This window comes from Mesorhizobium sp. P2_A8 (assembly GCF_056404935.1).
In genome coordinates, this window is sequence record NZ_JBFUDB010000005.1 from 115,217 (window position 1) to 172,887 (window position 57,671).

44 protein-coding genes (1 of these 44 cut by a window edge) are annotated in these 57,671 nt (G+C 62.0%); 13 read left to right on the top strand and 31 right to left on the bottom strand.

Going from position 1 to position 57,671, the window contains the following annotated elements; all coding sequences use genetic code 11:
• Window positions 1–94: 94 nt before the first annotated feature.
• Genes AC1D10_RS15810 through AC1D10_RS15820 form a run of 3 tightly spaced genes read left to right on the top strand, consistent with a single transcriptional unit; the run spans window position 95 to window position 4,566 of the window.
• Complete coding sequence (locus AC1D10_RS15810; RefSeq protein ID WP_477273311.1) at window positions 95–2,833, top strand: hypothetical protein; 2,739 nt, start codon at window positions 95–97, stop codon at window positions 2,831–2,833.
• Entirely contained in the window at window positions 2,830–3,744 is a 915-nt protein-coding gene (locus tag AC1D10_RS15815) for a UbiA family prenyltransferase (protein WP_477273313.1), read from the top strand. The genes AC1D10_RS15810 and AC1D10_RS15815 overlap by 4 nt, the downstream gene beginning before the upstream one ends.
• Window positions 3,745–3,795: 51 nt before the next feature.
• On the top strand, window positions 3,796–4,566 hold the full coding sequence (locus AC1D10_RS15820; RefSeq protein ID WP_477273315.1) for a glycosyltransferase family 2 protein: 771 nt from the start codon (window positions 3,796–3,798) through the stop codon (window positions 4,564–4,566).
• Between the two features lie 82 nt (window positions 4,567–4,648).
• Here the strand turns inward: AC1D10_RS15820 and AC1D10_RS15825 are convergent, their stop codons facing one another.
• Complete coding sequence (locus AC1D10_RS15825; protein ID WP_477273317.1) at window positions 4,649–6,538, bottom strand: sulfotransferase family protein; 1,890 nt, start codon at window positions 6,536–6,538, stop codon at window positions 4,649–4,651.
• 203 nt (window positions 6,539–6,741) lie between these two features.
• Here AC1D10_RS15825 and AC1D10_RS15830 point away from each other — a divergent pair, with 203 nt between their 5' ends.
• From AC1D10_RS15830 to AC1D10_RS15840, 3 genes are all read left to right on the top strand, one after another.
• Window positions 6,742–7,455 (top strand): class I SAM-dependent methyltransferase, encoded by a 714-nt coding sequence (locus AC1D10_RS15830; protein ID WP_477273319.1) that lies wholly within the window; start codon window positions 6,742–6,744, stop codon window positions 7,453–7,455.
• Between the two features lie 164 nt (window positions 7,456–7,619).
• On the top strand, window positions 7,620–8,729 hold the full coding sequence (locus AC1D10_RS15835; protein WP_477273321.1) for an OmpA family protein: 1,110 nt from the start codon (window positions 7,620–7,622) through the stop codon (window positions 8,727–8,729).
• 19 nt (window positions 8,730–8,748) lie between these two features.
• Entirely contained in the window at window positions 8,749–9,993 is a 1,245-nt protein-coding gene (locus AC1D10_RS15840) for a caspase family protein (protein ID WP_477273323.1), read from the top strand.
• A 67-nt stretch (window positions 9,994–10,060) separates the two neighbouring features.
• On the opposite strand, the gene AC1D10_RS15845 is transcribed toward AC1D10_RS15840, so the two are convergent.
• On the bottom strand, window positions 10,061–10,636 hold the full coding sequence (locus AC1D10_RS15845) for a DUF6931 family protein (RefSeq protein ID WP_477273325.1): 576 nt from the start codon (window positions 10,634–10,636) through the stop codon (window positions 10,061–10,063).
• Between the two features lie 194 nt (window positions 10,637–10,830).
• On the opposite strand from AC1D10_RS15845, the gene AC1D10_RS15850 reads away from it, so the two are divergent.
• Window positions 10,831–11,367 carry an OmpA family protein gene (locus AC1D10_RS15850; RefSeq protein WP_477274103.1) on the top strand — a complete coding sequence of 179 codons (537 nt, stop codon included), beginning with the start codon at window positions 10,831–10,833 and terminating at the stop codon, window positions 11,365–11,367.
• Between the two features lie 39 nt (window positions 11,368–11,406).
• Here AC1D10_RS15850 and AC1D10_RS15855 read toward each other — a convergent pair whose 3' ends face one another.
• From AC1D10_RS15855 to tagH (AC1D10_RS15890), 8 genes are all read right to left on the bottom strand, one after another.
• Window positions 11,407–13,053 (bottom strand): caspase family protein, encoded by a 1,647-nt coding sequence (locus AC1D10_RS15855; RefSeq protein WP_477273327.1) that lies wholly within the window; start codon window positions 13,051–13,053, stop codon window positions 11,407–11,409.
• A 214-nt stretch (window positions 13,054–13,267) separates the two neighbouring features.
• Complete coding sequence (locus AC1D10_RS15860; RefSeq protein ID WP_477273329.1) at window positions 13,268–15,598, bottom strand: M23 family metallopeptidase; 2,331 nt, start codon at window positions 15,596–15,598, stop codon at window positions 13,268–13,270.
• The gene (locus AC1D10_RS15865; protein WP_477273331.1) at window positions 15,595–16,005 is read right to left on the bottom strand and encodes a DUF1036 domain-containing protein; all 411 of its coding nucleotides are present in this window, start codon (window positions 16,003–16,005) and stop codon (window positions 15,595–15,597) included. The genes AC1D10_RS15860 and AC1D10_RS15865 overlap by 4 nt, the downstream gene beginning before the upstream one ends.
• Before the next feature lie 108 nt (window positions 16,006–16,113).
• Complete coding sequence (locus tag AC1D10_RS15870; RefSeq protein WP_477273332.1) at window positions 16,114–18,549, bottom strand: serine/threonine-protein kinase; 2,436 nt, start codon at window positions 18,547–18,549, stop codon at window positions 16,114–16,116.
• A 5-nt stretch (window positions 18,550–18,554) separates the two neighbouring features.
• Window positions 18,555–19,328, bottom strand: a complete 774-nt coding sequence (locus AC1D10_RS15875; RefSeq protein WP_477273333.1) for a PP2C family protein-serine/threonine phosphatase — start codon at window positions 19,326–19,328, stop codon at window positions 18,555–18,557.
• A 156-nt stretch (window positions 19,329–19,484) separates the two neighbouring features.
• Window positions 19,485–23,048 carry a type VI secretion system membrane subunit TssM gene (tssM, locus tag AC1D10_RS15880; protein WP_477273334.1) on the bottom strand — a complete coding sequence of 1,188 codons (3,564 nt, stop codon included), beginning with the start codon at window positions 23,046–23,048 and terminating at the stop codon, window positions 19,485–19,487.
• Window positions 23,049–23,070: 22 nt separating this feature from the next.
• Window positions 23,071–24,579 (bottom strand): type VI secretion system protein TssL, long form, encoded by a 1,509-nt coding sequence (gene tssL, locus AC1D10_RS15885; RefSeq protein ID WP_477273336.1) that lies wholly within the window; start codon window positions 24,577–24,579, stop codon window positions 23,071–23,073.
• A gap of 303 nt (window positions 24,580–24,882) precedes the next feature.
• Window positions 24,883–25,944, bottom strand: a complete 1,062-nt coding sequence (gene tagH, locus AC1D10_RS15890) for a type VI secretion system-associated FHA domain protein TagH (protein ID WP_477273338.1) — start codon at window positions 25,942–25,944, stop codon at window positions 24,883–24,885.
• Between the two features lie 237 nt (window positions 25,945–26,181).
• On the opposite strand from tagH (AC1D10_RS15890), the gene AC1D10_RS15895 reads away from it, so the two are divergent.
• Genes AC1D10_RS15895 through AC1D10_RS15905 form a run of 3 tightly spaced genes read left to right on the top strand, consistent with a single transcriptional unit; the run spans window position 26,182 to window position 29,316 of the window.
• On the top strand, window positions 26,182–28,509 hold the full coding sequence (locus tag AC1D10_RS15895; protein WP_477273340.1) for a type VI secretion system Vgr family protein: 2,328 nt from the start codon (window positions 26,182–26,184) through the stop codon (window positions 28,507–28,509).
• A gap of 10 nt (window positions 28,510–28,519) precedes the next feature.
• Window positions 28,520–28,960, top strand: a complete 441-nt coding sequence (locus AC1D10_RS15900) for a DUF6484 domain-containing protein (protein ID WP_477273342.1) — start codon at window positions 28,520–28,522, stop codon at window positions 28,958–28,960.
• Window positions 28,960–29,316, top strand: coding sequence for a hypothetical protein (locus AC1D10_RS15905; RefSeq protein ID WP_477273345.1), 357 nt, complete (start codon window positions 28,960–28,962; stop codon window positions 29,314–29,316). The genes AC1D10_RS15900 and AC1D10_RS15905 overlap by 1 nt, the downstream gene beginning before the upstream one ends.
• Here AC1D10_RS15905 and AC1D10_RS15910 read toward each other — a convergent pair.
• Genes AC1D10_RS15910 through tssA form a run of 17 tightly spaced genes read right to left on the bottom strand, consistent with a single transcriptional unit; the run spans window position 29,313 to window position 49,579 of the window.
• Window positions 29,313–30,284, bottom strand: a complete 972-nt coding sequence (locus AC1D10_RS15910; RefSeq protein ID WP_477273347.1) for a hypothetical protein — start codon at window positions 30,282–30,284, stop codon at window positions 29,313–29,315. The genes AC1D10_RS15905 and AC1D10_RS15910 overlap by 4 nt on opposite strands.
• A gap of 59 nt (window positions 30,285–30,343) precedes the next feature.
• Window positions 30,344–31,390: a DUF4150 domain-containing protein gene (locus AC1D10_RS15915; protein ID WP_477273349.1), complete on the bottom strand. Its 1,047-nt coding sequence runs from the start codon at window positions 31,388–31,390 to the stop codon at window positions 30,344–30,346.
• The gene (locus AC1D10_RS15920; RefSeq protein ID WP_477273351.1) at window positions 31,387–32,400 is read right to left on the bottom strand and encodes a 3-oxoacyl-ACP synthase; all 1,014 of its coding nucleotides are present in this window, start codon (window positions 32,398–32,400) and stop codon (window positions 31,387–31,389) included. Before AC1D10_RS15920 ends, AC1D10_RS15915 begins: the two co-directional genes overlap by 4 nt.
• Entirely contained in the window at window positions 32,397–33,512 is a 1,116-nt protein-coding gene (locus AC1D10_RS15925) for a DUF2169 family type VI secretion system accessory protein (RefSeq protein WP_477273353.1), read from the bottom strand. The genes AC1D10_RS15920 and AC1D10_RS15925 overlap by 4 nt, the downstream gene beginning before the upstream one ends.
• Window positions 33,512–34,054: a type VI secretion system-associated protein TagF gene (tagF, locus tag AC1D10_RS15930; RefSeq protein WP_477273355.1), complete on the bottom strand. Its 543-nt coding sequence runs from the start codon at window positions 34,052–34,054 to the stop codon at window positions 33,512–33,514. Before tagF ends, AC1D10_RS15925 begins: the two co-directional genes overlap by 1 nt.
• On the bottom strand, window positions 34,036–37,572 hold the full coding sequence (gene tssM, locus AC1D10_RS15935; protein ID WP_477273357.1) for a type VI secretion system membrane subunit TssM: 3,537 nt from the start codon (window positions 37,570–37,572) through the stop codon (window positions 34,036–34,038). The genes tagF and tssM (AC1D10_RS15935) overlap by 19 nt, the downstream gene beginning before the upstream one ends.
• A gap of 1 nt (window position 37,573) precedes the next feature.
• Window positions 37,574–38,896 (bottom strand): type IVB secretion system protein IcmH/DotU, encoded by a 1,323-nt coding sequence (icmH, locus tag AC1D10_RS15940; RefSeq protein ID WP_477273359.1) that lies wholly within the window; start codon window positions 38,894–38,896, stop codon window positions 37,574–37,576.
• A 4-nt stretch (window positions 38,897–38,900) separates the two neighbouring features.
• Window positions 38,901–40,235, bottom strand: coding sequence for a type VI secretion system baseplate subunit TssK (gene tssK, locus AC1D10_RS15945; RefSeq protein ID WP_477273362.1), 1,335 nt, complete (start codon window positions 40,233–40,235; stop codon window positions 38,901–38,903).
• A 39-nt stretch (window positions 40,236–40,274) separates the two neighbouring features.
• The gene (tssJ, locus tag AC1D10_RS15950; RefSeq protein WP_379092469.1) at window positions 40,275–40,727 is read right to left on the bottom strand and encodes a type VI secretion system lipoprotein TssJ; all 453 of its coding nucleotides are present in this window, start codon (window positions 40,725–40,727) and stop codon (window positions 40,275–40,277) included.
• 3 nt (window positions 40,728–40,730) lie between these two features.
• Entirely contained in the window at window positions 40,731–42,203 is a 1,473-nt protein-coding gene (gene tagH, locus AC1D10_RS15955) for a type VI secretion system-associated FHA domain protein TagH (RefSeq protein WP_477273364.1), read from the bottom strand.
• Entirely contained in the window at window positions 42,200–43,267 is a 1,068-nt protein-coding gene (tssG, locus tag AC1D10_RS15960; protein WP_477273366.1) for a type VI secretion system baseplate subunit TssG, read from the bottom strand. The genes tagH (AC1D10_RS15955) and tssG overlap by 4 nt, the downstream gene beginning before the upstream one ends.
• Window positions 43,231–45,105: a type VI secretion system baseplate subunit TssF gene (tssF, locus tag AC1D10_RS15965; protein ID WP_477273368.1), complete on the bottom strand. Its 1,875-nt coding sequence runs from the start codon at window positions 45,103–45,105 to the stop codon at window positions 43,231–43,233. Before tssF ends, tssG begins: the two co-directional genes overlap by 37 nt.
• A 1-nt stretch (window position 45,106) precedes the next feature.
• Window positions 45,107–45,862, bottom strand: a complete 756-nt coding sequence (gene tssE / locus AC1D10_RS15970; protein WP_477274105.1) for a type VI secretion system baseplate subunit TssE — start codon at window positions 45,860–45,862, stop codon at window positions 45,107–45,109.
• Window positions 45,849–46,304 carry an Hcp family type VI secretion system effector gene (locus AC1D10_RS15975; RefSeq protein ID WP_379092458.1) on the bottom strand — a complete coding sequence of 152 codons (456 nt, stop codon included), beginning with the start codon at window positions 46,302–46,304 and terminating at the stop codon, window positions 45,849–45,851. Before AC1D10_RS15975 ends, tssE begins: the two co-directional genes overlap by 14 nt.
• Before the next feature lie 47 nt (window positions 46,305–46,351).
• Complete coding sequence (tssC, locus tag AC1D10_RS15980) at window positions 46,352–47,857, bottom strand: type VI secretion system contractile sheath large subunit (RefSeq protein WP_379092455.1); 1,506 nt, start codon at window positions 47,855–47,857, stop codon at window positions 46,352–46,354.
• Window positions 47,858–47,860: 3 nt separating this feature from the next.
• On the bottom strand, window positions 47,861–48,400 hold the full coding sequence (tssB, locus tag AC1D10_RS15985) for a type VI secretion system contractile sheath small subunit (RefSeq protein WP_379092452.1): 540 nt from the start codon (window positions 48,398–48,400) through the stop codon (window positions 47,861–47,863).
• A 6-nt stretch (window positions 48,401–48,406) separates the two neighbouring features.
• Window positions 48,407–49,579 (bottom strand): type VI secretion system protein TssA, encoded by a 1,173-nt coding sequence (gene tssA, locus AC1D10_RS15990; RefSeq protein WP_477273371.1) that lies wholly within the window; start codon window positions 49,577–49,579, stop codon window positions 48,407–48,409.
• A 334-nt stretch (window positions 49,580–49,913) separates the two neighbouring features.
• Between tssA and tssH the strand changes: the two genes are divergently transcribed.
• Entirely contained in the window at window positions 49,914–52,724 is a 2,811-nt protein-coding gene (gene tssH / locus AC1D10_RS15995; protein WP_477273373.1) for a type VI secretion system ATPase TssH, read from the top strand.
• A 42-nt stretch (window positions 52,725–52,766) separates the two neighbouring features.
• On the opposite strand, the gene AC1D10_RS16000 is transcribed toward tssH, so the two are convergent.
• Genes AC1D10_RS16000 through AC1D10_RS16015 form a run of 4 tightly spaced genes read right to left on the bottom strand, consistent with a single transcriptional unit; the run spans window position 52,767 to window position 54,907 of the window.
• The gene (locus tag AC1D10_RS16000; protein WP_256750209.1) at window positions 52,767–52,940 is read right to left on the bottom strand and encodes a hypothetical protein; all 174 of its coding nucleotides are present in this window, start codon (window positions 52,938–52,940) and stop codon (window positions 52,767–52,769) included.
• Between the two features lie 29 nt (window positions 52,941–52,969).
• Window positions 52,970–54,097 carry a WD40 repeat domain-containing protein gene (locus AC1D10_RS16005; RefSeq protein ID WP_477273376.1) on the bottom strand — a complete coding sequence of 376 codons (1,128 nt, stop codon included), beginning with the start codon at window positions 54,095–54,097 and terminating at the stop codon, window positions 52,970–52,972.
• 13 nt (window positions 54,098–54,110) lie between these two features.
• Window positions 54,111–54,434: a hypothetical protein gene (locus tag AC1D10_RS16010; RefSeq protein ID WP_477273378.1), complete on the bottom strand. Its 324-nt coding sequence runs from the start codon at window positions 54,432–54,434 to the stop codon at window positions 54,111–54,113.
• Entirely contained in the window at window positions 54,431–54,907 is a 477-nt protein-coding gene (locus tag AC1D10_RS16015) for a hypothetical protein (protein ID WP_477273380.1), read from the bottom strand. The genes AC1D10_RS16010 and AC1D10_RS16015 overlap by 4 nt, the downstream gene beginning before the upstream one ends.
• Before the next feature lie 555 nt (window positions 54,908–55,462).
• Between AC1D10_RS16015 and AC1D10_RS16020 the strand changes: the two genes are divergently transcribed.
• Window positions 55,463–57,136, top strand: a complete 1,674-nt coding sequence (locus AC1D10_RS16020) for an aromatic/alkene/methane monooxygenase hydroxylase/oxygenase subunit alpha (RefSeq protein WP_477273382.1) — start codon at window positions 55,463–55,465, stop codon at window positions 57,134–57,136.
• A gap of 54 nt (window positions 57,137–57,190) precedes the next feature.
• Window positions 57,191–57,671: the start of a 2Fe-2S iron-sulfur cluster-binding protein gene (locus tag AC1D10_RS16025; protein WP_477273384.1), read on the top strand. 581 nt of this gene lie beyond the right edge of the window; 481 of the gene's 1,062 nt are visible here — the first part of the coding sequence; its start codon is at window positions 57,191–57,193; its stop codon lies beyond the right edge, outside the window.

A 57,671-nucleotide genomic window follows, 5' to 3' on the forward strand; every position in this document is an offset into this window, starting at 1 on the left:
TAATGTTCCTGTTGACGCGCCAAGGCGATCATTGTCGAGCGCCGCGCGCGCCACTATGAGCTTCGATAGAAAGTATGGAATGGGAAAATTATAGGTGACCGCGGCAATTACGGCGCAAGTCCCGGCAGTATCGGAGCCGGCTTTTCGGCGCATTTGCGCTCGCGATTTTGCAATGGCTTTGCTCCTTGGGCTCCTCTCCTTCCTGGTCTACAACGCAAACCTGCGTTCGATAACTGCGGCCGACAGCTATGCGGCGCGCTACCTGCCCTTTTCGATCTGGCAGAATCACAGCCTGACCTTGAATCCAATTCTAACCATGGTGGCTCAGGGGCGAAAACCTCCAGCCACGCAGGAGAAGGGTGACACCGCACACTGGGTTCTGAAGGTGCGGGGAGACCAATATGTATCGAAATTTCCCATTGTCGTTCCCGTCATCCTCTCCCCATTCTATTTGCCGGCAGTCATTTATCTGAACCACCATGGTTCCGACCCGCTGCTGTTCGACGAAGTCGCCCGGATCATGGAAAAGCTTTGCGCTTCTTCGTTGGCGGCGGTGTCCGTCGGTCTGCTCTATTTGCTCCTGCGACGACGGACGGATGAAGGGTGGGCCGCCATCCTGAGCCTGCTCTACGCATTTGGCACGACGACATGGGTTATCAGCAGCCAAGCCCTCTGGATGCATGGGCTCGCCCAGTTGCTGGTCGTGGCCACCATGCTTTTGCTCACGGGACCAAGCACGGCATTGCGGGTCATCCTGGCAGGACTGCTTTGCGGGCTTATCGCGGCGAACCGCCAGCCCGATGCCATACTGGCGGCGGGTCTGGGTATCTATGGCCTGTGGTGGGCCGGCCGCATAAGATCGTTATTCGTTTTGTCGGGCATGGTTCCCGTCGCATTGACCATCGCCTACAATATCATGCTCGTCGGCAATGTTGCAGGGGCCTATGCGGTTCATGTTCGGCCCGAAAATTTCAACGACAGCATAATGGGCGGTATTGCAGGCCTTCTTATCAGTCCGACCCGGGGCCTCTTCGCCTTCTCGCCGTTCCTGCTGTTCGTTCCCTTGTTTTTTCGTCGCGTCGCTGTCGAGCGCTCAGGACGAGGACTGACGGTAGCCATTGGTTGCGCCATGATCGTGCAATTGCTTCTCTACGCCATGATCGATTGGAGGCAGGGCGTGTCCTGGGGGCCTCGATGGCTCACCGACATGCTGCCTATGCTGATGTGGATGCTTCCACCTGTCGTGAAGGCTCTATCTCGGAAAGGGCGTGTTGCATTCGGGCTTGCATCACTTGTGGCGATCTCAATGCAGACGATCGGTGCCTTCTGGTACACCGGCATCGCCGACACCCCCATCGTCACCGCCAACGGACCAGACAGAATGCGACCTGCCTGGGACATCCACAACGCGGCCTTTATCGCCGAACTCAGTCACCCGCGTGTCCAAGCCGATCTGATTGTCGATCTGCGTGGCAACATCGATGCCGTAAATGTCCCGCCCATCGGTCAAGGCACCGGCGGCGGGCAGCTTGAGATCCTTGGATGGTCGCTCACCAACGACCACTCTCCCAGCGACGTCGCCGTGCTGATCGATGGCCGGCCGGTCGCTGGAACCAGGGAATTCTTTGCCCGTGCCGATGTTGAGAAGGCGCTCGGCCAGGCGAGCCCGGCCGGGTGGCGCGTCACCATCCCAATCGATCAGGTAACCCCGGGAGAGCATCTGTTGGCGGTGTTGGTGCGCGCCACCGAGGGTGGCGAGCCTCGTCTGCTGAAGCAGACCTCTTTCTTCCTGGCGCCGGACAATGAGGCACTTGAGCATGTGACGGATCTGCCAAGTGCGGCACGGCGCGCCGTGCAGATGCTCGCAGGCCATCAGCAGGCCGGCGGCTATTGGCTGACCTCCTATACGAGCGCAATGCGATTTGAGCAGCCGCGCCAGGAACTCAATACCTACCTCAACGCCATCATGCTTGATGTCGTCAGCCCTGTCGCCGAAGCCGCCGGCGCGAAAGACATGCTTGCAAGGGCGCGACAGTTCCTGGCTGCTCAGATCGAGCAAACCGGCCTTGTTCGATACCACGGCCGACCAGATGCGCCCACGATCGGCACTCTCGGCTGCGCCATCACGCCCGATTCCGATGACACCGCCCTGGCATGGCGGGTCGCGCCCAGCGAAACGAGTGACCTGCTGCAACCCGCGCTTGCCACCATAACGCAGTTCAGGCGGCCTGACGGACTCTACCAGACCTGGCTCGCGTCACGTGACAAATATCAATGCCTCGATCCCGGACGCGACCCCAATCCGGCGGATGTCGGGATCCAAATGCATCTATTCCTGTTTCTCGAACAGGTGGACAAACCGGCCGCGCGTTCGCTGTGCGAAGCGCTCGCGAAAAAAGCGGGCGACGACGATATCTGGGTCTACTACGCCGGTGCACCGCTCATGATCACTCTGCGGTTGGCAGACCTGGAAAAGGCCGGCTGCTCGCCGCAGTTTCCCCAAGCGCGACTGCGCACCGAAATTCCTGGACAGGCGATCTGGCTGCGCGCCGCCGACCAGCTTCGGCAGGTGGAAAGCCAAGCCGGCTCATATGCTGCCTACCAGCGTACGACCGACCTGCTGACCGATATCGCCGCGGATGACTTTTCCTTGATGAGCCATACGCCTCCGCTGCTGTATCACAATGACCTCACCGCGACGGTGAAGCGATTCTATTGGTCGCAAGATTTCGGATATGCGCTCTGGTTGCGGCTCTATTTCGAGAACGAACGTATGCTATCAAAGCTTCCTTGTGGTTCCGGCGGCTCGGAACAAAAATGTGGTGAGAAGTGACGCAAATCGCGAGCGAAACAGTCGGTCAAAGTCGCCCCCGGGCGGTACAGCTACTGTTCCGTTGGTTCTCTTGTATCCGTTTCGATGAAGTCGCAGCACTTCAGGCCACTCCGATCATCGGTGCGGTTTTTTCAATCGGAGCGCTGTCGGCGAGCCATGCTCTGACCGTGGCCACGATGATAGCCGGCAATTTCTGCCTGATGGCTCATGTGTTTGTTCTCAACGACTGGTCAGGGATCGACGGAGACCTCAGAGACCCGGACCGAGCCAACCGAACATTCGCGGCAAAAGGTTTGACGCGTACGGAAGTCGGCTATCTTGCCGGCTCATTGCTGGCGATCAGTCTGCTCCTGTTTGGGCTGATAAACATTAGGGCACTCGTTGCTGCAATGGCGATCGCCGGGTTGAGCGCTCTGTATTCCAGCCCCACCCTGCATTTGAAGGGTGCGCCGCTTTTCAACTCGGCCCTGCATTTTTTCGGCGGCTGCGCACATTTCCTGCTCGGCTATGCGGCTTTTGGCGCGATCGACGCACAGGGCCTCGTCGTAAGTTGTTTCTTTGGGTTGGTATTCACCGCCGGCCATTTCACGCATGAGGCGCGCGATTATGACGTTGACCTGCTCAACGGCATACGGACGAACGCTGTGGCGTTTGGCAAGACCAGAAGTTTTGTCGCAGGTCTCGTCCTTTTTATCTCGGCATATGCGTTCGTTGCCGCGTTGGCCGCGCTCGGGTTCGTTCCGCACGTCCTCGTCTTTGCCGCTGTATTCATTCCGGTACATCTGTGGGCTTCCCGCCGCGCCATGCGGGCCGGCCTCACTGCCGACAACCTCCGTCGACTGCAACGGTGTTACCGGGCGCTCTTCGCCATCATTGGCATCGTCATGATCCTGATGGTCGCTTTGTCCTAGCCGGCAGTGTCGGTTCCACCGCAACAGCTGACCCGACGGCCTCGAGGTTCCATGCTTTCCGTAATCGTACCGGTCTTCAACGAAGCAGAGACATTGCCACACGTCTTGGCGATGGTGAGTACGGCACTTCCCGCGGTGGCGAAGGAAATCATCGTCGTCGACGACGGCTCCTCCGACGGCACCCGCGAGTGGCTCAAGGCCAATTTTCCAACCGGTTCCCGCTACGCTACGTCTCTAACCGTCGGCGTCGACGGTGGTCTCGTCTTCGCGGACGAACCGGCGATTGCCCCCGTCACGGTGCGGCTGTTCTATCACGAAAGAAATAGCGGAAAAGGCGCTGCATTGCAGACCGGGCTGGCGGAAGTCAAAGGCGACGTCATAGTCATCCAGGACGCAGACCTTGAATACGATCCCGCGGACTGGACCGTTATGTATGACCTCATTGTCAGGCGAAAAATTGCAGACGTTGTCTACGGCTCACGTTTCTACGGCCGGCCTCATCGCTCGCTCTATTTCCACCACTATCTGGCCAATCGCTTCATCTCCCTGGCGTTTAATCTCCTTTATAATCAGACGCTTACCGACATCGAGTGCTGCTACAAGATGTTCACGCGGGACGTCATGAGCCGGCTGCGCCTGACCTGCAACGACTTTGGTTGTGAAATTCAGCTCAGCGCCCAGATCGCGCGTGCTGGCCGCTGGCGTATCTACGAGATGGGCATCAGCTATTTCGGCCGCACCTACGAGGAAGGCAAGAAGATCGGATGGCGCGATGGCGTCAAGGCAATCTGGTATCTCGCCCGCTTTCGGCTCTTTTCCTGAACCGAACGGCGCCGGCTCGGCTGCGATGGTTGATTGGTCCCGGCCCAATCAAGGCGTGCGGTGAGCGCTGGCCTTTTTGCTGTCAGCTCTCTGCAGCTGAGTTGATTTTCTCCAGTTCTGCCTCAAGCGTCTTGGCATACGCCTCGATCTGGGCCCGCGACTGTTCGAGGCTTTGGGCATATTCGACCGCGGCTTTGTTCGCCTCCCGCAACTGGACCAATGTTTCTTCCAGGGAGCTCGTGTAACGCGCGGCCTCCTCGGCACTCCGCGATCGCTCTTCCAACGTGACCTGCAAGCTGTGCACGTATCGACTAACCTCGCCCTTCAAAGTATCGCCGTCGGCGGCCTCTTCGCTCTGAGCCCGCGACTGTTCGAGGCTTCTGGCGTATTCGGCCGCGGCTTCGTTCGCCTCCCGTAGTCGGACCAGTGTTTCTTCCAGGGAACTGGCGTAACGCGCGGACTCCTCGGCACTTCGCGATCGCTCTTCCAGGGTCACCTGCAAGCTGTGAACATATCGACCCACCTCGCCCTTCAGCGCATTGCTGTTGGCTGCGATGATCGCCTGGGCGGTGCTTCGCTCGAGCGCCATTTTTTCCAGATGCTCGATGCCGATTGTCACCAGGCTCGATGGGACCTCGCCATTCTGCTGCCTGATCCAGTCGGAACTCCCTGCGGCCACAACGGCCAGAGACACACCGTCGAAGGCCATTCCGGTCTGCTTTGCCACGCCGCTGGCATAGCCAAGGCCATCCTGGTTCTGAAAAAGAATGGCGTCGAAATGCTGGGCGCGGAGGTGCCTCAACAACTGGATTGTTGAGGCCAGAAGGGACGGCTGGATCAGCGGGCCGTCCACGTCGAGATATTCGATGTCGAAGGAATGGCTTTCGGCAAAGTCCACGAAGGCATTCTCGTCCGCCTCGGTAAAAGCGCCGATGTCGACGATGGACATGTCGATGTCGGCGGCCATGGCGGCGTCGACCGCCGCTCTCGCCGCGCCGTCACCCTGGACAGGTTTCCAGAACAGGTCGCCGACAAAGCACAGCTTCCGCCGGCCCGTGCCCCGCCGCATGACGCGCAGGCGAGGACGCCCTGACGATCGCTGCGGGGGAGGAGGATGCTGAATGCCGGCATGGACATCGTCGAACGACTTCTTCACCGCGTCGAATACGGCAGGATCAGGCGTACGGCCTGCGGCGGCGCCATGCAGTTCGGAAAAGATCGGCGTGATCCATGCAGACCACACGCCCTGCCGGCAATCCAGGTCCTCAGGCTCTTGATGGTGGCGCAGTTCCCGCGACAGAAAGCCGTCGATCTCGGCAGCAGCATCCGGTATGGATTTTGGCCACGCGATCTTGAGTTCATCGCTCAGCCGGCGCGCGACCGATCTCCAGTCGTCCAGCAACGTCGAATAGTCGCAGAAAACCCTGTCGACGTCGCGCGTGTGTTCCTCGACTGCCAGATTGTACCGCAACCACAGCAGGCCGCCTCGCTCCAGAGGCCAGGATTGCCAGTCGCCTCCCAGGCTCTGCCGCTTCGCCAGCGAGAGCGCGACTTCCACCGGATTGCGCGAGATGACGACTGCGACGCACCGTATTTCCAGTTTGGCCAGCGCGACGCGCCACAAGGGAAACAGCAGCGAGATCCGCGGATCCTTCAGCACGAAAAGCGGATCGTCGCCGTATTCATCGGTAATCAGATCTTTCAGCCTGTCGACGAAGGCCTGTGCCGCAGGCCGTTGCAGCCATTCGCTGGAGGGTCCGTGGACATCGTTTTCGGGCGATTCGGCCAGACCCAGGATCTCATCGTTGAGGCGAACAGCGCCTTCCGGCTCCCAATGGCCGGTCACGTTGCCCAATCCCGCCGGATTGAGGTTGCGCGGCAAGGAGGCGCCGAGGAAACTGAGCATGCGCGCCAGCGCAGAGGTGCCGCTGCGGTGCATCCCTACGACGACTATGGCGGTTCTGCTGGTCATGAGACTTCCAGGGATAGGCGCTTGGTGTTTAACCGCGATCGAATATTACGGACGGGCAGGGCCATACGGGAAACCAGTTGAGCTGTTGGCAACGATAGCACCCGCATGCATAGTCGCCGCCTGGCGCGCGTAACCGACATATGACGTCCGGGTCATACTTTCATCTCCTGATTGAAACAGGACTTGGATTGGAGATTAGAGAGATGCACTCACCAGCACCAGTATCTTCCGGTGACCGCGACAGAGCCCAGGCGATCGTTTCAACGGTGCCGCATTGGCACCACAAATTTGAAGTGTTCCCGGGTGTGGTCACTCCGGGCTCTTACGATCCCCGGTTCCTGCTCGAAAAACTGCGATTGCCTGCCGATATGACTGGCCTGCGGGCATTGGACATCGGCCCCTCGGACGGCTTCTTTTCGATGCACATGGCTCGTCGTGGAGCGCAGGTGACGGCAGTCGACTATCGGGCCAAAAATGGCCACGGATTTGAAGCCATGGAGCAACTGACCGGTTTGGAATTCGATTACAGGCAGATGAACCTGTATGACATTCCCGGCTCGGATATCGGTGAGTTCGATCTCGTGCTGTTTCTGGGCGTTCTCTATCATTTGCCCGACATGATGCGCGCGCTGAACATTGTTTCCCGGCTGTGTCGGAGCCGCCTGCTTGTTGAAACGCAGTTCGAACCGGACCTGATGCCCGGCGTGGCGGTCGCGAAGTACTACGAAGCCGGCACACTTGCCGGCGACATCACCAATTTCTGGGCCCCCAACAGGGAATGCCTCTTTGCCATGTTGCGGGACACCGGCTTTCAGATCGATCGGGATGACGATTGGGGCAAGCGCCTGATGGTGGATGCTTCCGTTAGCGGTCAAGCAAAAGGCGAAAAGACGGGGCTGGCTTATGGCCTGATTTGAAACGCGGATGGTTTCTGGCAAGGCCGTTTCTCTAGGCACCTTGAAGTGATCCGGCGATCAGCGGAGATGCTCGCCAAGCGAGAGCAAGTGTTCTATGCTCGCTACCGGCACCGCATGGTCGTGATGTCGATACGGAAGTCTGTTGTCGTAGGCAGGGGGGTTCCATGTTCGAAGTCGTCGGGTTCTGGTGGAAAACACGCTCGAGAAGCTGGCTCGCCATAGAGGCACTTGGCTTGATCGTTGCTCTGTCCGTATTGCTTTTGCCCGGACTGGGCAGCGCGAACGCGCAACCGAACTGGACGCTTGATCCGACCGCCTCGGTGCTCACCTATCAGTCGGTCAAGAAGAACACGATCGTCGAAACCAACAAGATCAGGAATATTTCCGGCAGCCTTACCTCGACGGGTGATGCCAAGGTCACCTTCGACCTCAATTCGGTCGATACGGGGGTCGACCTTCGCAATGTCCGCATGCGGTTCCTTTTCTTCGAGACATTCAAGTTTCCGTCGGCCGAACTGACCGCCAAGGTGGATCCCGCGGCATTTGCCGACCTGGCAAGCAAGCGACGCGTGAAGGCGGTTCTTCCGTTCCGTCTCAACCTGCACGGGGTCGACAAGGATCTCGAGGCCAATATTGTCGTGACCATGATCAGCGACAACATGGTATCGGTCGCTTCGGAGGCTCCTGTCGCCGTGCATGTGGAAGACTTTGGGCTGCTGCCGAACGTCGACAAACTCCAGCAGGCGGCCAATGTGACCAACATTGTTCCGACGGCATCGGTGTCGTTCGATTTCGTGTTCACCGCTGACGGCAGCAAGTCGACTGCTCCCCAGCCCGTCGCGGCGAGCGCGGCCGATGTCGGCCCTGTCGCCACCGATGCGGCGAAGACCAACTTCAGCGACGAGGAGTGCCTCAACAGGTTTGCGGTGCTGTCGCGCACCGGGGCTATCTACTTTCGAACCGCGAGCGCGCGGCTCGATGCCCAAAGCCGCCCGCTGCTCACGGAGGTCGTCGGTGTCGTTGGCAAGTGCCCGGGCCTGAAGGTCGAGGTTTCCGGATACACCGATTCCGATGGGTCGCCCGTCGAGAACAAGCACTTGTCGGAGCGCAGGGCCGAGGCGGTTGCCGACGCCATTGTTGCCGCGGGCATTCCTCGCACGCAGATCGCGGCGACCGGCTATGGCGAGGATCGGCCAGTTGCCGCCAACGACACGCCGAAGAACAAGGCGCTCAATCGGCGGATCGAGTTTTCCGCCACCAAGCTCGTTAACTGAGGAAGGATCCGTTGTCCCGGTGGGTGTCGATCTGATTGCCCGTTGCGGTGGCCTTATGCGCGGCATCGGGCTCGTAGCGCTGGCACTGCTTTTGACCTTGTCGGCCGCCAGTGCCGAACGGCGCGTTGCGCTGGTCCTTGGCAACTCCCAGTATGAGCATGCCCCGGCGCTGACCAATCCGGTACGCGACGCCCAGGCAATGGCCGAACGCCTGAAGAGCCTGGATTTTGAAGTCGTTTCCGGCTTCGATCTGACCAAATTGCAGACCCAGACGACGATTGCACAGTTCGCCAAGCAGGTGCGTGGCGCCGACATCGCCCTTTTCTTCTATGCCGGCCACGGGTTGCAGGTTTCAGGCAGCAACTACCTTCTTCCGGTCGATGCAGCACTCGAGGACGAGACGTCGCTGGATTTCGAGGCGGTGCCGGTGGATTTCGTCCTGCGACAAATGTCGCGCGAGACCAGCATCAGGTTGATTTTCCTCGATGCGTGTCGTGACAATCCCCTTGCCGAGGTGTTGGCAAAGGCCGCCGGCGTCAAGGGAGCAAGAAGCGGCCTTGCCGAAATCCCGATCGAGAATGGCGGCGCCGGCACGCTGGTCGCGTTCGCCACCAGCCCCAACCAGGTCGCTTATGATGGATCGGGCGAACATTCGCCGTTCGCCTCGGCGCTGCTCGCGCATATGGGCGAAACAAATGTTTCCATCACCGAAGCGATGAACCGTGTTACCGCCGATGTCTTCAAGGCGACCGCCGGCAAACAGCGGCCCTGGATCAATGTCTCGCTGACCACCGAGGTCGTCCTGCACAAGATCGATCTCAACGCGCCGCTGATCGTCGGCGAGGCGAGCGCGCCGCAACCGGAAGGCGGCTCGGATGTGCGCAATGCCACGGCAAATCCGTCGGGCTCCGGCGACGACACCCAACTTGCACTCAATGTGCTTCGTCAGAAGATCCCGAAGCTTGCCTCGGACGACCCCATCTTTTTCGACCACCCTATCGATTTCGGTGATCCGGAAATCGATGGCAAGAGCATTGCCGAGCTCATCAAGGGCAAGCCACGCTTCAGTCCGGTGGAGGGGCTCGACAAGTCGGTATGGGAAGGCAAGCACTGCGACGGCTGCCACGAATGGAACGAAGCACGGCTGTGCGAACAGGCGAAAAATTTCGCCTCCAACGATGTCTCTGTTTTGCGCTTGCAGCATCCGCTTGGGACACGCTTCAAGGTGGCACTCGCCAAGTGGGCTCAAGGTGGCTGCAAGTAAGCCGGCAGAACTACAAAGACCTGAAGCGCGTCGCCCGAATCCGTTCGAACGCGACACGCCTTAAGCTCTAATATGCATCCGCTGATTGGCGCAGCGCCTCGATCTCGGCCATCTGGATGCCCATTTCGACAAATGCAGAAAGAACGGAAAACCGGTCAGCGAGCGCGACACGTGCCAGTCCGGCCAGAATCCCCGCATTGACCGCATGGGCAGCAGGAAATGGTTGCAAGGCGGATTCCGTCGCGGCCATGGCCGAACCATTGTCACGCCATCCCGCGGCCAGGGCAATCCAGCCGACCGGCGTTGTTGGCGATGTCGCCGCGGCCGTGCTGACGGCTGCCCGATGACGAGGACTGTCCGGTTCGCCCACCCAGTCGCGAACAAGCGCCAGCAGCTCGTGATCGGCCTCATCGAACAGGTCGGTCAGGTGGCTCAAACATTCATGGGCCCACCACACCGCGGCCCGCTCGGGAAGCAGGTAGGCACAGAATGTAATCGCTTCCTCGGGAACGCGCCCGGCGAGGAGGTCGCGGCAGAACTCGATCGGGTGCTGTTCGGTTGGAAGGGTTCGCATGTCCCGGGCAATAGCGGGACAAGCCATGAAAAGATCCCGTGCCGTTTTGAATCGGAGCCCATTGGCCATGACCGCCACGCTTTCATCGAGGAGCTTTGGCCACTCAAGCCCCCGGCGGGGCGCGGGTCAAGTCTCAACCCGCGGCGCGGCAACAACTGTCGGTCGGCAGCGTCGTGCCTCAGCGTTTGGCGACAGACAATTGCCTCGGAATTTGGTATGATCGCAGCCGCTCGAAATCTGGTGCTCAAACAGGAGGAGCCGCTATGCAGTGGAGCAGTTCAGCCTTTGTGTTGGCGGTCGTGTTTTTCTCGACCCACGCTTCCGCCGACCCCGTTCAGAAATCAGAAGACATTGTGAAGTTTTTTGCCGGTGCGGCCGATCTCGGCAAGTCGCGGGGAATTTGTGTCGGCTCCGAGGAGGAGTGCAAAAGCAAGAGCAAGGCAGGTGACACGGCAGGACAAAAATCCGGCCTCGACATGCTGATCAATTTCGGGCTGAATTCGGCCGAACTCGACACGACCGCGCGCGCGGAACTCGGCGAGTTCGCCAAGGCCCTGAAGGACAACCGGCTGAGCACTTTCAACTTCGTCGTCGAGGGATACACCGACGCTTCCGGTTCGGCCCGCTACAATGAGGGGCTGTCTCAGCGACGGGCGCAATCGGTGACGGCCTTCCTGACGGCCAGCGGCATCGAGACTGCGCGCATCAACGCGATCGGCATGGGTGAAAAGAATCCGCGCAGCCCCAACCCGTACGATCCTGTGAACCGCCGTGTGGAAATGCGGATAAAGACGCAATAGCCGCCCAAAACCGCACGGCGATCCTTGGAACGCCGGCGGTCAGTCCTTGAGCACGCCGCCTACGGCCACACCGGTGCCGAAGATCAGCGCCTTGGTGAGGAAGTCATTGTTGTCCTGGGGTGGCGGAAGATCATCCTGCCGCACTACAGTCTCGCGGTTGCGCCGCTTCTGAACGACCTTCTGTTGTTTGCGGGGTTTCTGTGCCACCGGCTTCGGCGTGCGGACCTTCTGCACCACCTGCTTTTTCGGCTGCGCCGCGCGGGCTTGATCGGCAGCGTGCCTGGCCCGCACACCTTCCATCATTGGATCTGTCTGGATCACCAGGAACGCCAGTTGCTCGCGCGTCAAATAGCTGGTCTGCGGGAGACCGTTCTTCGCTTGCCAGATGCCGATCGCCTGACGGGTCTGTGGGCCTATGGTGCCGTCGATGCGCCCAAGCTCATTGCCCAACGCTTCGATGCGCAATTGCAGGTCGATGCGGCTCTGGCGATCGAGGCCGATCGCACTTTCGGTCAACTCGGTGCCCGGTATTTGCTTCACCTCGTCCGGAACGCCGACCGAGGTGCGCACGGTAGAGCCGGAACTGGCGTTCGCCTGGTCCGTATCGAGTGCCGCGACCTGCCGGTTCTGGGCTTTCGGGTCGTTCAATTCGTCGATGTTCAGCCGCGCCACGGTGGCGAAGCGACCGTTCGGAAACTGGTCGAGATAGGCCTCGTAGAACGGAATTGAATTGCGCTTCGAAGCCTCATCCCAAAGACGTTGCTCGACTTCCCAGGAAGGAGGATCACTGGCAACAGGGGCAGGAGCGGATGTCGCCGCGCCATTCGATCCGTCGGCCATGGGATTTGCAGCCGGCGCCGCTGGCGCGACGGGTTTTCCCAGGAAAACCTCGCGTCCCAGCGACGCGTTATGCCAGGGCCTCTGGCGACCTTGCGTGGTTTCGGTCACTTCGCCGCGCACGCGCGTCAGCGCACCCTGGATTTCGACACCGGGTTCGGTCAGATGCCGGGCGAGCGCCGTCGAGTAAGGACTGTCGACCCCATTGCCGTCGAAAGCGATGGCGCCAGGATCCGTTGCATAGGCAATCAGGAGGCCGCCGGTTCCGACGCCGTCCGATTTTGCTTCGACCGGCGCCAGACCGGTACCCAACGAGGTGGAGCGGCTCTTCGGCATCGCGGCGGCCAGCGTCCTTGCCAGCGGATTGTCGCGGCAGGCATCGAGGATGATGACGCCAACCGCCGGGTCGGGCGGCAAAGCAGCCATGAAATCGTCGATCTGAACGGTGCGGGTCTTGAGAAAGGCCGGCGACGTCAATTCGGCGTCGACCGGTATCAGGTAGTTTTTGCCATCGACCTGCATGCCGTGACCGGCATAGAAAATGACCGCGAGGTCCGCGTCGTAGGATTGCTCGGTAAACCGGCTGATGAGGCTGTGCATACCTGCATTGTCCTGGTCGACCCCTTCGATCACCTCGAACCCGGCATTGCGCAGTGTCGACGCGATGAGGCGGGCATCGTTGGCGGGATTGGGCAAGGTAACCGCATGGACGTATTTGCTGTTGCCGATCACCAGCGCGACGCGCTTGGCGTCGGGCGCGGCAGCCTCAGCGCCGGTGGCGGCCAGGGCGCCGAATGAGGCAAGGAAAAACAGGATAAACCCGCTCAGAAAGACGGCTAACGCTTTCATTGACCAGCCCTCCGCCCATCAGGGCGCGCTATTGATGTCTGCGCATGCTAAATTTCGTCGGCGACAGAGTCGCCTGTGCCAAAAAATGGCTCCTGGGCGTATGTGATCTTGACCATGATTTTGGTTCACAAACGGCCCGAAAAAACTTTGTCTATGATAACACTTGGCAGCAGGAACACCAATAGTCCGGGAGGCTCACACCGCGCGGCCGGGTTCAAAGCGTATTCTGAATCGAGCTTATGAGGGCTGTGACGGCCTGCTTGTATTTTTCGAATTCCGGCGATGTCTGGCGGATCTCCGTGGTCGTTGTCTGCGGGCCGGCGTCAGTGGCCATGCGGCTCAGCTTTTGGCCCATCTTCCTTTCGGCCCAGTCCACCACAGAACTGGCTGTCTTGCCGGTGAGAAACGGGTTGGCCTGGATGACGGCCGACCCCAGCACGGCGCTCAGTTGCGCCGAACCCGCCGCCGACAGCACCTGATGCGCGCCTTCCATTCCCAGGAAATGACAGAGATACAGCCGGCCGGCTGTGATCGGGTGACCGCGCGCCCGAAGGTAGGCCTCGCCTTCGCGTGCCAGATTGCGCACCATCTCACGCGAGATCGTGGCGTCGTAGCGCAGGGCGAGCAGGTCGGCAGTTGACAGCGTGCGCGCAAGTTCCGGGCGGTAGGTATTCATCATCCTGATCCAGGTCTTCGTTATGAACTGACCGGCGCCGGTCGCTGAAGAAAGTGGGTTTTTGGCGCGAGCGCTGCCACCACTTTCGACATGAACGATACGGTCGGTGAGCGTTTCGACGGCGGAATCGTCCGAAGCGATCGCGGTAACCGTGCCCAGGGGGTCGATTGCCTCGCCGTTCTGATAAAGTTCGAAATGCAGGTGAGGCCCGGTCGAAAGGCCGGTGGTGCCGATGTAGCCAATGATGTCGCCGGCTTTCACCTTGGTGCCGACACCGGCCGCGATTGCAAATTTCTGCATATGCGCATAGCGCGTCTCGCGCCCGTTTCCATGCGAAATCTTCACCAGATTGCCATAGTTGCCTCCATCGCCCTGGAAGGTGATCTCGCCATCGAAGGCGGCTGCGATCGGCGTGCCCACTGGCGCCGCCCAGTCGACGCCCTTGTGGATGCGAACGGTCCCGAGAATTGGATGCTTGCGTGGCCCGAAGGTGGAGGTCATGACCCCGTTGACCGGCGTGACCATGCCGTTGGTGACGGTCAGCGAGCGAACCTGATCGTCACCCGAAACGCATGCAAACTGGCCGTCGCTTTGCTGGAAGACGAAACAGTCGAGGCTTTTCTCGGTGCCCTGGACGCCCACATACAGCACCCGCCCGGCACCCTCGTCCTTGCCGCGCGGCGTCTGCGAATAGATCAGCACAAGACGCTGGTCCTCGCTTGCAAAGGCGTCCAGATCCTGTCCTCTCGAGAGATACATGATCGCTTCGCCGATCACGCCGGTCGGAACATTGTTGCGGGCCGCCGTCGAGTAGATCGCGTCGAGCAGACGATATTGCCTTTTGTGCGTGCCTTCCGCCTGTGCGCCCGAATAGTTGAACAGGTCTTCGCGGACCCAGGGATCGACACCCGATACGAACGCGCCGGCGGCGTTGCGCGTCAGCGTGCCGACAAACACGTTCTTGGCGTAGACCGAAACCTGCATGAGGGACATCGTCGTCGTCTCGCGCGTCGGCCTGAACCCGCGCATGGCAACGACATAGCCGGGTTCCAGGCCGTCCCGGTTGAAAAGCGCCTTCAGGGCCTCGCCTGCCAGCTTGGCATCGTCGGCGGAGAAATGCGCATCCAGGATTACGCTGTCCAGGCTGCGGTCGTTGAGGATCTTCACGAACGTGTCTTCGGTCGCCTCGAACCGCTGATACTCATTGGTGACGACCGCGACGCTCGTGTTGTTTTCGATCTGGGTCTTCTGGAATGCAGGAAGGGCTGCATCACCTGCATCGATTGTCTCACCCCAGCCGGCTTCGGGATCGTCGACGTCGGCCTTCTGGTCCGAAGCTGCCGCCGGTACCCCCGCTTCCGGCGATGGCTCAAGATCGTTCTGCAGATCGCCGGATGGCGCTGGAGCGGTCTTTCGTTGCGCCTGGAAGAATGCGAAATCCTCCTGCGTGGATGGAATCGTCGTCATGAATTTCTCGCTGGCGCTCAGCATGACGTCGGACAGAATTTCGATCTGGGGAGAAACGCCGGCCTGATCGAGCTCCGCCGGGCGCGGCATCGTTCGGCCCTTCGTTGCGGCACCGGCATCGGGCGCCAGCGTGATCCACATCGGATCCCCGGCGAGGTCGATGATGGCAGGCACATAGACGGATGCATCGGCCGGCACATCGTCCACTCCTTCGACCGCGTGCAACTCCTCATCTTCGTCGCCGAACGACCAGTAGTCCGCGGTGAGGTAGAACCCGGCGGCGATCGAAAGCAGGACAACCACTGCCAGACCGGCAACAAGCCTGCGCCAAAGCGTGCGCCTGCGAAGGGCCGCGCGCGCCTGCTTTTTCTGCTTGAAGCTCGTGTCGATACTGTGCGTCACGGATTGCTTCCGGTCAGGAAGAAGGTCCACCGCACCTGTTCAAGCGTATCGACTTCGAGAAATTGCGCCGCGATGTGGCCGCGCTGCCAGCATTCGTCGATGCCGCGTATCGAGAAACGGCGCCGCTCGATGCACATTTCGGTCGATCCGGTGAGGATCGCATGACCAAACACGTCCGTCGCATAGATGTAGATGTAGCGGTTCGTCAGTTCCTCGCGGATGACGTTCACGCATTGATTGGCCCCGATGGTCCACCAGCCGTCGGTCTGGTCCGCATTGTCGATCTTCTGGCCGACGGCGAGATTGACGACGTCGAGCGTCTGGTTGCAGACGGTGAATTCGGCGCGCGCTTCGCTGGATGACAGCACGGCCAGCAGTGCCACGCCCGCCATGACCGCAAGCCTCATGCGGCCCGTCAGCGCAAGCAGGGCTCGAACCGGATCACGCTGCTTTATGGGCAGGTCGGCAGACGAGTTGGGCAAACACGAGCGGCGGCGTTCCATCGGGCGCCCATGCTATCCGCCGAGCCGGAAATACTTGGCAGTGGCTGAGAACTGAGACCCGTCGGTCTCGATTTCTTCCAGGATCTTGGGCAGCAGCACCGAAGCTGGCGTGGGCGTGGAGAACGTAGCCGCCTGGATATCCTGGGGCCCCGTGATCACCAGTATGATCTGCGGCACCGCCTTTCCGGCGGCCTTGTCGGCGGCGCCGAGACCAATCGGGATGCTGAAGCTAGCCTTGCCCGATTGTGCGACAATGCGGTCGTCGAGATTGAACACCATGCCTTTGTGATCGATCAGCAGCACGCTGGAAATGAGCCCGCCACGCGTCACCAGCGTGCCGCTGATCGGCGTACCGTTCGGCACCGATGTCCGATCGAGAGCGAGCTGCGGCTTGTCGGCCGCAGTCTGCCCCACAAAGCGCAGAAAGTTGGTGACTTCGCATTGGCTTGGCTCAATGAGGCGGACGCTGATGTCCGGCTCGACATGGAACCTTGCCTGGAAATCGCCCAGCATCTGCTCGAATGGCTGGACCGCCGTTCCAAATCCTTCGATCGCGGCGGCCTTGTCGGTTGCCGACGTCATGGTGGCGTAGAAACAGTCGCCGCCGCCGAAGTCGCGAACCCAGGCGACACGTTGCGCGATGTCGTCGACGGCCGGGGGAACCTCCGGTTTGGGCACGTTCAACGCGACGACTGGTTGGTCCGGCTGTTTGGCTGCCGGCGACGCAGCCTTTTGGCTCTCGGCGTTCGCGACATCCGTCTGGCTTGCAGTGGGTTTGGGCGCCGGCGCGGGCGCTGCCGGCGGGCTGGTCTGTGGCTCGGGCTTTTGGCTCTCGACAACCTTTGGCTCAGCCGGCGGCGGCGTTGACACCGTCTCGGCTGCTGGCGGGGCTGGAGCGGTCGTGTCAGGCGGAGCCGACGTTTGACTGTCGCTGGTCATCGTATTTGGCGCGACTGCGGGCGATGGTTTTTCGGGCGTCGGCTGCGCGTCGGTTGCGGACGGCTTCGCGGGCTCCTCGGTCTGCGAGTGGACTTCGGCGGGCTTGGCCGGCTGCTGCTTTTGCGCCGCGGCGGCATCTTGCTGATTGTCAGCTGTCGGTGCGCTGGCCTCCGGCTGCGCGGGCGGAACCGCCTTTGCCGGCTCGGGGGCGTTCGCGACATTGTCCGCGGGGGCGGGCTTTGACGTTTCTGCCGCGGGCTGTGATGGCTCTGGCGCGGAAAGCGATGTCTTGCCGGCCGTCGGCGTCGCAGGCGTCATGAATCCGCCCAGATACAGGCCAGCGCCTGAGGCGACAGCCAGCGCCGCCAAGGCGGCGATCGCCATGGTTCGGGTCTTTGTGGATTTTCCAGGTGCATGCGCGGTGACCGCGCGTGGCGGACCGGCGATCGCCGGAGGCCGCGCCTCGGACAAATGCGCGGGCCGCACATGCGGGACGAAGGGCTGTCCACCTGCACCCGTTGCGGGCGAGGCGTCGCGCCTCTCGACATTGGAAGGCCGGGCCTGGGTCCTGGTGTCCGGCGCAAGGGTTCCCCCGGCTCGCGGCAAACCCGTCCGGTGGGGTGTGGTGGAAGTCGGCGGCGTTGTCCCCTCGCTGTCGTCACGCGTCATCCTGGCGATTTCCGCCATGCTGATCGGCCGGTCTTGCGGATCCGGCTGCAGCATGGCTTCAACAATGTCACGAAAATCGTCGTCGATGTCGGAGAGATCAGGCACGGTCCGGCGCTTTTCGATGACCTCGAACTGCGACCCGCTCATGTCGATCGGCTTGCCGCGCAAAGCCGCAACCAGCACCAGGCCCAGGCTGTAGATGTCCGACTGTTCGCTGACGTCGCCGCCGTAGAGCCCGAGCTGTTCGGGTGAGACGTAGTTGTACTTTCCGGCGAATTTTCCGCCGATCAGTGTCTCACCACCCACTGTCGCCGATCGTGCGATACCGAAATCGATGATCTTTGCACGGTCGACCCGGCCTCCCGGCAGGATGATGTTGTCCGGGGAGAGGTCGCGGTGGATCGCTCCCGCCTGATGCACGGCGCTCAGGCCGGACGCGAGGCGATGGCAGAGCTTGCGCACCTCTTCGGTCGGCATCGCGCCGCGTCGCATGATGTCGAACAGCGACTCGCCGTCGACGAATTCCATGGCAAGGTAGGGACGGCCGATCCCGGGATCGATCGTGAAGACGTGATACCGCACGACCGCATCATGCGACAGGTGATTGAGGATCGATGCCTCCTTGCGGAACAGGGACAAGATCGTCTGGTCACGGGCGAACTCGGGCAGGACGATCTTGATCGCGACGTGATCGCCGGTCTGGATGTTGTGGCCCCGGTAGACCTCGCCCATGCCACCGAATGCGATCCGCTCGTCAAGCTCGTAGATGCCGCTGAGTTGCGTGCCCACGGCGGTGTTGGCCACGCCCGCCGATATTCGCGTCTTGTCGTCGGCGCTCATCAGCCTCAACCCTCCGCCTTGTACGGATCTGGACGGGGCGATTTCCCATCGCGCCCGTCTCCGATCTTCACAAGCACGATAGTCACGTTGTCTGTTCCGCCACGCGCCAGCACCGTTTCCAGCAGGTTTTCGCAGGCCGCCTGAGGTGTCGCGGACACGGTCGCCGCCTCGATCTCGGCGTCGGTGACATGTGCCGTCAGCCCGTCTGTGCTCAACACAAAAATGTCCCCCGGCATGATTTCGCCTTGCTGGAAATCGATGACGATCTCGTCGCTGACGCCGACCGCGTGCGTAATGACATTGCGGCGCGGCCAGGTGAGCGCTTCGGCTGGGCTGATCATGCCCCTGTCGACGAGTTCCTGAACTTCGGTGTGGTCCTTCGAGATCTGCGAGATCGAGGCGTTGCGGATCAGATAGACGCGGCTGTCACCCGCCCACAGGCAGGCAAACCGCCCATCCATCGCCAGCAGGGCGGCAACGGTGGAGCCGATGGTTATGCCGCGAGATTCGGATATGCCGCGGATCTCGGCATTGGCCCTGCTCAGCCTGTCCTCGAAGCGCGCCCGAAGATCAGGTGCGGAGCTCGCTATGCCGATCGTTGCCAGATGATCGACGATACTGGCGGAAGCGACCTCTCCCGCGTCATGTCCACCCATTCCGTCAGCGACCACCCAGAGGCCGGTTTGCGGCTCGACCAGATAGTTGTCTTCATTGAGCTCACGGACACAGCCTTTGTGGCTCACGCCGAAGCTTTCAAAGGGAAGGGCGACATTGTTCAATTTGCCACCAAGCGCTTCTCAAGCGTCCTCTGCGGCGCACCTTTGGGCGCTCGCTCGCGCCACTTTGCCACAGGCTCGAACATTAAAGTATCGAAAACTAAGCTTTGGGGTGGGTGGTCTACGGACCGGCGCCATGTCGACCAGATCAACCCCATCTCAAAACGCCTTGGGACAGCTGAACCCGGAAAGCGCGGGGAGGAAGAAGGGGTTGGAGCCGGAGCCAGTCTGGACCGAATAGGTAACGTCGCGTCCACCGATGACGAAGCGTGCTTGCACGCTGCTGTCGTTGCTGGTGATGGCGGCCTTGTCCAGAAGCCGCTTCAGTGCCCACTGCCCTTCGAACTTGATGGCGGATTCGCGGCCTGGCATTTCCGGCGTCAGGCTTAGACTGGTGGACGCGGAAGCCGTACCGCTCGGCCAGGTCACCGTGCTCGGTGCGTTGTCGGTCTGGTTGCTCTGGACGATCTGACCATCGACGTCGAGTATCGCCGCATCGGCATCGCCATGCAGTGAGAACGGTGTGAAGGTGACGCTGACCGAGGGCACAGAACCGCCCGCTGGAAAGAAGGCGCTGCGGATCTCCGCAGCCAGCTGGAAGTCTTTCAGGGTCGATTTCGACAGGTCGCGTCCGAAACGCGCATCCTGTTTCCAGCTCCAGTCCTGTCCGGTCATGTCGATCAGCGATGCAAGATTTTGTGCGAAGAACCGGTCCATCAACCCGCCTGGGGCGAACAATTTCGCGAAATCCGCCATGGCAACATCCTCGGTGCCGTCGCCGGCAAACGGATAACGGCCGTTGATCGCCGCCTCGCAGGGGGCCGTGACCGTCTGGTCGAGTAGCTGGTTCAAGTTTGCCACCGAGGTTTCGGCGACGTTGCCTTCAAACTCATCTGCCGTCGCATTGACCATCCGGCCGAGCTGCCTGGGCAGGCGCGAGACATTGGCGCGAAGAGTGGCTATCTGCAGCTGCAGGTTCGTATTGACCCGCTCGGTCTGCGAAGGAACTTCGGCTGCCAGTTGCAGGCTCTGGAAGATATCGCTGAAGTTCTGGGTCAGTGCGTCGATCGGGCGGTGTCCGGCAGGGCCGTTCACAAGCGCCTGGAATGATCTGAACTGCGCTTCAATGTTCGCACCTGGATTCAGGTTCTGCATGGCGGCAGACCCTGTGCCGGCGCGGCTTTGCGATTTGCCCGTGGCGATTTGTATGCCGATGCGGGCCAGGCCCCTGGCGAAATCCGCGGCGTTCCCTGGCTGGTTTTGAGCCGTGCCTGCTTCAGTCTCGGCGCCGGGACCGTTGCCGTCGCCTGCGTCTCGCGTCAGGGCTGTTTGATTGGCGATCGCCGCAAACAGCTGGTTTATTGGCGAGGTTGGCGAGGCAGCGGCTGAAAGCGCGATGTAGTGCGGCTTGTCCGTCAGCATCGCCTTGAATTTCAACTGGTCGAGAACGCTGTTCCACGCCGCCGCGAACTCCTTCCCGTAGCGATCGAGAAGTTCGGGTCCGAGCTTGAGCAATTGCTGATCGATGTCGCCTTGTTCGCCGCCCCCACCGAGAACCCACTGCTCGTCGACGAGCATCTGCGCCATGTGCGAAAGTTGCCGGAGATAGAAGGTGCTGAAGCCGGCATGGGTGTAGAGACCGGGAACACGAAGACCTGACAGATCGCTGCCATCGATGCGCTCGAACAGCAGCGGTGCTTCCGGGCCACCTTTCTGGGAGACGGAAAAATCGTCCAGCGCTGCCGCGTATACCGCCGACTTGATCAATGCGGTAGCTCGGTCGGCAAGGCTCATGCGCCCGAGAGAGCGTTGAGCGGCTTCAACAAGCGGCTGGTTGAGTTGGAAGACGGGATCATAAGCATCGTCCAGGGCGAGCATGGCGCGCAGATGCTTTTCGAGTTGCTCGCGTCCTTCGCGGTTGTTTTCGCCTGGATATCGGTTCTGTTCCCAATCCTGCTTCATCCAGGAAACGATGAGCGCGTCATCGACCTTCGGCGACTTGCCGCCAAGCATCAGATAGATTTTCAACGGTTCGTAGAGCGCGACGGGATCAGCCATCTTGGCCTGGATCGTCCGCTCGGCCTGGATCAGCAGGCGTGATCGGAACATTCGTTCCAGCGCTTGCCGATAAGCCGTTTTGGATGCCGAGAGAAGTCTCTCCCGCTGGCTGAGGCCGAACGTCTCCTCGATCGGTGTCGGCAAGTCACCGGTTTCGAACCCGGCCGGCAGATCACGCAACTGGTCGAGCGGGCCGATGACGTTTTCGAGGTCGACATCGGTGACCGTGGTCGCCTTGAGCAGCGGGGCCGCCGTCTCGCGATACTGGCCTATGGCCACAGTTGTGGAGGCGATCAGCGACCGGTTGGCCGCGAAGCTCAGGGCGAGCGTACCCAGTGCAGCGGCCGCGACCAATGTTATTGCGCCGAGGCCGCCGAATCTGGCGATTGCCGCACGCCTTGCAGCCGATCTGTCGTACGAAACCCATCCGGATTCGGCAAAAATGACGTCCGTCAGCAGATCGTGCAGAAAGAAACTCTTTCCGGTGCCGGAAAGGTGGGCTTTCGAACCGCTGCCGAAACTGCGGCCGATAGCGCCCAGCACCTGATCGATGGGCGTTCCCTCTTGCGTGCCTGACGAGAAGTAGAGCCCACGCAGGCTGACGTTCACCTGGCTGCGGGTCGGGTCGAACAGGCTGGCGACAAAACTGGTAATTCGCCCCCGGAGCGCGCCGAACTGTACCGGAAAGCCAAAGATGGAGATGCGGGTGACCGGATCGGCTTCTTCCTGGAGGCGGTCGGCCATCTCGTCTGCCAATCGCTTTGCCAGCGCGTCGAATTCGGCAGGGGCCTCGGCGGCCATGTTCCTGTCGCGCTCCGCGGTCTGGAATGTCGCGCCCCATACCTTGCGCCTGCGCGGCTCGTCGAAACCGCCGAAGTAATCCATGAACCCGGAAACAAGATCAGCCTTGGTGAACAGCAGATACACCGGAAACTGGATTTTCAGCGTCTCGTGGATTTCCCTCAGGCGGCTGCGTATCTCGACCACGTGCGCATCAAGCTGCTGATCGTCGAGGCTCATCAGATCGCCAAGGCTGATGGCCAGGATGACGCCATTTATCGGTTGCCTGGTGCGGTATCGCTTGAGCAGCGACAAGAAGGCGAGCCAGCTCGTCTTGTCGCTCTCGGCATTGGAGTCCTGCGTCGTGTAGCGGCCGGCGGTGTCGATCAGCACGGCCTGGTCGGTGAACCACCAGTCGCAGGCGCGTGTTCCGCCAACGCCAGCCACCGGTTGGGCGGTCCCCGAACCGGCAAGCGGAAAATTCAGACCCGAATTGACCAGTGCCGTTGTCTTGCCGGCACCCGGCGGACCTATGACGACGTACCAGGGGATCTCGTAGAGGAAGTTGCGCTTGCCGCTCGACCGTTTGAGCGCCGCCACGGCCTCATTCATGCGGGCTTCGAGCACCCGCGAATCGTCATCGCGGTCGTCGTTGTGTGCAACGACAGTTTCGAGCTTTTTTTGCGCCTTTCTCGCTTGCCAGAAACGCAGCCCGTAGAAAAGCGCCAGCGCAGCCACGATCACACCAATGATCGTCGCGCGCAGCCAGGCAGGTCCGAGCGGACGGGTATCGGCGAAGCGGATCAAGGGCCCGGCAAACCACACTGCCGCCGCGAAACCGGCCAGCGCGGTCACGCTGAACATCCGCAGCAGCCAACGCGTCATGGGCGCTTCCACCTGGCCGTGCTCACAATGTTTCCTCCCTGGGGATCATCACATCGACACGGCGGTTCTTGGCACGGCCTTCCAGCGTCGCATTGTCGGCAATTGGCTCGTCCTCGCCCTTGCCATCGACCGATAGTCGCGAGGGATCTTTGAATTTCGATGCCATCATCGTTTCCACAGCCTTCGCCCGGGCGACGGAAAGGTCGAAGTTGGATTTGAACGGGCTCGATTTTCGCGGTTTCACATTGTCCGTGTGGCCAACGATCCGGATTGGTCCGGGCTCGGGTTCCAGGGCCGCGGCGATGTCCGCGGCAATAGGCTGGAATTCCGGCTTCGCCTCGGCCCTGCCGGACTGGAACAGCAGGAGATTGTTGATTTCCACCACGATGAAGTCGCCCTTCGTGCCGATGGTCAGCCCACCGCCTTCGACTTCCTTGGCCAGTGCCGAGCGAATGCGATCGATCTGCGCGGTGGCTGCAGGTGGCGTGACTTTCGCCGGCTCGGCCAACGGCGCCACGCTGGCGCGCTCGATGGCGACCGGCGTCGATGGGTTGAGTGCCAGCAATTCACCTGCGGCGGCGTCGCCTTCATTGGTGATGAAGACCCGCAATGCGAAGAACGCCGCCGTCAGCAGCGCCGTCGCCGCTGCGGCAACGACCCAAAGCGGCAGGCGGGCCGACGGCTGCGCCATCGTCGCCGCCAGGCCCTGCCAGTGCGGGGAGATGTCTTCGCCGGCATGCGCCCTGAAATAGCGAAGCGTTTCGTAGACGTCGCGTCGAACGCGTTCGAGATTGCTGTCTTCGCGCGTCAGGCCTCGATACTGGCCCTCGAAACCCAGCGACAGGCAGGCATGCATCAGTTCGAGCAGATCGTAGTGCGTCTCGGGAATGGCCAGTATCGTGTTCAGGGCTTCGTAGAAGCCTGTGCCGGTGGTCTCGGTGTGAAAGAACTGCCGCAGCATGCTGTGTTGCGCCCAGTCGTCACTCTTGGGCCAGGGCAGGTTGCCGATGAGATCGTCGGCGGTTTCGCACAGAGCAAATTTCGCAATCCGCGCATCCTCTTCGGGAACGCCTGACTTCCCCATTGTGCGGTCGAATTTTTCGATCGCCTCGGCGACATGTTGCGCCAGTGGCTCGGCTTGTCTTTCGACGGACATCAGCCTGAGCTGCCCGAACAGCATCAGCAAGGGTGCCGCCGCGGCGAGTATCGGGTTTGCCGTGGAGTATTTGACCATGTCCGCGGCGCCCAGCAGGGTCTCCTGCTCGATGACCGGCGTCGGCACGGCGGCGGAAGAGCCGGCGCCCGCGGCAGCCAAAGCCGCGCCTTGATAGATCACGGTTCCGGATGTCCAGCCCCGCGGTGTATGTGGCCCCAAGCCAGGATCGAACACCGTTGAATCCTTGACCGGGGAAGGTTGGCTTCCGTCCGCGACAGGCAGATCGGGACCTGGTGGCGATTTTTGCGCGCGCCGTGCACTTGCGCGAATGACGGTCTTGCCCGCCGGGCCGAAGGGGTCGTCCTTCGAGCTCATCGCCGATCGTCCGTGCGGGCGGTGTACCCGCGATTGGGCGAGATAGGCCGGTTCAGGTAAAGAAAAGGCAGCAGCTGCCAGCCGTGGCAGTCTCCGGAGGACGATTGGCTAGAAAACGCTATCCCGCCGTAACATGACATTTGCCGCAGACCCCCAGCTCAATGAGTCTTACCCGCTTGGCGAACTGTCGTATGCGATCGTAATCTCGGAAACTGCCGATTGGAACCGGATGCCTGATGTCGAAGAGACTTTTCTTCGCCGATTGGTGTGCGATGCGTTTCTTGGCCGTGTTTCCTGGATCGCCTATTTTGGCTTGTCGGCTTTGGCGTAGGCCTCGCTGAAATAGGCCAGGAATATATCCAGCATGCCGTTTTCGTGTGCTTCCTCCATGGTCCGCCATGTCGCGACATACGCGTCCCAGGCCTGGCTCTTCTTCGACGAAAACGACGTCGGGGGGAGTTTCCTGCCGATCGCCTCGGGCGACAGGTCGTCAAGCAGCCGGGAGAGCGCAGCTTGCATGGCTGCATAGGTGGCGAATTCGTGCGTCTTGAGATCGCGGAATGCATCTTCGATGCTGCGCCTGGCATCAAGATAGCCGGCCCTGCGGCGGGCGAACATGATTTCGAGGATGTCGTCGGTTCCCGGAACGAACTTCAGGGGATTGTTGTCGGCGGCGCTGATCATCGTTCGTTGTGTGCTCTTGGCCAACATTTTCGCGGCCGCGCGTGCCTTCAGCAGCAAGGTCAGTTCCTCGACCACCGTCCGCAGGACCGCGCCGATTTCGGCAGCAACTTCATGCGGGTCGCGCAATTGGAGCAATTCCGGCGAAATACCGGCTCCGATCGCGATCTCACGCAGCACTTCGTCCCTGGTCGAGGGCAGGGGTGTGGGGGGTGACGAGTTTGCCGGCGCCGGAACGCGCTGCCCGGACCGTTGCTGCGCAGGGTCGAAGAAAGGCCCATCTCCGAATTCCAGCGACCGGCCCGCCGCGACCGGCATTTCTCGCTGCGCCGAACCGTGGCTGGTTTGGGGATAGCCCGCCGTGGCGCGCTCCTCGTCGATCGATACGAGGATGATATAGCGGCCGATCAGCATCCGGTCGCCATGGCCCAGCCGATGCGGGCCGGTCAGGCGCTGGCTCGATCCGTTGATGAAGGTCCCGTTGCGCGAGATATCGTGCAGCCAGAACGCGCCTGCCTCGTATCGAACCTCGCAGTGCCGGCCCGAGATGAACTTGTCGGGGTCCGACAAGGTCCAGTCACAAGCATCGCGTCCGATTTCGAAGCCGCGATCGCGCGCTGAGTATCCGGTCGACATTCCAGCGGGCAAGGCGTCGATATTGTTGATTTGTAGACTGATATACATCCAAGATCGCCGTCGATCGTTGATCGATACGCGACCATTCTAGCAGTTTGCGCGTAAAACAGGACAGCTGCGTTTCGAGCCGATGCCTCGACACGGTCGCCACCCGCCTCTTTGGTCGGCGGGGCAACATGTGGTAGGCTTCAGGTGGCCTGGTGCGGCGGGTCGAAAAAGTTCCTGAACAGAGTGCGGGAACTTCAATCCTCCGCGCCGGCGGCCGCGTCCAGGAGGGGCACGACCATGCCGAACGAACGTGCCACGGTTGTACAGACACCGGTTGGCGCCGAGCTTTTGACGTTCACGCATCTTGTCGGGCGCGATGAGATCAGCCGTTGTTTTGCCTACACGGCCGGGTTCGTAGGCACGGACGCCAATATCGATCCGCTGAAGATGCTGGGGGGTGTCGTTTCGGTCGAAGGTGAATCCGATCCGAAACGCTGGTTCAGCGGCATCGTGTCCGAATTCCGGCTCACCCGGATCGAGGACCGGCTGGCGTACTATGAAGCTGTCGCCAGGCCGTGGCTCTGGTTTCTCGCCAACACCACCGATTGCCGGATTTTCCAGAACAAGAGCGTCGTCGACATCGTCAAGGACATCTTCAAGAAATACAGCACGGCGGAATTCGATCTGCGCCTGCAGGGATCATACCCTCCGCGCGAATATTGCGTGCAGTACGACGAGACCGATCTGGATTTCGTCCAGCGACTGCTCGAGCATGAAGGCATCCTGTATTTCTTCGAGCATGACGAGGGCAAGCACACGCTTGTCCTGACCGACGCGATGAGCAAGCTGAAGCCTGCGCCGGGCTACGAGAAGGTGCCCTATCACTTCGAAGGTCAGGGCTCCCGGCGCGACGTCGAATACATCACCGAGTGGATACCAAACAGTTCGGTGCGCCCGGGCGCCTATGCCCACACCGACTATGATTTCGAGAAGCCGGGCGCCGACCTCATGGCCAAGTCGGCCCAGCCGTTCAGTCACAAGCTGGCCGCGGGCGAGAACTACCGCCAGCCCGGCGCGCATCTCGAAGTGGGCCGGGGCGACAGCCTGGCCGCGATCCGGCGCGAGGAAATCCAGGCCGTCCACCAGCGTATCGCCGCCGTCGGCACCGTGCGCGGCCTCTATTCGGGCTGCACCTTCAAGCTGGACGGTTTTCCGCGCGAGGACCAGAACCAGGAATATCTGGTGGTCAGCGCCGAATACAGGCTGTTCGACCCTGGCTACAGAGCCCATGCCGACGTCGACAGCGAGAACTTCAAGGTGATCCTCGGCGTGGCACCGACCGCCTTGCCCTATCGTCCGCCACGGATCACGCCACGGCCAATCATGCGCGGGCCGCAGACGGCAACCGTGGTCGGTCCGTCCGGCGAGGAAATATTCACCGACAAATATGCGCGCGTGAAGGTGCAGTTCCACTGGGATCGCCTGGGCAAGAAGGACCAGAACAGTTCCTGCTTCGTGCGGGTCTCGCAGACCTGGGCCGGCAGCGGCTGGGGGTTCATCCAGATACCGCGCATCGGCCAGGAGGTGATCGTCGACTTCATCGAGGGTGACCCGGACCTGCCGATCATCACCGGCAGGGTGTACAACGCCTCGCAGATGCCGCCTTACGGCCTGCCGGGCAGCGCAACGCAATCCGGCTGGAAGTCGGACTCCTCCAAAGGTGGCGGCGGCTACAACGAGCTGATGTTCGAGGACAAGGCCGGCTCCGAACTGGTCAATTTCCAGGCGCAGAAGGACCACAACCTTCTGATCAAGCATGACCGCACCAAGCTGGTGCAACACGACCAGTCGGACCGCATCGACCACGACGCCAAGCACTCGGTCGGCCACAACCTCGACGAGGACGTCGGCAACAACAAGACGGTCAAGGTCGGCGTCGACCAGACCACCAATATCGGCTCGAACGACACCGAGACGGTGGGCGCCAACCGTTCGCTGACGGTCATGGCCAACGAGACCATCCATGTCGTGTCGAACTCGACGGAGAACATCGACGCCAATCATTCTCAGACGGTGGGGATTGTCCAGACCGTCACGGTGGGCGCCGCTCGCATAGACACGGTGGGCGCCGCCGAGACACGCACCGTCGGCGGCGTTCAGACCAACACGATCGGCGCCGCCCGCTCGGTCACGGTTGGCATCAGCCAGAGCCACGATATCGGCGCATCGGACAGTTGGAACGTCGGAGCAAGCCAAAGCATACAGATCGGTTCCGATCAGGGCGTCAAGATCGGCGGCGCCCAAAACACGCAGATCAGTAAGACGCATATCATCAAGGTGGGCGAGGATGCTTCGACTCAGGTTAATGGGGCGCACGAACTCAAGATCGGTAAAAAGAGCCTTACCCAGGTCGGCGACGACGCGGGCATCGTGGTCGGCAAGAACCTGACCATCGAGGCCAAAGAGTCCGTCACGATCAAAACGGGGAGCGCCGAAATTCTTATGAAAAAGGATGGGACGATCACGATCAAGGGCAAAGACATCACCATCAAGGGTTCAGGAAAGATAAACGTCAATGCTTCGAGCGACATCATCATGAAAGGCTCGGAGATAAAGCAGAACTGAGGACGCGCCCATGAACGATATCGACGAACGGATTGATGGAGTAGTGATTGGTTTGCTGCTCGGGTTCGACCAAGGTGCGCCACTCGTGGTGTTTCCCGGAAATCGGGAGGAAGTAGCCTTGCAGGCGCGAAGTCTGACCGAACTGTCGTCCGACATGATCGGGTCAGAAGTCGCACTGCTGTTCGAAAATGCCAATCCGCTGAAACCGCTGATCGTTGGGCGTATTGTCGATCCCGCAAAACAACAGACAAACAACCGCCGGAGCGACAGTCATGTGGTGCGTGACGGTGAAACGGTGAAGATCAGTTCGAGCGAGCGGCTTGAGTTGAGATGCGGCAAGTCGGTCATCATCATGGAGAAGGACGGCCACCTCACCATTCGAGGCACCTATCTGGTAAGCCACGCCAGCGCCTCCAACCGCATCCGTGGCGGCTCGGTGAATCTAAACTGATGCCAAGGCCACCTGTTCTCGAACAAGTTATACGTCAGCACGCGGAGATGGCCGCCTTTTTGTGGACTGTCTACGACGGGCATTTGCTGAACCCAGACAAAAATTGCGATATGGACGAGGAACGCCTGAGCCGCCTCGTCGAGCGGCTGGAGGCGCATCTAGACGGCTTGCGTATCGCCGGCGATGCGGGGATGCGTGTTGCCGAGGAGCGCTACCGCGAATTTCCCGAGGCGGGCGAGTTGTTTGTCGTGCGCATGCTCCAGACGGGCGCGGAAAGCCTGCGCGTGAGAACGCTCGACCTGTCCAAGGTGCGGGAATTCCTTTCGGCAACGCTTCGTACAACTGCTCAGGTCTAACCGGCAGCGTTGGCGATGTCTTCCAATTCCGTAAGGGCCCATCCGTCTGACGTAAGCCGAAAGAAACCCTCCTCGTCGATCGCCCAGAGGACGGATCCGGTCGACACGAGCTTCAAGAGGTTATCCGCCTCGCGCGCGCAACCGGTGGGCACAGGCGTCAAATCCTCACCATCCCAGGTAAACAAAGACGGGCCTGCAAAGCCAGGGTAGGTCGCTGCACCAATATAGCGAACACCGCGATGCAGCGCTGTCATGTGCAGAGACCGCTCGTCATTCTGAAAGATACGCTCGAAGCCCTCGTCGAGAGTGCCACGATAAATTTCGGCGACCGGGTGGTCGCCACACAGGATCGCGGTGTTTCCCTCGGCGCCACCCTTGACGAGCCGAGCGCCGCTTTCGAGCCGGAGCTCGTCGATTTTGTCCCCGCGCAGCCTCACCACACGACCGAGTGCTGCTAGAAAATAGATGTCATCGCCGACAGCGATGGCCTTATGGAAGCTTGGATATTTTTCCACGTATGCGCGCATTGCTGGAGAGGTGCGGGCCACGTAATCGGCCGCTGTTTCACTCTCGCCCCTTGGCTGCCTTTCGGGAGGCGGTTCTGACATCAGTACCGACACCCAATCGTCAGTATCCAAATCAAAGTACCAAACCCTGCCGGAGTCGCAGGAAATGTAATATCGATCATTTATCTCAGTGACATCGAAGACGGAGATATCGTCTCGAGGCAAAGGTACTCGCACGACATCGCGAAACTGGCGCGACACGTTGAACAATTGGCCTTTGGCTATCAACCAAGCGGCCTGGGTAACAGGATTGATAGTTGCCGAGTAGATGATCCCGCCGCTCGGGGTCTTGAAACTGTCGACGCGAAGCGGATCGAAGTCGATGTAGTAACACCGCCAAGTCTCATCGTCTTCGTCTCTGATGGCGAACGCGGATGTGTCGTCGATAGGAATTGCGTACATCAGCTTCCAAAACTCCCGGGATCAGAGACTAGTAGCGTAACGCCTTTTGGTGTTCGGCTTTATCTCAAGCCTAGTCGCACCTGACGGTTTGCGATAGTCAAGTCCGACGGCGACTCGCGGACCTGGCATGTCGGCTGTGGGTCCTTTTTCATTGCGTTCTTGAATTGCTCTTCGATGCAGGTTTTAGCTACCTCAGCGCATTCGGGGCTCACGTTGGAAGCTTCGTATGTACTTACTTCATCGAGAAGTTTCTTAGAGGTCTCCACCGCCTTGCTGACAGGCTGTGGTTTGGATCCGAATCGCTCTTCAAACTGGTGCAGGAAGCCATGTTCGCGCATATCAGCCAAAGACGTCCCGCCCCTGGCTGTGGCCGACGCCTCAGCCTTTGCCGCGATCTTCTTCCCGGCATCGCTTTGCCGGTCCGATGCGGCTTTGCCCGAAGACTGACCACCGGCGCAGATGGCACATCCTTCGCCGAGGGTCGGGAATGATTTGTCCCGGCGGTCATTCTTATTTCCCGCCTTGCTGCACGCTTCCGCCAGCTCCCGATTCCCCGTGCGGAGTACCTGATCCGGGATGATGTGATGGGCCTCTCCGCCTCGGTCATTGCACTTACTGACGATCTGGTCGTATTGTCCGACAAGGCAATCGGGGTCGTTGATGAAGCCTGGGCCGCCCGGCTTTCCGACGATCACCATTGGAGGCGCATCGCCGGGATCGGTTCCATGATTGCTGGTGGCCATGTCGCCGAGTCGAACAACACCCTTACTCTCGACCTTGACGTCCGACGACCAGCCGTGAGCGTAAACCTTGCCGGTATTTTTTGAGGTGATTATTCCTTTTTTTGCCGCCGCCCCGGCCTCATCGCCGCTGCATTTGCTATAGTAGCTGCTATTTTCCTGGCTGATCGGCTTGTTGCCGATCTTCACCGTTCCGCTACCTGACGCCAGATCGGAGTCGAACCCGAAATCAGGGTACGGGACGGGTACGCCTGGCGGGGTTGCCGGATTCTCGGGCGGGGTGAAACATGTGTCGGGAAAGTCCGCAATGACCTTGCAACCTTGCGCCTCTGCCGAGATTTCTCGCCCGTTCGCGAAGACAGTCATCTTGCCTCCACCACGGCAGCGCCGCATGCGCCGTCATCGCCCGAGGCCTCGATCAGGATCGGCCCCGACGGCGCGTAGCCACTTTGTATCGCCGACAGTGCCCAGCCCAGCATGGCCGGGACAGCGGCCGCCCCGATATTGCCCAAGCTCGCGCCCAACGCCCATATTGGCCGCACCTCCGAGTGTTCGCGCTGTGTGCGCAGCATGGCGAGGGCAGATTGCTGGAACCAGTACGTTTCGCCGACAAGGTCTCCCATCTTGAGAGTGACATCGGAATGGAGGCAGCCTGATCCGGCGAGCGCGTCCTTGTAGGCTGTTGTCATCCCTTCACCTCTGAAGGGAATATCCGCCTCATTGTAGATGGGAGCTTTCTCCAGTGCGAGGCCTAGGCCTGTGAGCCGGACGCGGCCGCCCGAGGGCGCGCAGAGGATCGCAGCAGCGGCCTCGCCCGGGATGAAACCGTTCGAGTTCTGCTTTGTCAGCAGTCGATCCCGCGCGAGATAGTGACTGATGCACTGCGCAGTCAGATAGCTGTCGACCCCAACGATCAATACGAAGGGAGCCACCCTCGAGGCAAGCAGACGGCGAGCTGCATCGAGGGCGACGTGGCCGGAAGGGCGGCCATGAGCGACGACGCGAGTGGGGATTGGGCTTCCGACCTCGGCTATTTGCTCGATCTTGGTGAGCAGCTGCTGGCTGTCAGGTGCTTGGCGCCCAGGGCGGCCCTCCTCGGCGAGGCAGAGTATGAGGGCCGTTCGGCCTCGAGCCTCGGGCACAGCGTCGAACGCTTCGACGATGGCGGCGGCCGCCATATGGGCCAAGCGCTTCTCGCCCATCCAGTTTCGTGGCAGCGGGACAGGCGCGCCTATCAGCCAGTCGCCGTCGGGGCCGAGAAAGCGGGTCTCTTGGAAGCCATCAAGTCTGGCGCGCATGGCTGCGCAGCTCGAGGGCGCATCCAGCCCAACGGCAGTGACCATACCTGCGGATATGATGCTGAGTGGAGCCGTCATGCCGCCTCCGCCTCTCCGCCTTCCTCAACGCGAGGACGCATCTTTGAGATGACGACATATTGTTTGCCGGTTGCCTTTGCCCGCAGCATTCCGCTTGTCGGCGGACCGACCCAACATTCGGAGAAGTCCAGAATGGTACGCTGGATGCGTTGCGACATCCGCCAGACAAGTGAGAAGCGACGGTTCTCTGGGTCGAACAAGATCGTGTCGGGTGGGAGTTGGCCTTCGAACGCTTTGGCGCGGCCTTTGAACAATGTCATTGGTAGGCCTGCTGCAGGAAGTCGAAAACTCACTCGTCCTTCCGGCGTCAGGTTGACCAGTTGCACCTCTTCGCCGCCGCGCGGGTAGTCGATCTGCTGGTCGGGGGGCGCCATCTGGAAATAGCGTTCGTCGAAATCCTGGGGCAGGAAGGGAAAAACGTTGTCGATCCAGTTCTGATCGTAGGTGCCGCCATACTCGACTCGGCCGGGCCAGCCGCGGCCCATCGGCCCGAAACTCATTGGCGTGTAGTCACCGAAGGGCGTACGGACTTCTTCGCCGGGCTTCTGCGTGTTCGGCAGGCGCAGGCCGGGAATCAGGCGCTGATTTTTTGTCTGCGACCAACCAGTACCGACTGGATTGCGCAGATAAGCGCCCGGCAGCTTCTCCTCCGGGTTCAGCCGGTCAATGCCACCCCATGCCCGATCGTAGGTGATCGGCATTTTGAGGAAGGGCTGCGGCGATGTTGCTGTGAAAAGCGGGCCGATGGAGCGCCATTCGCGATGGCCCACGACCTCAAAGAGCTTCGACCAGTTTCCGACCTTGATGCCGACCGGAACCCGCTCAGCTGGTTTTCCGCCGGGTGCATAAGCGCATCCATTCGCGATGACATCGCAGTGCTGCTTGCGGAAGGCGAAGTCGGTTTCCCAAAGTGTGGCGGAATAACCCGGTTCGCCCGTCTGTGTGTCGGCAAAGACCAGCGGAACCTGTTGCGCCGATTTCCGCACCTTTCCACCGGGCGCGTCCGGGAAGTCGAACGTCCCCTTCACCACAACGACGATCCACTCACGGGCTTCCTTGTCCATGCCCATGGTGAATTCATGCGCAAAGCCGGTCTGGTTCCAAATCTGCATCAGCTGGTCTCCAAGCTGGCAGTAAAGATCTGCTCCAGTGTCGCTTGTGGCGACAGCGGGTCGACGTCGAATATGTCCGAGCGGCTGGTCCACATGACCAACTCACCGATGACCTCGTCGCCTGGCTCGAAAGGCGGAACCGGCAGTGCGGCCAGCGCGGCATTCAGTTCATCGGGCGTCAACTTGCCGTGTTGGGCGGCGAAGGCCGCCTCTTCGATGCTGGTAAACCACGCCTCGGCGTCGGCCAGCCGAACGGGCGCTTCAGCAAGCTGCGCAACGACGGTCAAAGGGAATTGTCGGCCAACTCTGTCGGCACTCTGCACGATGATGCCTGCCGATGCGCCGAAGGAAGCCGGGCCAGCCAGGAAGCGCAACGCGGTTGCGCTTGGCCAAAATTCCGAACCAAACAGCGGGACGAGATGCTGCGCCAGCCAGCGGTCCCAGATGCGCACAAAGTCCCCCGGCAGTCGCCGCGTGACGAAATCGCCGGTTGCGGGCATTTTTCCGTAAAAGCCTGGCAGGCTCATATCTGCGGCGGACATGTGAACTTCTTGAACATTTCCAAATTGTAGGGGTTTTCGACGCTGGCGGCCTTGAGCTCGAAATCGGCATACATGCCTTTCGTGCCCAGGCGCAGGCTGTAGACATCGGTCAGCGAGGTGCCGGCGAAGCGGCCGCTGCGCAGCATCCTCAGCCAGGCCCAGCTGCCGGTCTCGTTGAGCATGATTTCGGGCGAGCCGTCGATCGGCTGGAAGGCGAGCGAAATGACGCCGGTGCCGTCCTTGCCGGGCCACGTCATCGGTTGCGGCCGCGTCGCGTTGTTGTAGTAGACGAGGCTCTGGCCATCGAGATTGAGCGTCACGCGCGTGACGTTGGGGGACAGGTCCTTCGGTTCGAGCGTGAAGCTCATCACCGGTCCGGTGCCCCCGGGAAAGAGATCGTCGCGGATGTGCCTGGCCTGCTCGAACGCCGCCAGCGCCGAAGCATCGAGGCCGAAATCGGCGCGCCATTTCCATGGCTGGCTGGTGGTGTCGACATAGTTGATCAGGTGGTCGTTGATGAACCCGTCGATCAGCCCGGCTGGTCCAAACAGGCGGGCGAAATCGCGCACGTTGACGTCCACCGCGCTGTCGGCGCTGAAGGGATAGCGGTCGTTCAGCGCTGCCTGGCAGAATGGCAGGATGTCGGCCCGCCAGATGGCGTTGAGCTCTGAAGTGACCGCCTTCTGCGTCAGATTGCTGGTGTCACCGGCAATCCCGCCCAGCCAGGTATTGATGGGGTCGGGCAGGATCTGGGCCTGCCTGGCCACCGCACCCGTCAGTTCGGCGAGGCCGCCCTGCTTCTTGATGGCATCCTGCGGATTGGGGTTCGCGGTGACCGTCTGCAGCACGTTCGAAAGCGCGGTCAGCGCGACGACGGCGGCATCCAGGGCCGGCGGTTGGCCGTCGACCTCGGCGATGGTGCTCTTGAGCGGTTTAAAATGTTCGGCCACCAGATTGCCGGTCAGGTCCACCTCGCTGGCCGACCCGGCGCGGGGAAGCAGCTTCGCACCGCTGCTCGCCAGCTTGCCGAGCTTGCCAAGCTTGCCGAGCAGTTTCGAAGCGCCCTTGGCCGCCGCCTTGTTATCGGCGGGCGCCTCGTCGGAGCGCGTCAACTCGGTCTCCTGAACGACCGCCGTGAGCAGCCGCTTCAGCGCTGAATCGGCGCTCGACAGGTCCTTCAGATTTTCGCTGGCGATATTGAGATCGGTCAAGGGCGCGAGTCTCATGTCGCGCAGGAAGCTGTCCCATTGCGCGATATAGTCGTCATAGTAGAGCTTCAGAATATCCTCCGACAACGCCGAGACCGAGGTTTCGGAGTTTTCCGAACAGCCGCCGGCGAAAACCGCACGATCGAGCGCCGCCTGGGCGGCGACGTCGTCGATGCGGTCGAGAATGACGTCGTGGAAGCCGGAATAGGTGAAGGCTCCGGAAATGCCGACGCGAAGTGTCTTGCCGGAACGCCGCGCAAACACCTTGCCCCCGTTGGGGCCGGCGAAATTGGCCGGGATCCACTCCTTGAGCCCGGCCACCGCCGGATCGGCCAGCAACTGCTTGTAGGCACGCGCCGGCAGCGAAATCGTGCACACCGTTTTCAACGCTTCGGCAACCAGCGCCTGGTCGGGCGCGATATAGCTTTCGTCGACCGTCATCCGGCGGATGGCGGCAAGCTGATGCTCTTCGGCATCGGCGGTCGGAAACGGTGCCGCGGCCGCGAATTCGGGCAGACTGTTCACCCACCAGTTCTGGGCGTAGTCGGGATCCATCTGCGACAGGCCGGTCATCATGCGATAGGTCTTCAGCGCCCCCAGCATGAAATCCGGATCGCGGATCTGCCGCCACATGGTCGCCTCGAGCAGTGCGACCATGCGCGGCTCCAGCACGTTGCGCAGCGCGTGGTCGTAGGTGTCGGTCTGGGCCCGCACCAGTTCCGCCGAGGCCGATGGCCCCAGCAGATCCTGGGCGGCGCCCGGCGGTGCTGTCCGGGCAGTTGCGACCGCGTCCATCGCGTCGAGCGCGCCGTCCATGGCGGGCTGCTCCACCGATGCCGGGGTTGCCGCAACCGAGGTCAGCGGCGTCTGCAGCGCTTCGAACTGGCTCGCTTGGGCCGTTATTGCGTTGCGGTTGTCAAAATAGGACCAGGTGAACAGGACACCGGCCAGCAACGCCGCCGCCGCGCAGGCGGCAGCCGCACCCCGCCAGATCCAGGCGCGACGGCGTTGCGCCAGCGGGTCGAAAGTACCCAGGCCTGCTTCCTTGAAGATGACTTCGGTGAGCAGGTTCCTCAGGAAGAAGCTGCGTTTCTCGACCCTTGGTGCGGGCAGGGCCCGCCGTGGCGGAAGGCCGAAGGAAGAAGACAGCGCCGCGGTCAGCCGGTCGATGGGCGCCCCTTCCTGCGTCGCCGATGTCAGATAGAGCCCGCGCAGCCAGGCGACCTCCTCATAACGGCTTTCGCCGAACATCGCCTCGACCAGCACCTGGATCGGTTCGGACAGGCTTGCGAGCTGGGCGGGAAACCGGAAGATCTCGGCACGGGCGGCGAGTTTGTCCTCATCCTCCAGGCGCGGCACCAGCCGCCGCTCGAGTTCCGTCGCCAGCGTCGAAATTTCCCGTTCGATGGTCTTGGCATCCACCCGCGCATCCAGCGCGAAGGTGGTTCCCCAAACCTGCTCGCGCGAGGCGGTGGACAAGCCGCCGAAGAAAGCCTCGAAACCCTTGATCAGGTCGGCCTTGGTCAGCATCAGATAAACCGGGAGGCGGATTTCGAGCCGGTCGTTGAGCTCGGCCAATCGGCGGCGGATCTTGCGGCCGTGCGCCTTGATGGCTTCGTCGCCCTCCGAAAGCACGTCGATCGAAAGCGCGACGATCACGCCGTTGAGCGCGCGGCGGCCCCGGTGCTTCTTCAACAGGTCGAGGAAGCCCAGCCATTCCGCCGCATCCACATCGGGCTGGCTCTCCTGCTGGACATAGCGGCCGGCGGTGTCGATCAGAACCGCGTTTTCGGAAAAGAACCAGTCGCAGTTGCGCGTGCCGCCGACCCCTTGCAGGTCGTCGGTGAGGTCGATCGGAAAATTCAGCCCAGACTGACGCAAGGCCGTGGTCTTGCCGGTGGCCGGCGGCCCGACGATCACATACCAGGGCATCTCGCGCAGGAACTTGCGCCCGCCCAGCTTGCGGCGCTTCAGTTCGGCCATCACCTCGGCGAACTTGGCACCCACGGCGGCGACGTTCTCTTCGCCGGGACTGAGCGGCTTTTCCACCGCCGGCGCGGCAATCTCCGCGACGAACATGCGGTTGGCGCGGATCGCCCGGCGCTGGGCGACGATCAGCCAGATCAGCCAGAAGATGACCAGCAGCGCGATGATGACGATGCGCACATTTTCAGAGGCGAACGGTTCGTAGGGACCGACCCTGACGATCGGACCGAACACCCAGATGACAAGGGAAAGCAGCGTGATGCCGATCAGCGTCCACAGCCAGCGCGATGTCAGAACCGCCCAGAGGAAGCGCAGGATGAACATCTCACAGCCTCTTTTCGACGAGCACCTCGACGCGGCGGTTCAAGGCTCGCCCCTCGCGCGTGCTGTCGCTGGCGACTGGATCGGTGGCCGCGCGACCCTCGGAATGGACGCGGTCCTGCGGCACTCCGTTCTGGACCAGCATGTCGGCAATCGTCTGGGCGCGCGCCTCGGACAGCCGCTGGTTGGTCGACAGCGGATTGGTCTTTTGCAGCGGAACGCTGTCGGTATGGCCGACCACCGTGATGTTTCCGATCAGCTCCTGATTGGCGACGATCACCTTGGCGATCGAACCGATCAGCGGCTCGAAGCCTTCGGTCAGTTGTGGCCGCGACGACTGGAACAGTTCGGGGTTGGAGGCCTGGATGATCAGCTTGGCCAGTGAAACGCTCTCGGTGCCGGTGAGGGCGGATTTGAGGTCGGCCGGCGCCCCGGCCTGAAATTCCGGCAACAGCGCAAAATCCACTTTCTCCGGCGGCGGCGCATCGACCTTGGGCGACACACGGGTGATGTCGCCGCGTGCAGGCGGCGGCAGCGCGCGAACAAGCGCGGAAAGCTCGACCGCCTGGCTGCTCAGTCCCATCGAGAGCCCGACGTGGATTGCTGTGGCAACAACCGCCGCGCCGAGCGCCATGACCCAGATCGGAACGATGAAGCGCTGCGGCTCGTCGGATGCGATCACGCCTTTCCAGTTTGGCGACAGTGGCGCGCCTTCGGCGTCGGCATCGCGCAGGAAGCGTGCCGCCGCCACGCGAACGGCATTGAGCGAGCGGTCGCCCGACCGGCCGGGCACACGATATTTGCCGCGAAAGCCGAGCGCCATGCAGTCATACTGCAGTTCCAGCAATTCGCGATCCCGGTTCGGATGGCGCTCGAGTTCGTCGAGACGGGTGAAGAACTGCGTGCCGGCATCGACATCGCCGCGCAGCATGACCACGAGCGGCTGCCGCGGCCAGGCGCTGGCCCCGCCCCATGGCGTGTTCAGGGCCAGGTCGTCGAGCAACGCCGCCACCACCCAGGCTGCCTGGTCGGCCCGTTCCATCGAGGACCCTGCCGACATTGCCGTGTCGCGGGCTCGAACCAGCTCTTCGAGCAATCGGGTACGCAATACTTCCGGATTGTCCGGCGGCAGTGCACTTTCAAGCTCGGGAGCGAACTCGAGCAAGGGCGCGAATGCGTTGACAAGTGCGTTCGGGTGCGTGCGAGACCGCTTGACGGGCGCGCCCGGCGAAAGTGGAGCCATCGGCCGCGGCATCGGCGCGCCGGTCAATCGTATGCGAGTGCGTTCGCGATCCTCCGACAGTCCGAAAGGATCATCGCGGCTCATGATCTCACCTGTTCACCGAATAGCAGTCCACCTGCGGCTCGCTTGGCAATACGCCCGAAACGCCGATGACGAAGCCGGGAGCATCGAGCAGCGATGCCCAGTACTCGCTTTTCTGGTCCAGCTCGAGGCATAGCCGATCGCCATCGTAAGGGATCTCGCGCGGCTGTGAATGAAGCGGTTTCAGCGGAATGCCGGGCAAACGCGATTTCCACAGGCCCTCGAACTGGTCGGCCGAGCCGACAGTCGCCTGATTGACGAATATCTTGCGCAGCGCGTCCTCCGACAGCTCCGAACCGACCCGGATGACGATCCGGCTGGCGACCAGCAGCTTCGGGTTGTCGATGCGGATTTTCCAGACATTGGTCGAATGCCGCATGACAGGCAGAGCACGCGATTTCGGCTCGATGTAACGCAGGCTGAGGATGAGCGAGCGCAGCGCATCCGCCAGCGCCGAAAAGGCGGGGCCGGGCGCCATGTGATCGTAGGCGGGCAATTCGCCCAGCCGCCGCGCGCTCGATCCGTAGGTCGCCATCGAACCGGCGAGCCCGGCAAGTTCCAGGTAGAGCTCGGCCGGATGGAAGACATCCTGAGCCAGCATGTGGGCCAGCCGCGGACGTGCCGCATTGGCGAGATTGAGCATCAGCAGATCTTCGACGCTGCGCCCGGGCCCGCCCATGACCATCTTGCCATGCGCCTCGGCGATCTGGTCGAGGCCGGTGACAACTTCCAGCAGCAATTGCCGATACCAGGCCACCGCGCCGGTAACCAGTGTCGGTGGCAGGAAGGTCTCGTCCAGCGAGACGCCGCCATCGGCTCTAACCCCCTTGAGGTCGGCTATCGGCAGGGCCGTGTAGCCGCCGACCGACTTGCCGGGTGCAAGCAGCAGCGCCTGCGGGCGGGCGATTTCGATTTCCTCAGCGTCTGAACCGCCCTGGACGGCGTCCCGCACCGAAACGATCCGCCCATGGTATCGTGCTCCCGAGGCGGCGGCGTGCGCCGGATCGAAGCCGACACCGCCGGGAGGCTCCAGCGGCAACGCGACCAGCACCGGTCCGGCACCCGTGTCCGCAGTGACCGGCAGCGGTCGCGGCGCGTCCATCATGTCTGGAATGGAGAAAGGCGTGCCGTCCGGAAAGATGCCCCGTGCGGACAGGATCGAGATCTGGCCCGCGTCCAGCAATGCCTGGTCCAGCGTCAGCTGTTGAAAGCCGAACGTGTGGAGTTGCCCGGCCTGCAACGCGCCGCGCACCGTCGCCTCGAAGAAGCGATCCTGCTGCTGGAAATGCTGGGTCCGCAGGAAAAGCCCTTCGGACCATAGCACCCTGTTTGCATCGCTCATGCCGCTACTCTCTGCATTGAGCTCCCCTTGCCCTGGCCGCTAGGCGGAAATGCCGCCGCTGCCAAGCGTGACATTGATCGTGAATTTTGATCCCGGCGACACCGACTTGGTTGTCCGCCAGTTCCTGCCGCCAGGCTCGCGGATCAGTGCAACGAAGCCCAGCGCCGTCGCGTCCGGCTCGACGGTGATGGTTTTGGATGCGGATTTTCCCGGCGCGACGGCGATCTGGTCGGACCCGATGAGATCGCCTGCCAGCGCCGTGCCGGCGTCCCCCTGCAGCGCAAAGTAGTCGGCGGAATTGAATTTGCCGGTGCTTTTCAGCCGCATCACGAGAACCGTCACCGGCCGGTCGCCGCCACCTGGCCCCGGGTTCATGCCGGTTCCGCCGGTCACGTTGACGGTGATCACCGATGGTTTTGGCGGACCGCTCTGACAAGCCGCAAGCAACCCAGTCGCGCCCAGGGCAACGACAAATTCACGTCGATCGATCATCTCTCACTCCTCCTCATATGCATCTCGAAAATCAGTGCCGATTTCGCCAAGGAAGCTTTTTTCCGCGCTCTCGGCGATTTCACGATGACGTTTCTGGTAAAGCTCCCACAGCTTGGCGCCGCGCCCGCCCGAAAGCAGGGTGCCGATCGCCGAATTCGACTTCAGCTCCTCTTCGATCGCTGCCGGGTCAAAACGGTCGATCATCCGCCGCAAAGCCGCCTGTATACCGCGCCAGGCGCGCACGTGATGTTGCGCGAGATCACGAACCGCGTCGGCGATCGCCGCTTCGCCGGCGAGAAATCCGGGGCTGCGCTCGGCGATAAGCGTCACGATGGCGTCGTCGACCGTCGGCAGAAACTTGAGCGGATTGACTTCGGAGGCCCCGACCATGGTCTGGGCGACGCGAGCGTTTCCCTTTTCCTCGGCCCGCTTGCGCAGAAGCTGCATCAGGCCTTCCATCATCAGCCGGTATTCGCGACCGAACTTCTCCATTTCCGAGATGCTGTCGCGTCCGGGGAAATCGGCTTCCTCGACGCCCATGCCGTGCAGGAATGCGGAGCGAAGCGCCGTCTCCCCCGGCTGCGCCGCTGCCAGCGGGCGCGCGGGTTTGGCGGCAGCGCCCACACGTGGTGGAGGAGGGACCTCCGCCGGTTGCACGGGCAAATCCCAGGGATTGGTGGATTGTGGTCGTTGGGCGATGCGCTCGCGCTGTCCGGTCGAGCCGGCGCCGTTTGCCGAACTCGGCGCCGCGGCGGGTCCGAAGCCAAAATCATCGGTGAAATCGGACAGCTTTCCCGCGGCGAGTTCGGCTCCGCGGCTGGAGGACGGCACCGGGTCGAGGCTGAATGGGTCGGCCTGGCTCGCCGCGCCGCCCGGCTCGGGATCAGGGGCGGCATTTTTCGACACAGGCGTTGCCACCGGATCGAGGCTGAACGGATCGTCGAAAGCAGGCGAACTGCGCTGGCTGGAGGCGGCACGCTCGAACGCGCCGGCAACCGGTTGCTCGAACGGGTTCGGCAGGTCGGCCGGACGTGGCCGTCGCGGCTCTTCTTCGACTTTGGCGGAAAAGAAGTCATCGCGGCCGATGCTCACTGGCGCCCGAGACGCCGGCGGCAGGCGTTCCGGAACCGGCTGGCCGGCCGCGGGTGCTTGAGCGGTTGGCGTTTGCAGGTCGACATGGACGGTATAGTCGCCCAGCCTCAGCCGCATGCCGCTTTGAAGGCGCGTCGACTTGCCGGCGCCGAGCGGGCTGTCGGAGTCGTTTATGAACAATCCGCTGCTCGACGTGTCGGTGACGAAATATCCGTCTCGCCCGCCAGAGATCCGGCAATGAGCTCGCGAAACGAACATGTCGGGGTCGTCGATCTGCCAGCCCGCGTCCGCGCTACGGCCGATCACCAGCTCACCCTCGTCCAGCCGGGTCTGCCGTACCGCCTGGGTGCGTGGCCCTTGCTCCAGCGTCAGCAGCAGACTCATGCCGCGACCTCCGCCATTTCCGGCCGCCATCCGACGATTGCCCGCAGCCGCATGTCGTCAGCATCGCCCCTTTCAGCGGGCCGCGCAAGCCATGCGGTCCGGCCGAGCTGTACCGCTCCGACACGGGGCGGCGGCACTGCGTCACGCGCAAGCACGATGCGCAGGTCGACGTCGAGCGATTCCCCGACCATGTCGCGAACCGCCTGTTTGAACAGTTTGAGCTTCTGGCCGCCAGGCAGGAACGCCTTGAAGTCCTCATACCCCAGCGGGCCGACACGCAGTTCGATCCTGCTCTGGCGGTTGAAAACGCGCGGGCCGATCGTCGCTCCCCGGCCGAGCCCTGCATAGGCCTTTGCAAGGCGGGTCTGCAGGCCGGTTGGTATGGTCATCCAGGCGGCGATGAACTCCTTGATCTGAACCGGTACCTTGAACGCTTCCGCCAAAAACAGCGTCAGCCGTTCCGGGCCGTCGACCTGGGTCGCGAGCGAAGCCGCTTGGCGAAGCTTCACCGTATCGAGCTCGGTGTTCTGGGTGCCGGGAAGTCCGATCCCAGCCATCGCTTCAAGCATGGCGCGAACGCGCCCACCGACCGCGCGTTCGACCTGCACGGCCGGATGCGCATCCGCCCAGGCCCGATAATACAGGGCGATCATGCGGTGCTGCAAAATGTTGACGAAATCCACGAACGTCGTGTCGCTGGTCAGCTGTGCGTCGGCGCCGGCGAACCAGCGCTGCGACAGGCGGTCGAGCACCCAGCGCGTCACATGCAGCGGCATGGGCCCCTCGGGTCCCAGCAGACCGAGATTTGCAACCGTGACCCGGGCCGGCGCCTCGTCGCTGGCTTCGCGGAATTGCACCAGGTCGCGCGCCGAAAAGGCGAGGCGCACATGCTGGCCGAGCCGTGCCGGCTCACGGTCGGGGCGGCCGGAATGGCCGAACAGACCGCTCCGCTGTTCGAGACGGCGCAGCAGTTCGAAAAAGTCGAACGCTTCGGACAGACCTTCGGCCCGGTTCGGGCCGGGCTTGTCTAGATCAGGTAGCGATTGCCGGGCGTCATCGGCCATGGCACATCCTCCTGCTTCTGCAGCAGCCGCGTGCGGGTTCGCACGAAACCGTTTATCCCGGCATGACGGGCAAACAGCCGCGCCAGCAAGGCCGAAAGCAGCAAGGTGCTTTGGCCGGCCAGGACCGATTGATCGACGTGCAACGTCACTTCGGTGCCGCGTCCGAAGCACATCGGCCCATCGATCTGCAGACGTTCGATGACCGGCTGCGAGTCGATACGCACGATCGAATGCACATTGCGGGCAAGGCTCGGATCGCCGCGGTCGGCATAAAGGTCGAGCAGCGCGTGCAGGGGGTCGATGCCGCGGCCTTCCTTGGCAAGACTGAGAAAGTTGAGCGCGAGCTGCGCCACCAGCCGCCAGGCGAGATCGTCGGCACGCGATTCACCGTCGGCCCCGGTGGGCAGTGCCGCAGGGATAGCCGGCTGCGGCGGACGCAGCGCGCCAAGCAGCCGAACGTTTTCGACCGGGTCGCCGGCCTCCAGCGTCAATGTCGGATTGTCATCGAGGATCGGCAGATCGCGATTGGTGCAAAGCGCCATGACGTCGAGACGCTTCAGCACCCGGTTCGCCGGGCTTGCGGGCGGCCGGGATATGGCCAGGAAAACATCGTCCCCGGTGTATGATGTGCGGGTCAGGCCGTCGCGCCGCTCCTCTTCCGTCGCGCGGCGAGGGCGCCGTTCGGTTGAATAGACCCAGCCACTGCCGCGATTCTGACCCAGGCTGAAGAGCTCGGGAATTTCGGCGTCGTTGCCTTCTGTGTCGGCGTCCTCGACGCGGATGACCCGATAGATTTCGAAGTCGCGCGCCCGTGTTCGGTCTGCATGCAGCACCTGCCGCGTCTTGCGCGCATCGATATCGACGACGTTGCACTCACGTTCGAACAGATTGATGATCGGCGTCGCGAAAAGTTCGAAGTCGGCCGGCGTCAGGTCCGCCAGTTCAGGCACAGGGCGTCTGAACAGGAAGATGATTTCGAGCCCGGCCCCACACCTGCGCACGACGGGCTGCAACCCCGAAACCCGCGCATAGTGAAAGCGCTCGGGCATCATGAAGTATTCGCGCAGCAGGCGGTATCCTTCGAATGTCGGACGCGTGCGCGGCATCAGGGCTTCGTCGTCGCTGATGCCGACCATTTCGGGTGCCGGCAAGGGCGCCAACGGGTTGGTCTTGCCTTCCGCGCGGGCGCCAACGGCCGAGCAAGCACCGAAAATCGCGTCGAACAGAAGCGGCGCCTTGGTGCGCCCGGCAAAATAGAGGTCGAGCCGGTCGAGCGCCAATTCGTCGAGCTTGCCTTTTCCGGTCCGGGCCAGCGTGATGCAGAGCGCCGCCGCGCCGCCGACGCCGCCGATCGGCCCTATGCCGGCCATGGCCAGCGCGCTGCGATCCTGAAAATAGCTGACCGACGTGATCGCGATCGGCCATAGGGTAATTTCTTGCGCGGTGGAGAACGTGCAGCGCGTCGACAGGCCGGGCTGCAGGCTGGAAACCAGCCGTGTGTTGCGCTTGACGACGTGGCCGGCGAGCATGGTCTGGACCTGCTGGCCGGGCTTCAGCACCACCATCGCCGTTGCCGGCGCCGGCGTGACCAGATCGGGATAGAGAACATCGAGCACGCTGCGCGAAAATCGCGAGCGCTCGGCGTCGACCTTCAGCCGGGTGCGCGCAGCGAGGAAGGCGACACCGTCCAGCAGTCGCTCGACATACGGATCCGGACACGGCACCGTATCGAGGGAAAGGTTGCGCGCCACCGCCGGATGCATGTCGGCAAATTCCGCCGCGAGGCCGCGGATATGGGTCAGTTCTTCCTCGTAATATTCGACGAAGACCCGATCCATCTCAGGCGTCCCTAATTTCGGTCCGCGCCAAGCCGTTATCGAGATTGATCGTGGTGCGCAGGCGCATGCGTTCGGGCGTCGGCGTCATGATCAGCACGGCGTCTATCTCGATCTTCAGGCCAACCGTCTTGTCGCCAAGAGTGACCGTAACCTTTGTTGCGCTTTCCTTGAGGCGAGGCTCGAAGGTGGCGAGCACCGCGCGGATCTCACGCGCCAGCACGTCGCGATCAAAGTCGCGGGACGACCGGCCTGAGAAGGAAGGCACGCCGTAGTTGACCACGCTTCGACGGACCTCCGGAAAATCGGCGAGCGAAGGGGGATTGTCCGACAGCTGTTCATTTTCCAGGTCGGAAAGAAGCGGGGTGGCCTCGAAGCGCTCGGTGTTGAAGAGCGCCTCGATGTCACGCCGTACCGCTTCCCTGAGCACACGGGCCGATACCACCACGCCACGACTTTCGATCTCGACGCGGTGCTGGGTCTGAAAGGCCAATCGATGCAGACGGCGTTTCTGATCGGCTGTCAGTTCCGCATCGGCGTCGATGGTCCGCGCGCTGCCGGCAACAAATGTGTCGAGGCGGTCCGCGCCAAGCTCGTCAAGCAAGACATGGCGCAGCCCGTCTATTTCCGAGGTCAGGCCCGGCAGGTCATTGACGAGGCGATCCCAAAGCGACGGCTGGACCGCCTCGCTTTTTGCACGCAAGCTGCCGCTGGTTTGCTGCTTGCCCGCGCCGGGCCGCCGGGCCTCACTTGCCGACATAGACATCCATTTCGGCTTCATCGTTGCCGTCATAGACGAACTTGATCTTCTTGTAGGCGAAGCTGACCTCTTCCTGGATCAGGTCTTCCTCATCCTCGGCCTGCGACATGTCGTATTCCATGATCGAGGCGTCGGTGAGGGTAACGACCAGGTAATCCTTGGTCTCGCCATCGATGGTCCGGCGTGCCGAGAACACCACTTCATCCAGGGCCTTGTTGTCGAACAAAGCCTTTTTCAGATAGGGCGAGGATTTGTCGTAGTGTTTGATGAACTTGATCATGCCCATGGAGACACGGCCACGGCGTGAGAGCGAATTCGGATCATAAGGCGCGACCATCTTGTAGTCGACGCCATGGATTTCGATCTCGTCATCATGGCCGTCACGGGTGCTGGGGCCCTTGATATCGGGAACCTTCAGAAAACCATCAATCTTTACTGGCATTGTCTTTCTCCACCGCTTTCAACAAAACAAAGTCTGGTTGCTGGAAATCAAGTCTTCACGGACGGCAGTTCCGACACCAGTCGGAGCGAGGCATTGATGCCCTCCAGCTGGTAGTGCGGGCGCAGATAGAAGCGGGCATTGTAATAGCCCGGCCGCCCCTCCACGCTGTCCACCTGGACCTCCGCGGCGGCAAGCGGGCGCTTGGCGCGCGCCTTGTCGTCGGCAAAGGCCGGGTTGGCCAGCACGTAGCGGTTGATCCACTCGGTCAACCAGATCTGCATGTCGGAGCGCTCCTTGAACGAGCCGACCTTGTCGCGCGCGATGGCCTTGAGGTAGTGCGCAAAGCGCGAAACCGGGAACAGATACGGCAGGTTGGCGCTCAGCCGCTCATTCGACTGTGCATCGGGGTCGACCAGCCGTCCCGCCCGCGTCTCGTCGTCCTGCAGCGAGTGCGCGCCGATGAAGGCCGCGAGATCGGTGTTCTTTCGATGCAGGATCGGCATCAGGCCGAGCTTGGCCAGTTCCGCTTCGCGCCGGTCGTCGATGGCGACTTCCGTCGGACATTTCATCGCGATCGACCCATCGTCGGTCGGGAAACTGTGCACCGGCAGGTTCAGCACCGTGCCGCCATTCTCGACGCCGCGGATCTGCGTGCCCCAGCCAAACAACTTGTGGCTGCGGTTGATGTTGACGCCCATCGGGAAGGCGGCGTTCATCCAGACATATTTGTTGTGATCGCCCTGCACCTCTTCCTCGAAGGTGAAGCCTTTCACCGGTACGGTATCCGTACCGTAGGGCAGACGCGCCAGGACGCGCGGCATGGTCAGGCCGATGTAGCGAGCGTCCTCACTCTCGCGCAACGACTGCCACGAGGCATAGGCTGGATTGGAGACGATCTGCTGCAGGTCTTGCGGGTTCGGCAGTTCCTGCCAGCTGTCCATGCGGAACAGGCGCGGCGAGGCGGCTGCGATAAACGGCGTGTGCGCCGAGGCGCAAATGCCGGAGATGTTGCGCAGCAGACCGACGTCGCGCGGGTGGTTGGAGAATTCGTAGGCGCCAACCACGCAGCCGATCGGCTCGCCGCCAAGCATCGAGTACTCGTCCGTATAGACTTTCTTGAAGATCGGGCTCTGATCCCACATCTGGCCTTCATAGTCTTCGAGCGTGTCGGCCAGCTGCTCCTTGGAGATGTTCATCACCCGGATCTTCAGCTTCTGATCCGTCTCGGTGTTGTTGACGAGATACCAGAGGCCACGCCATGTGCCTTCCATTTCGCGCACTTCCGGTGCGTGCAGGATCTCGTTGACCTGTGTCGTCAGCATCTTGTCGATGCCGGCGATCAGCGACTTGATCGACTTGATCGCATTGGATGAGATGGTCGTGGTGTCGGAACGGGACTGCGCCGCGAGCGCGAGATTGCGCACGAGTTGCTGCAGCTTCTCGCTGTCGTCCTTCTTGACCTTGAAATCCTTCTCGAGGAGCCCGCTGAATTCTCCCAGGTCTATGGCTTCCGCCTCGGCGGCGACGGCGGCGGTTTTTTGCTGTTCGGCCATGATTTACTCCCCAACCTTGTCGTCGTCGGCCAGCGCCTGGCCGGCGATCTTGCCAAGAAGCGGCTCGTTGTTCAGAAGCTGCGCAATGCGTTTTTCGGCGTCGACGCGGCCATCCATGAAGCCCAGCAATTCCTCGAGCTGACGACGCATCTTGAGGATCTCGGCCAGTTGCGGAACCTGCTCGGCGATCTTGTCCGGGGCGAAATCACCCATTTTGGTGAAGGTCAGATCGAGCGCCAGTTCCTCGTCGCGCTCCTGGCCCTCGGCCTGCGGCAGCGTGTTCTTCACCCGGGCTTTGACGCGCGGCCCGAGCGCCTCCATGAACTTGGGGAAGCGGTTCGCGTCTGTCTCGACAAAGGAGCGGTCCAGGACCGACTTCGACGCTTCCTTGGTTTGCGAAGCGCCGGAAAGGTCGGCCATCACGCCCATGACGAACGGCAGTTCGATGGTCGTCGGGCTACCGTAGGTTTCCACGTCGTAGGCGATCTGCACCCGTGGCGCGCGATTTCGTTCGATGACCTTCGCTTTGCTTTCGGCTGGCATGTGTTGTTACCTTTCATCCTTCTGAGCCGTCTTCTTGACATCGGGAACGCCGGCAAGAAGCCGGAATTCCTTCAGCCCCGACGGGGCGAGATCTTCCATCAGTTCAACGAAATCCATATGCACCATCCGGCGCACACGCCGAGCCAGGTGCGGAATCGGGCTCGACGGTTCGGTGCGGTCATAGAAGGCGACGACGAGGTCGAGGCATTTCACCACGTCGTCGCGCGAGGAAATCCGGTCGGGAAGCCCCGTGCTCGAGTCCGCGTAGCTTGCCATACTTGCCATCGTATCGGCTCCATGACCGTTTCGGGCAGGCGTTTCCGGTTCTGCCGGCGTGGACGGCTTGGCCGCGCCATTGGCCATGACGCCGGCTGCCGAATTCCGTTCGAGGGTCGTCAGCAAACGCTGCAGAAACCGTTTTAATTCCGGAACGGGAGCGCCGCCGCCCTCGAGACGAGTGTTGAGCGCGGTCTCGACCGCATCGAGGCCCGCGATCGCTGCCTGGGCGTCGGCGATGAGCACGACCATCTCTGCGTTGGCTTGATCTATCTGCGCCGCGCATCCGGCACGCACCCGGTTCAGGAGTTGTCCGTGCGCACTGACCAGTGCGGCCTTTTCTGCAGCATTCAACCCCGAGGCGGCTTCCTGGAGCATGACACGGTCGTCGAGCGCACCTTTTTCCAGGTCCTTGCCCTGGATCGGGCCGATTGCGCGCGGCGCAAAGAACGTCATTTGCCGCAGGTTCGCTAACAACCCGTCCTGACCATTCTGCAGGTCGAGCAGCGCGTTGATACGGCGCAAGGCGGCATCGCGTGGCGCAGCGTTGGGCCGCAGCGCCGGATGCATGGTTTCCCAATGCTGGTCGAAGGTCTGCGCAATGAGGGTCAGACCCTGCGCGAGCCCGGCCAGTCCTTCTTCATTGGCCAGCGCGCGGGTGACGATGACGAGCAGGCGCAGGTCCCGGCCATGGGCGCGCAATTCCTCCGCCTTTGCGAGCACAGCGGGCCAGTCGACCGGAATGGTGCTTTGCGAGGTGGCCTTGTTGTTGCCGTCGTGAACGACCTTGACCTGGGCTTCCGTCAGGCGCTCCAGCTCATGAAAAGCCGGATCGTTGCGCAAATCCTCCCCGGACGGATTTTCACCGTCGAGCGGAGCAAGCCAGAGTGCGAGATCAATCACACCAACCCCCAGCGACCGGCCCTAAAACCGTACGTGACGCGACGTTATCACACCGTTGCACTTTACCACAATTCAACGACTGCCTCAAAAATTAACAGAAGCTAAACGCGACCGCCCTGAGTGTCGGTATCCGTGCTGTGATTGCCGAACCGTGTATGGCAAATGCATCGCACAGCCGCGCAATTCCGCGGTTGTTTGCAGTCGATGGTGCAGGACTTTCCACAAACCGAGGAAGCCGGCTGAACCGTGCATTGAGACCTCGTCCATCCTGCGCTTTGTCAAGTGGCGGCTTATGTGGCAGGTTATCGGCTGGCAGATTGCAGGAGCACGTTCGATGGAACAGCGCCGGTCGTCGCAGAGCTTCAAACGCAAGGAACTGGTCGGCAAGCTCAATCCTGTCGGTGTGCGCGCCTTCAAGGCTGCGGCCGACACCGCCAAACTGCGCGGCAATCCTTACGTCGAACTCGTCCACTTCATCGAGCAACTGGTGCTTTCCGAGCGCTCGGATGTTCAAATGATGATCGCCGATGCGGGACTGGATGCGAGCCGGCTCACGGCCGACATGACCCGCGCCGTCGACAAGCTGCCTTATGGCGCAACGTCGATCGAGGAATTTTCCGACCATATCTTCCATGCCATCCAGGAGGCCTGGAACCTGGCAACGCTCGAATTCGGCGTCGAGGAAGTCCGCAGCGCGCATATTCTCCTCGCTTGCCTGAAGACGCCGGTGCTGGAGGGCCTGCTGTCGAAGATCAGCGGCGAGTTCGACAAGATCGACGCCGGCGCGGTCATCGCGCGGTTCGCCGATGTCATGGAAGGCTCGCTCGAAGCCGGCGCAGCCATCGTGGTTCCCGCGGCCGAAACGCCGAAGCGGGCTCCGGGTGGGGACTCGGCGCTGGCGAAATACGCCACCGACCTGACCCAGCGCGCCCGCGACGGCAAGATCGATCCGGTCGTCGGCCGCGATCCGGAGATCCGGCAGATCGTCGATATCCTGATGCGACGCCGGCAAAACAACCCGATCCTGACCGGTGAGGCCGGGGTCGGCAAGACCGCGGTGGTCGAGGGCTTTGCCTTGCGTATCGCCCAGGGCGACGTGCCGCCCACGCTGCAAGGGGTCAGCGTGCGCATGCTTGATGTTGGATTGATGCAGGCGGGTGCCAGCGTGAAGGGCGAATTCGAAAAACGGCTGAAAGCTGTCATCGATGAGGTTCAATCGTCCGAGACGCCGGTCATCCTGTTCATCGACGAAGCCCACACCTTGATCGGCGCCGGCGGCGCGGCAGGAACAGGCGATGCCGCCAATCTCTTGAAACCGGCGCTGGCGCGCGGCGAACTTCGCACCATCGCGGCGACGACCTGGGCCGAATACAAGCAGCACATCGAGAAGGACCCGGCGCTGACCCGCCGTTTCCAGGTGGTGAAGATCGACGAGCCGTCGGAGGCGGTGGCCATTCTCATGTTGCGCGGTGTGGCCGGCGTCCTGGAGCAGCACCACAAGGTGCAGATCCTGGATGAGGCGATCGAGGCGGCGGTCGGCCTGTCGCATCGCTACATCCCGGCGCGGCAACTGCCCGACAAGGCGGTAAGCCTTCTCGACACCGCTTGCGCCCGTGTCGCCATATCGCAGCACGCAACGCCGGCCGAGGTCGAAGACATCATGCGTCGCCGCCAGGCGCTGGAGGTCGAGCGCGGCATCATCGGCCGCGAGGCCGCGATTGGCATCGAGGTGACCGAGCGGCAGGCGCGGGTCGACACCGGACTTGCCGAAACCGAGGTCACGCTGGCCGCAGCCCAGCAACGTTGGGATCGGGAAAAAGCCCTGGTTGCCGAGATACTCGAATTGCGTGCCAGGCTGCGCGGCGAAGGTGTGCCGCTCGATGCGGTGGTGACGCCGGAGCCCGATACCGAGACTGCCGGCGCGGACGCAGCCGAGACTGAGCCGCCCAAGACCGAAACGCCAAAACCCGAAACGCCCAAGACCAAAGCGGCCAAGACCAAAACAGCCAAGACCGATGTGGAGGCACCGGCGGCTGCCAAGGCTTCGCCGCCCGATCCGGCCGCCGATCTCGCCCGGCTGCGCGAACTGATGGCCGAACTTGCCGAGGCGCAAGGCGAAACGCCGCTGATTCTGCCGTCGGTCGACCGCAACGCCGTGGCGGCGGTCGTTCAGGACTGGACGGGAATCCCGACCGGGCGGATGCTGTCGAGCCAGACCGAAAAGGCGCTGCGGCTCGCAGCGACCCTGTCCGAACGCGTGGTCGGCCAGGATCACGCCATGGAGATGATCGCAAAGCGCGTGCAGACCAGCCGCGCCGGGCTCGGCGCGCCGGAAAAACCGGTTGGCGTGTTCCTGCTCTGCGGCCCCTCGGGCGTCGGCAAGACCGAAACCGCATTGGCGTTGGCCGAAACACTCTATGGCGGCGAGCAGAACCTCATCTCGATCAACATGTCCGAGTTCCAGGAGGCTCATACGGTCTCTACCCTGAAGGGCGCTCCGCCCGGATATGTCGGCTATGGCAAGGGCGGCATCCTGACCGAGGCGGTCCGCCGCAAACCCTATTCGGTCATCCTGCTCGACGAGGTCGAGAAGGCGCATCCGGACGTGCACGAAATCTTTTTCCAGGTTTTCGACAAGGGCATGATGGACGACAGCGAGGGCCGGCGCATCGATTTCAAGAACACGCTGATCCTGCTCACATCGAATGTCGGCTCGGAGGTGATCATGGACCGGACCAGGAACGGCACGCTAAGGGCCGGGCTCGACGATCTGGACACTGCCTTGCGCAGCCCGTTGCTGAAGGTCTTCCCGGCGGCCTTTCTCGGCCGGGTGGTGACCATTCCCTACTATCCGCTCTCGGATTCGATGATCGAAGCGATCACCCGTCACCAGTTCGCCAAGATCGCGCGCCGGCTGCGTGCGACCAACGACGCGGAATTGGTGATCGGCGACGGTGTCATGGATCTGGTCAAGGCCCGCTGCACCGAGATCGAATCCGGCGGGCGGATGATCGATGCCATCCTAACCAACACGCTTCTGCCGGAATTGAGCCGCGGTGTGCTGAACCGGTCGCTCGGCGGCGAAAAGATGACCAAGGTGACCGTAGGCGCCTCCAAGGAGGGCTTCACTTATTCCTTTGAGTAGCCGCCCCCGTTCGCTTCACAACGGACAGGGTCGTTGGTCAGCCTAATTCGTCTTCAGCTGGCCAACGCGGTTCTCGGCGATCCAGCGCGCGGCGAGGACCAGGGCGCCCATGCTGAAATCCTTGCCATGCTTGGCCACCATCTCTTCCGACAGTTTGGCCAGCCGTTCGAAAAATTCGTCCTTGCTCTCATCTTCGGCCGTGAGTTCGGTTTGCATTCCATCCTCCTGTTTCATGGACTTGTCCGCTACTTGAACATCTGCGCGGGAAAGGTGACGATCGCGGCGGAGCCGTCGGCACTGCCCACCGCCAGATGTCGTCCGTCGCTGGACCAGGCAAGCGCGGTGACAGTGCTCCCCAGCGCCCTGACGAGAAGCTCGTCCCGCGCGCCGATCTGGGCAACGGTGATGCGGCCGTTGGCATAGCCGGCGGCAATCAGTTTCTTCTCCGGGTGGGCCGCCACCGCTTCGACCAGAACCAGTCCGGCGTGACCGGTCTCCAGCGCGCCCGAGGTTTCGCCGCCCAACGGCGGGGCGGTCATCGACCAGCCGGTTATCCGGAATGCGCCCGACGCAAAGAGTGCGTTGCCCGTCTGGCTCCAGCACACTGACCGAACCGGCGATGGGAATCCGGCGACCATTCCGACAAGGTTGTCGGCCAGGCTGACCAGGGCAAAGCCGCCTGTTTCGAGGCCGCAGGCCAGCCATCTGCCGTCGCTGCTCCAGCGGATCGACGCCGGGCGCGCCGAAAGGGAGATATCACGTATCAAGGCAGCGTCGCCTTCAACCGACCAGATCGACAGTCCCTCGCCAACGCCACAGGCGAGGTGTTTCCCGGCCGGTGAAAAAGCAAGAGCGTCCATCGACGATGTCGTTGCGTGTTCCAGCTTCACCGCATCGCCGCGGTCACGCGAGAGGAAGACATCATGCCCGTTGCTGACGGCTGTTGTGTCCGAGGGGGCGCTGTGGTCGATGGCGACGATCGGTCCGTCGATCTTGACCAGCGGCTCCGCGACTTCACCGCCGGCGGTCAGATGCAGCGCTTCGCCGCTTGCCGCGCCGACAAGGAAGCCTGAATGCGCATGGGCAACGAGCGGGACATCGCCATCTCCGAATGCCCCCGTTGCGATCAGGGGCACCGCAGGCTTCTCCCTTGGTCGGATCGTCGTCTGCCCGAGATCGTTGCTCACCCTGAGCCGCGCCTCCGGTGGCTCGTGATCCGCGACCGTGGCAATGGCGACGGTTCCGTCCACGGAGGCAAAGGCGACCGTCGAGCCATCGGCGCTGAAGCGCAGATCGGCGATCGCCGACGGCCGCCGCCAGCTGCGGGCCAGAAGGTCGAACAAGGTCAGGTTCTGCATCGTCTGCTGGTTCACGAGTGTCTCTCCATCAGTCCTTGTTCATCGCTGCGGCAAGCCGGCGATCGACGTCCTCGACATCACCTTCGGCGGCCACGATGCGGTCCTCGCAGGCCGCGCAGGCCTGCATGATCGCCGCGGCACTTCGCTCTGCCTCATGCAAGTCCCGCACCAGTTGCTCGCTGGCGCCGCTTCTGCCGATTTCGAGCTCCAGGCGCAGGAGTTCCATTTCGATGCCGGCGCGCTTCTGATTGAGCCGCAACGCCTCCGCGGTGAGCGCGGAAACGCCGGCGACAAGATCGAGCCGGCGAGCCAGCAGCGCGTCCCGTTTGGCGGTACCCGATCCTCCCGTCATGTCTCGCTCCCAGCCAACGGTCCCTGCGGTTTTTCAAAAGTGGACAGCAATCTGGGCAATGTGCCGGCCTGCGACTGGAACTGTTTTTCGGCGGTCTCGATGTGGCTCTTGAGCTGATCCCAGATGTCGACGCGGATCATCGATGTCGTGTCGCCGGTCAGGCGCTCGATCTCGTCGACACGGAACTGGCGCGTCAGCGAAACGCCGGAAAACACGAAGTCGCGCAACAGGATCGCATGGCTCTCGATGAACAGATGGATCATCGGATGCGTCTCCGCGGTGACGCCGCCGGCGGCGAGTTCGCCCCGGATGAAGTCCTGGAAATGGCTCTGCAGGCGGTGCTGGCTCTCGCCCATGAAGCGCATAACGAAGACCAGGTCGCGCAGCATTAGCCTGACAAGATCGCCAGCAACGCCATCGGCCTGGCTGGACATTGGCTCTGGTGGCCCCCGGCTGTCCCTGTCGTTCGGCATGGTCTCTCTCCAGCGCCAGGCCCGTCCATGGGCCGTCGCCTTCAGATAGTAGAGAAAGACGAAGAATTGAATAGATGATATTTGTTTTCGTATTTGCTGCACTTGCTAACTAAACATATTGCGTATGCGAATAGACGTTAAATATTACAGGCGTACTTTACAACTGTAAAACAACGTTACAGTCGGCCATCTGCTCATATGCCGAAGTGGCGGCGATTTTGTTTTGAACGGCAGCCAGGGGCGATCTTTCCAAACTGGCACGACGCTTGCTTTGTACATTTCCACAAGAAGCCCATCGCGCTTTGACGCGGTGCCAAAAGAACGAAGGAACGGAGGAAGCAGGCCGCTTCGATACGCCCATCGCATATGCGGTTGGCGCCGCGGATCCTGCCAGACGCCTCCAGCACCTTTGCCGCGATCCACTTGAACGGCCGGACGATGAGTCGCGCCTGAATGCGCAACCCTTTGTCGTGCCGTTCGCACTCTCACTGGCGGTGCTGTGCGCCGCTTCATGCCGGGGTCAAGGGACCTGCGGTTCAAACCTGGTGGAGGCTTATGACCATGACGTCTCTGACGCTCAACAAGATCACCTCGCAACGCGGAATCTCCGTCGGCGAGGCAACCAAGAAGATTGCCGATCTCGGCTGGAATCCTTCCTACGTGCAGGAAGCGATGACGTTTCCGACCGACTACAAGATCAACAAGACGCCGCGCGACCCGATGAAACAGGTCTTGCGGTCGTACTTCCCGATGCAGGAAGAGAAGGACAACCGTGTCTACGGCGCGCTCGACGCGGCATTGCGCGGCGACATGTTCCGCAATGTCGAGCCGCGCTGGGTCGAGTGGATGAAGCTCTTCCTGGCCATCATTCCCTTCCCGGAAATCTCCGCTGCCCGCTCGATGGCGATGGTCGCCCGTATCGCACCCGGCGAGGAACTCCGCACCGGCTTCACCATGCAGATGATCGACGAGTTCCGTCACTCGACGATCCAGATGAATTTGAAGAAATGGTACATGGAGAACTACATCGATCCGGCCGGCTTCGACATCACCGAGGAAGCCTTCGGAAAATGCTACGCCACCACCATCGGCCGGCAGTTCGCGGAAGGCTTCATCACCGGCGACACGATGACCGCCGCCTGCATGTACCTGACCGTGGTCGCCGAGACCGCCTTCACCAACACCCTGTTCGTCGCCATGCCTTCGGAAGCGGCCCGCAACGGCGACTATGCGCTGCCGACGGTCTTCCTGTCGGTGCAGTCCGACGAGAGCCGGCACATCGGCAATGGTCACTCGCTGCTGATGGCCGCGCTCAAGGAGCCGGAAAACCACCTCTTGCTGGAACGCGACCTGCGTTACGCCTTCTGGCAGAACCACGCCATCGTCGATGCCGCCATCGGCACCTTCATCGAATACGGCACCACCAACCGCGACAAGAACAAGGAATCCTACGCGGAAATGTGGCACCGCTGGATCTATGAGGACTACTACCGCACCTACATGCTGCCGCTCGAAAAATACGGCATCAAGGTCCATCATGACGACGTCCAGGCGGCCTGGGAACGCATCACCAAGAAGAACTATGTCCACAAGGTCGGGCAGTTCTTCGCGGTCGGCTGGCCGGTCAATTTCTGGCGCATCGAAGCCCAGACCGACAAGGACTTCGAGTGGTTCGAGCACAAGTATCCGGGCTGGTACGCCGAGTTCGGCGACTTCTGGAAATGGTACGCCAAGCTCAGCCACAAGGGCGAGAAGGTGCTGCTGTTCAACAGCGACGTCGGCTACGTCTATCCGCACCGCTGCTGGTCCTGCCTCGTTCCCTGCCTGATCCGCGAGGACATGGTGGTCGGCGAAATCGACGGCCAGCTTCACACCTTTGCCCATGAACTCGACAAGTGGACCGCAACGGTCGCCTTCGCCGACGAGTACCAGGGCCGCCCGACGCCCGCGATGGGCCGCTTCAGCGGCAAGCGCGAGTGGGAGACGCTCTATGACGGCTGGGATCTGGCTGATGCGATCAAGGACCTGAACTTCGTCCGTTCCGACGGCAAGACGCTGGTTCCGCAGCCGCATCTGCGCTTCGACGACAAGGAGATGTGGACGCTCGACGATGTGCGCGGCAACACGCTCGGATCGCCGCTCAACGCGCTGCGCGCCATGTCGTCCGCGGACCGCGAGAAGCACCTGGCGGAGTACGCCAAGGGCTTCACCATCACCCCCTGCAACTGATCAGGCCAAAGGGGGGCGGGTTCGTCCCGCCCCTTCCTTTCACTGGAGGTCCGTATGTCGGAAACCCACACGGTCAGGCTCAGCCCGGTCGGCGTCGAATTCGATGTCGAGCATGGCGAAACGGTGCTCAACGCCGCGTTCCGCCAGGGCATTGCGCTGCCGCACGGCTGCAAGGAAGGGCAATGCTCGGCCTGCAAAAGCGTGTTGCTCGAAGGCGAAGTCGACATGCTGAAATACTCGACCTTCGCGCTGAACGACATGGAGAAGGAGAGCGGGCACGTGCTGTTGTGCCGCTGCATCGCCTTCTCCGACCTGGAAGTCGAGCTTCTCAACTACGACGAGGAGATTCTGGCGAAAGCGATCGCCGTGAAGACGTACAAGGGCCGGATCGCTCGGATCGAGCACCTGACCCACGACATTCGCGGCATCGAGATCGAACTCGGCTCGCCGATGAAGTTCTGGGCGGGGCAATATGTCGACATCACGGTTACCACGCAAAAAGGGGAGACGATTACGCGCTCGTTCTCCATGGCAA

What these genes read in the sequence shown, in the direction of transcription:
- AC1D10_RS15820 (WP_477273315.1), top strand. Translation starts at nt 3,796, where the DNA reads ATGCTTTCCGTAATCGTACCGGTCTTCAACGAAGCAGAGACATTGCCA.
- AC1D10_RS15825 (WP_477273317.1), bottom strand. Translation starts at nt 6,538, where the DNA reads ATGACCAGCAGAACCGCCATAGTCGTCGTAGGGATGCACCGCAGCGGC.
- AC1D10_RS15830 (WP_477273319.1), top strand. Translation starts at nt 6,742, where the DNA reads ATGCACTCACCAGCACCAGTATCTTCCGGTGACCGCGACAGAGCCCAG.
- AC1D10_RS15835 (WP_477273321.1), top strand. Translation starts at nt 7,620, where the DNA reads ATGTTCGAAGTCGTCGGGTTCTGGTGGAAAACACGCTCGAGAAGCTGG.
- AC1D10_RS15845 (WP_477273325.1), bottom strand. Translation starts at nt 10,636, where the DNA reads ATGGCCAATGGGCTCCGATTCAAAACGGCACGGGATCTTTTCATGGCT.
- AC1D10_RS15850 (WP_477274103.1), top strand. Translation starts at nt 10,831, where the DNA reads ATGCAGTGGAGCAGTTCAGCCTTTGTGTTGGCGGTCGTGTTTTTCTCG.
- AC1D10_RS15855 (WP_477273327.1), bottom strand. Translation starts at nt 13,053, where the DNA reads ATGAAAGCGTTAGCCGTCTTTCTGAGCGGGTTTATCCTGTTTTTCCTT.
- AC1D10_RS15865 (WP_477273331.1), bottom strand. Translation starts at nt 16,005, where the DNA reads ATGAGGCTTGCGGTCATGGCGGGCGTGGCACTGCTGGCCGTGCTGTCA.
- AC1D10_RS15870 (WP_477273332.1), bottom strand. Translation starts at nt 18,549, where the DNA reads ATGAGCGCCGACGACAAGACGCGAATATCGGCGGGCGTGGCCAACACC.
- tssM (WP_477273334.1), bottom strand. Translation starts at nt 23,048, where the DNA reads ATGACGCGTTGGCTGCTGCGGATGTTCAGCGTGACCGCGCTGGCCGGT.
- tssL (WP_477273336.1), bottom strand. Translation starts at nt 24,579, where the DNA reads ATGAGCTCGAAGGACGACCCCTTCGGCCCGGCGGGCAAGACCGTCATT.
- tagH (WP_477273338.1), bottom strand. Translation starts at nt 25,944, where the DNA reads ATGTATATCAGTCTACAAATCAACAATATCGACGCCTTGCCCGCTGGA.
- AC1D10_RS15895 (WP_477273340.1), top strand. Translation starts at nt 26,182, where the DNA reads ATGCCGAACGAACGTGCCACGGTTGTACAGACACCGGTTGGCGCCGAG.
- AC1D10_RS15900 (WP_477273342.1), top strand. Translation starts at nt 28,520, where the DNA reads ATGAACGATATCGACGAACGGATTGATGGAGTAGTGATTGGTTTGCTG.
- AC1D10_RS15905 (WP_477273345.1), top strand. Translation starts at nt 28,960, where the DNA reads ATGCCAAGGCCACCTGTTCTCGAACAAGTTATACGTCAGCACGCGGAG.
- AC1D10_RS15910 (WP_477273347.1), bottom strand. Translation starts at nt 30,284, where the DNA reads ATGTACGCAATTCCTATCGACGACACATCCGCGTTCGCCATCAGAGAC.
- AC1D10_RS15915 (WP_477273349.1), bottom strand. Translation starts at nt 31,390, where the DNA reads ATGACTGTCTTCGCGAACGGGCGAGAAATCTCGGCAGAGGCGCAAGGT.
- AC1D10_RS15920 (WP_477273351.1), bottom strand. Translation starts at nt 32,400, where the DNA reads ATGACGGCTCCACTCAGCATCATATCCGCAGGTATGGTCACTGCCGTT.
- AC1D10_RS15925 (WP_477273353.1), bottom strand. Translation starts at nt 33,512, where the DNA reads ATGCAGATTTGGAACCAGACCGGCTTTGCGCATGAATTCACCATGGGC.
- tagF (WP_477273355.1), bottom strand. Translation starts at nt 34,054, where the DNA reads ATGTCCGCCGCAGATATGAGCCTGCCAGGCTTTTACGGAAAAATGCCC.
- tssM (WP_477273357.1), bottom strand. Translation starts at nt 37,572, where the DNA reads ATGTTCATCCTGCGCTTCCTCTGGGCGGTTCTGACATCGCGCTGGCTG.
- icmH (WP_477273359.1), bottom strand. Translation starts at nt 38,896, where the DNA reads ATGAGCCGCGATGATCCTTTCGGACTGTCGGAGGATCGCGAACGCACT.
- tssK (WP_477273362.1), bottom strand. Translation starts at nt 40,235, where the DNA reads ATGAGCGATGCAAACAGGGTGCTATGGTCCGAAGGGCTTTTCCTGCGG.
- tssJ (WP_379092469.1), bottom strand. Translation starts at nt 40,727, where the DNA reads ATGATCGATCGACGTGAATTTGTCGTTGCCCTGGGCGCGACTGGGTTG.
- tagH (WP_477273364.1), bottom strand. Translation starts at nt 42,203, where the DNA reads ATGAGTCTGCTGCTGACGCTGGAGCAAGGGCCACGCACCCAGGCGGTA.
- tssG (WP_477273366.1), bottom strand. Translation starts at nt 43,267, where the DNA reads ATGGCCGATGACGCCCGGCAATCGCTACCTGATCTAGACAAGCCCGGC.
- tssF (WP_477273368.1), bottom strand. Translation starts at nt 45,105, where the DNA reads ATGGATCGGGTCTTCGTCGAATATTACGAGGAAGAACTGACCCATATC.
- tssE (WP_477274105.1), bottom strand. Translation starts at nt 45,862, where the DNA reads ATGTCGGCAAGTGAGGCCCGGCGGCCCGGCGCGGGCAAGCAGCAAACC.
- AC1D10_RS15975 (WP_379092458.1), bottom strand. Translation starts at nt 46,304, where the DNA reads ATGCCAGTAAAGATTGATGGTTTTCTGAAGGTTCCCGATATCAAGGGC.
- tssC (WP_379092455.1), bottom strand. Translation starts at nt 47,857, where the DNA reads ATGGCCGAACAGCAAAAAACCGCCGCCGTCGCCGCCGAGGCGGAAGCC.
- tssB (WP_379092452.1), bottom strand. Translation starts at nt 48,400, where the DNA reads ATGCCAGCCGAAAGCAAAGCGAAGGTCATCGAACGAAATCGCGCGCCA.
- tssH (WP_477273373.1), top strand. Translation starts at nt 49,914, where the DNA reads ATGGAACAGCGCCGGTCGTCGCAGAGCTTCAAACGCAAGGAACTGGTC.
- AC1D10_RS16000 (WP_256750209.1), bottom strand. Translation starts at nt 52,940, where the DNA reads ATGCAAACCGAACTCACGGCCGAAGATGAGAGCAAGGACGAATTTTTC.
- AC1D10_RS16010 (WP_477273378.1), bottom strand. Translation starts at nt 54,434, where the DNA reads ATGACGGGAGGATCGGGTACCGCCAAACGGGACGCGCTGCTGGCTCGC.
- AC1D10_RS16015 (WP_477273380.1), bottom strand. Translation starts at nt 54,907, where the DNA reads ATGCCGAACGACAGGGACAGCCGGGGGCCACCAGAGCCAATGTCCAGC.
- AC1D10_RS16020 (WP_477273382.1), top strand. Translation starts at nt 55,463, where the DNA reads ATGACCATGACGTCTCTGACGCTCAACAAGATCACCTCGCAACGCGGA.